Origin of the sequence: Halomonas sp. (assembly GCF_033549285.1) — a bacterium.
GTDB lineage: Bacteria > Pseudomonadota > Gammaproteobacteria > Pseudomonadales > Halomonadaceae > Halomonas.
The window spans coordinates 752-58,422 of record NZ_JAWSUJ010000008.1 but is presented as its reverse complement, the minus strand read 5'-3'; the positions used below and the strand labels follow the sequence as shown (position 1 = coordinate 58,422).

General features: G+C 59.9%; 49 protein-coding genes and 8 pseudogenes (1 of these 57 cut by a window edge). 39 read left to right on the top strand and 18 right to left on the bottom strand.

The features are described from left to right. Window positions 1-50: 50 nt before the first annotated feature. The 3 pseudogenes from SCI24_RS03410 to SCI24_RS21535 form a co-directional block, all read left to right on the top strand. Window positions 51-1,428: pseudogene (locus SCI24_RS03410) on the top strand (IS1380 family transposase). 263 nt (window positions 1,429-1,691) lie between these two features. Beyond that, window positions 1,692-2,013, top strand: a pseudogene (locus tag SCI24_RS21540) (IS481 family transposase); the annotation flags it as partial. Window positions 2,014-2,136: 123 nt separating this feature from the next. Beyond that, a pseudogene (locus SCI24_RS21535) lies at window positions 2,137-2,493 on the top strand (integrase core domain-containing protein); the annotation flags it as partial. A gap of 417 nt (window positions 2,494-2,910) precedes the next feature. Here SCI24_RS21535 and SCI24_RS03395 read toward each other — a convergent pair. Beyond that, window positions 2,911-3,387: a pilin gene (locus SCI24_RS03395; protein WP_412928946.1), complete on the bottom strand. Its 477-nt coding sequence runs from the start codon at window positions 3,385-3,387 to the stop codon at window positions 2,911-2,913. 375 nt (window positions 3,388-3,762) lie between these two features. Here SCI24_RS03395 and pilB point away from each other — a divergent pair, with 375 nt between their 5' ends. Next, window positions 3,763-5,559: a type IV-A pilus assembly ATPase PilB gene (gene pilB, locus SCI24_RS03390; protein WP_412928937.1), complete on the top strand. Its 1,797-nt coding sequence runs from the start codon at window positions 3,763-3,765 to the stop codon at window positions 5,557-5,559. Window positions 5,560-5,699: 140 nt separating this feature from the next. After that, entirely contained in the window at window positions 5,700-6,935 is a 1,236-nt protein-coding gene (locus tag SCI24_RS03385) for a type II secretion system F family protein (RefSeq protein WP_318724004.1), read from the top strand. 200 nt (window positions 6,936-7,135) lie between these two features. On the opposite strand, the gene SCI24_RS03380 is transcribed toward SCI24_RS03385, so the two are convergent. Continuing rightward, on the bottom strand, window positions 7,136-8,134 hold the full coding sequence (locus SCI24_RS03380; RefSeq protein ID WP_318724003.1) for an IS5 family transposase: 999 nt from the start codon (window positions 8,132-8,134) through the stop codon (window positions 7,136-7,138). A gap of 156 nt (window positions 8,135-8,290) precedes the next feature. Beyond that, window positions 8,291-8,689 (bottom strand): annotated as a pseudogene (locus SCI24_RS03375) (heavy metal translocating P-type ATPase); the annotation flags it as partial. Window positions 8,690-8,976: 287 nt separating this feature from the next. Between SCI24_RS03375 and SCI24_RS03370 the strand changes: the two are divergent. Further along, window positions 8,977-9,753, top strand: coding sequence for a hypothetical protein (locus tag SCI24_RS03370; protein WP_318724002.1), 777 nt, complete (start codon window positions 8,977-8,979; stop codon window positions 9,751-9,753). 142 nt (window positions 9,754-9,895) lie between these two features. Here SCI24_RS03370 and SCI24_RS03365 read toward each other — a convergent pair whose 3' ends face one another. Next, a complete protein-coding gene (locus tag SCI24_RS03365; RefSeq protein ID WP_318724001.1) occupies window positions 9,896-10,939 on the bottom strand; it encodes a GlxA family transcriptional regulator in 1,044 nt (347 codons plus the stop codon). A 102-nt stretch (window positions 10,940-11,041) separates the two neighbouring features. Here SCI24_RS03365 and SCI24_RS03360 point away from each other — a divergent pair, with 102 nt between their 5' ends. From SCI24_RS03360 to SCI24_RS03255, 22 genes are all read left to right on the top strand, one after another. Further along, entirely contained in the window at window positions 11,042-12,160 is a 1,119-nt protein-coding gene (locus tag SCI24_RS03360) for a TauD/TfdA family dioxygenase (RefSeq protein WP_318724000.1), read from the top strand. Next, complete coding sequence (locus tag SCI24_RS03355; RefSeq protein WP_318723999.1) at window positions 12,157-12,744, top strand: HD domain-containing protein; 588 nt, start codon at window positions 12,157-12,159, stop codon at window positions 12,742-12,744. Before SCI24_RS03360 ends, SCI24_RS03355 begins: the two co-directional genes overlap by 4 nt. Continuing rightward, on the top strand, window positions 12,741-14,339 hold the full coding sequence (locus SCI24_RS03350; RefSeq protein ID WP_318723998.1) for a 5-guanidino-2-oxopentanoate decarboxylase: 1,599 nt from the start codon (window positions 12,741-12,743) through the stop codon (window positions 14,337-14,339). The genes SCI24_RS03355 and SCI24_RS03350 overlap by 4 nt, the downstream gene beginning before the upstream one ends. 35 nt (window positions 14,340-14,374) lie before the next feature. Next, window positions 14,375-15,316, top strand: a complete 942-nt coding sequence (locus SCI24_RS03345; protein ID WP_318723997.1) for a glycine betaine ABC transporter substrate-binding protein — start codon at window positions 14,375-14,377, stop codon at window positions 15,314-15,316. A 55-nt stretch (window positions 15,317-15,371) separates the two neighbouring features. Further along, a complete protein-coding gene (locus tag SCI24_RS03340; protein WP_318723996.1) occupies window positions 15,372-16,583 on the top strand; it encodes a pyridoxal phosphate-dependent aminotransferase in 1,212 nt (403 codons plus the stop codon). After that, complete coding sequence (locus SCI24_RS03335) at window positions 16,580-17,377, top strand: amino acid ABC transporter ATP-binding protein (RefSeq protein ID WP_318723994.1); 798 nt, start codon at window positions 16,580-16,582, stop codon at window positions 17,375-17,377. Before SCI24_RS03340 ends, SCI24_RS03335 begins: the two co-directional genes overlap by 4 nt. Before the next feature lie 33 nt (window positions 17,378-17,410). After that, window positions 17,411-18,184 carry a transporter substrate-binding domain-containing protein gene (locus SCI24_RS03330; protein WP_318723993.1) on the top strand — a complete coding sequence of 258 codons (774 nt, stop codon included), beginning with the start codon at window positions 17,411-17,413 and terminating at the stop codon, window positions 18,182-18,184. Between the two features lie 81 nt (window positions 18,185-18,265). After that, window positions 18,266-18,973, top strand: coding sequence for an ABC transporter permease subunit (locus tag SCI24_RS03325; RefSeq protein ID WP_318723992.1), 708 nt, complete (start codon window positions 18,266-18,268; stop codon window positions 18,971-18,973). 1 nt (window position 18,974) lies between these two features. Continuing rightward, window positions 18,975-19,700 carry an ABC transporter permease subunit gene (locus SCI24_RS03320; RefSeq protein ID WP_318723990.1) on the top strand — a complete coding sequence of 242 codons (726 nt, stop codon included), beginning with the start codon at window positions 18,975-18,977 and terminating at the stop codon, window positions 19,698-19,700. A gap of 15 nt (window positions 19,701-19,715) precedes the next feature. Beyond that, window positions 19,716-21,152: an aldehyde dehydrogenase family protein gene (locus tag SCI24_RS03315; RefSeq protein ID WP_318723989.1), complete on the top strand. Its 1,437-nt coding sequence runs from the start codon at window positions 19,716-19,718 to the stop codon at window positions 21,150-21,152. A 369-nt stretch (window positions 21,153-21,521) separates the two neighbouring features. Then, entirely contained in the window at window positions 21,522-22,649 is a 1,128-nt protein-coding gene (cofG, locus tag SCI24_RS03310; RefSeq protein ID WP_318723988.1) for a 7,8-didemethyl-8-hydroxy-5-deazariboflavin synthase CofG, read from the top strand. A gap of 27 nt (window positions 22,650-22,676) precedes the next feature. After that, a complete protein-coding gene (cofH, locus tag SCI24_RS03305; protein ID WP_318723987.1) occupies window positions 22,677-23,897 on the top strand; it encodes a 5-amino-6-(D-ribitylamino)uracil--L-tyrosine 4-hydroxyphenyl transferase CofH in 1,221 nt (406 codons plus the stop codon). Further along, the gene (gene cofD, locus SCI24_RS03300; protein WP_318723985.1) at window positions 23,894-24,859 is read left to right on the top strand and encodes a 2-phospho-L-lactate transferase; all 966 of its coding nucleotides are present in this window, start codon (window positions 23,894-23,896) and stop codon (window positions 24,857-24,859) included. The genes cofH and cofD overlap by 4 nt, the downstream gene beginning before the upstream one ends. Continuing rightward, window positions 24,856-25,557, top strand: a complete 702-nt coding sequence (gene cofC / locus SCI24_RS03295) for a 2-phospho-L-lactate guanylyltransferase (protein ID WP_318723984.1) — start codon at window positions 24,856-24,858, stop codon at window positions 25,555-25,557. The genes cofD and cofC overlap by 4 nt, the downstream gene beginning before the upstream one ends. Then, entirely contained in the window at window positions 25,494-26,333 is an 840-nt protein-coding gene (cofE, locus tag SCI24_RS03290) for a coenzyme F420-0:L-glutamate ligase (RefSeq protein ID WP_318723983.1), read from the top strand. The genes cofC and cofE overlap by 64 nt, the downstream gene beginning before the upstream one ends. Further along, a complete protein-coding gene (gene npdG / locus SCI24_RS03285) occupies window positions 26,330-26,995 on the top strand; it encodes an NADPH-dependent F420 reductase (protein ID WP_318723982.1) in 666 nt (221 codons plus the stop codon). The genes cofE and npdG overlap by 4 nt, the downstream gene beginning before the upstream one ends. A gap of 53 nt (window positions 26,996-27,048) precedes the next feature. Continuing rightward, entirely contained in the window at window positions 27,049-28,053 is a 1,005-nt protein-coding gene (locus tag SCI24_RS03280) for a TIGR03842 family LLM class F420-dependent oxidoreductase (RefSeq protein ID WP_412928926.1), read from the top strand. 135 nt (window positions 28,054-28,188) lie between these two features. After that, on the top strand, window positions 28,189-29,421 hold the full coding sequence (locus tag SCI24_RS03275; RefSeq protein WP_318723981.1) for a Zn-dependent hydrolase: 1,233 nt from the start codon (window positions 28,189-28,191) through the stop codon (window positions 29,419-29,421). A gap of 32 nt (window positions 29,422-29,453) precedes the next feature. Continuing rightward, window positions 29,454-30,617 carry a Re/Si-specific NAD(P)(+) transhydrogenase subunit alpha gene (locus tag SCI24_RS03270; protein WP_318723980.1) on the top strand — a complete coding sequence of 388 codons (1,164 nt, stop codon included), beginning with the start codon at window positions 29,454-29,456 and terminating at the stop codon, window positions 30,615-30,617. Further along, window positions 30,617-30,904 (top strand): NAD(P) transhydrogenase subunit alpha, encoded by a 288-nt coding sequence (locus SCI24_RS03265; protein ID WP_318723978.1) that lies wholly within the window; start codon window positions 30,617-30,619, stop codon window positions 30,902-30,904. The genes SCI24_RS03270 and SCI24_RS03265 overlap by 1 nt, the downstream gene beginning before the upstream one ends. Window positions 30,905-30,907: 3 nt before the next feature. Then, window positions 30,908-32,302: an NAD(P)(+) transhydrogenase (Re/Si-specific) subunit beta gene (locus tag SCI24_RS03260; RefSeq protein WP_318723976.1), complete on the top strand. Its 1,395-nt coding sequence runs from the start codon at window positions 30,908-30,910 to the stop codon at window positions 32,300-32,302. A gap of 97 nt (window positions 32,303-32,399) precedes the next feature. After that, window positions 32,400-33,152 (top strand): outer membrane protein OmpK, encoded by a 753-nt coding sequence (locus SCI24_RS03255; protein WP_318723975.1) that lies wholly within the window; start codon window positions 32,400-32,402, stop codon window positions 33,150-33,152. A 114-nt stretch (window positions 33,153-33,266) separates the two neighbouring features. Here the strand turns inward: SCI24_RS03255 and SCI24_RS03250 are convergent, their stop codons facing one another. Then, window positions 33,267-33,917 carry a TetR/AcrR family transcriptional regulator gene (locus tag SCI24_RS03250; RefSeq protein WP_318723974.1) on the bottom strand — a complete coding sequence of 217 codons (651 nt, stop codon included), beginning with the start codon at window positions 33,915-33,917 and terminating at the stop codon, window positions 33,267-33,269. Between the two features lie 607 nt (window positions 33,918-34,524). Next, window positions 34,525-35,376: pseudogene (locus SCI24_RS03245) on the bottom strand (IS1380 family transposase); the annotation flags it as partial. Between the two features lie 109 nt (window positions 35,377-35,485). Here SCI24_RS03245 and SCI24_RS21530 point away from each other — a divergent pair. From SCI24_RS21530 to SCI24_RS03235, 4 genes and pseudogenes are all read left to right on the top strand, one after another. Then, a pseudogene (locus SCI24_RS21530) lies at window positions 35,486-35,599 on the top strand (helix-turn-helix domain-containing protein); the annotation flags it as partial. Between the two features lie 107 nt (window positions 35,600-35,706). After that, window positions 35,707-36,015, top strand: a complete 309-nt coding sequence (locus SCI24_RS21525) for an integrase core domain-containing protein (protein WP_412928943.1) — start codon at window positions 35,707-35,709, stop codon at window positions 36,013-36,015. A gap of 24 nt (window positions 36,016-36,039) precedes the next feature. Next, window positions 36,040-36,567: a hypothetical protein gene (locus tag SCI24_RS21520; RefSeq protein ID WP_412928922.1), complete on the top strand. Its 528-nt coding sequence runs from the start codon at window positions 36,040-36,042 to the stop codon at window positions 36,565-36,567. Next, entirely contained in the window at window positions 36,549-37,376 is an 828-nt protein-coding gene (locus SCI24_RS03235; RefSeq protein ID WP_318723973.1) for a transposase, read from the top strand. Before SCI24_RS21520 ends, SCI24_RS03235 begins: the two co-directional genes overlap by 19 nt. 99 nt (window positions 37,377-37,475) lie before the next feature. On the opposite strand, the gene SCI24_RS03230 is transcribed toward SCI24_RS03235, so the two are convergent. The 9 genes and pseudogenes from SCI24_RS03230 to SCI24_RS03190 all read right to left on the bottom strand — a co-directional run bounded on the left by SCI24_RS03230 (window position 37,476) and on the right by SCI24_RS03190 (window position 49,524). Further along, window positions 37,476-37,916 carry a DMT family transporter gene (locus SCI24_RS03230; protein ID WP_318723972.1) on the bottom strand — a complete coding sequence of 147 codons (441 nt, stop codon included), beginning with the start codon at window positions 37,914-37,916 and terminating at the stop codon, window positions 37,476-37,478. A gap of 57 nt (window positions 37,917-37,973) precedes the next feature. Then, window positions 37,974-39,230, bottom strand: coding sequence for a cytosine deaminase (codA, locus tag SCI24_RS03225; protein WP_318723970.1), 1,257 nt, complete (start codon window positions 39,228-39,230; stop codon window positions 37,974-37,976). Window positions 39,231-39,283: 53 nt separating this feature from the next. After that, window positions 39,284-40,543 (bottom strand): annotated as a pseudogene (codB, locus tag SCI24_RS03220) (cytosine permease). A gap of 133 nt (window positions 40,544-40,676) precedes the next feature. Then, the gene (hydA, locus tag SCI24_RS03215) at window positions 40,677-42,116 is read right to left on the bottom strand and encodes a dihydropyrimidinase (protein WP_318723969.1); all 1,440 of its coding nucleotides are present in this window, start codon (window positions 42,114-42,116) and stop codon (window positions 40,677-40,679) included. A 45-nt stretch (window positions 42,117-42,161) separates the two neighbouring features. Continuing rightward, window positions 42,162-43,655, bottom strand: a complete 1,494-nt coding sequence (locus SCI24_RS03210; RefSeq protein WP_318723968.1) for an NCS1 family nucleobase:cation symporter-1 — start codon at window positions 43,653-43,655, stop codon at window positions 42,162-42,164. Between the two features lie 68 nt (window positions 43,656-43,723). Continuing rightward, window positions 43,724-44,599 carry a nitrilase-related carbon-nitrogen hydrolase gene (locus SCI24_RS03205; protein WP_318723967.1) on the bottom strand — a complete coding sequence of 292 codons (876 nt, stop codon included), beginning with the start codon at window positions 44,597-44,599 and terminating at the stop codon, window positions 43,724-43,726. A gap of 858 nt (window positions 44,600-45,457) precedes the next feature. After that, window positions 45,458-46,573 (bottom strand): alanine dehydrogenase, encoded by a 1,116-nt coding sequence (gene ald, locus SCI24_RS03200; protein ID WP_318723966.1) that lies wholly within the window; start codon window positions 46,571-46,573, stop codon window positions 45,458-45,460. 74 nt (window positions 46,574-46,647) lie between these two features. Then, complete coding sequence (locus SCI24_RS03195) at window positions 46,648-48,138, bottom strand: CoA-acylating methylmalonate-semialdehyde dehydrogenase (RefSeq protein WP_318723965.1); 1,491 nt, start codon at window positions 48,136-48,138, stop codon at window positions 46,648-46,650. A 42-nt stretch (window positions 48,139-48,180) separates the two neighbouring features. After that, window positions 48,181-49,524, bottom strand: coding sequence for an aspartate aminotransferase family protein (locus SCI24_RS03190; protein WP_318723964.1), 1,344 nt, complete (start codon window positions 49,522-49,524; stop codon window positions 48,181-48,183). Window positions 49,525-49,722: 198 nt separating this feature from the next. Here SCI24_RS03190 and SCI24_RS03185 point away from each other — a divergent pair, with 198 nt between their 5' ends. The 5 genes and pseudogenes from SCI24_RS03185 (at window position 49,723) to SCI24_RS03170 (ending at window position 54,300) form a co-directional block, all read left to right on the top strand. Beyond that, window positions 49,723-50,643, top strand: coding sequence for a LysR family transcriptional regulator (locus SCI24_RS03185; RefSeq protein ID WP_318723963.1), 921 nt, complete (start codon window positions 49,723-49,725; stop codon window positions 50,641-50,643). Between the two features lie 195 nt (window positions 50,644-50,838). After that, window positions 50,839-51,027: pseudogene (locus SCI24_RS21515) on the top strand (aldehyde dehydrogenase family protein); the annotation flags it as partial. A 213-nt stretch (window positions 51,028-51,240) separates the two neighbouring features. Then, window positions 51,241-52,206: a GlxA family transcriptional regulator gene (locus SCI24_RS03180; RefSeq protein WP_318723962.1), complete on the top strand. Its 966-nt coding sequence runs from the start codon at window positions 51,241-51,243 to the stop codon at window positions 52,204-52,206. Window positions 52,207-52,309: 103 nt separating this feature from the next. Further along, window positions 52,310-53,530, top strand: a complete 1,221-nt coding sequence (locus tag SCI24_RS03175; protein WP_318723961.1) for a TauD/TfdA family dioxygenase — start codon at window positions 52,310-52,312, stop codon at window positions 53,528-53,530. A 512-nt stretch (window positions 53,531-54,042) separates the two neighbouring features. Then, window positions 54,043-54,300: a type II toxin-antitoxin system RelB/DinJ family antitoxin gene (locus tag SCI24_RS03170; protein WP_318723960.1), complete on the top strand. Its 258-nt coding sequence runs from the start codon at window positions 54,043-54,045 to the stop codon at window positions 54,298-54,300. Window positions 54,301-54,505: 205 nt separating this feature from the next. On the opposite strand, the gene SCI24_RS03165 is transcribed toward SCI24_RS03170, so the two are convergent. Continuing rightward, on the bottom strand, window positions 54,506-54,787 hold the full coding sequence (locus tag SCI24_RS03165; protein WP_318723959.1) for a helix-turn-helix domain-containing protein: 282 nt from the start codon (window positions 54,785-54,787) through the stop codon (window positions 54,506-54,508). After that, entirely contained in the window at window positions 54,784-55,122 is a 339-nt protein-coding gene (locus tag SCI24_RS03160) for a type II toxin-antitoxin system RelE/ParE family toxin (protein ID WP_318723958.1), read from the bottom strand. The genes SCI24_RS03165 and SCI24_RS03160 overlap by 4 nt, the downstream gene beginning before the upstream one ends. Window positions 55,123-55,686: 564 nt before the next feature. On the opposite strand from SCI24_RS03160, the gene SCI24_RS03155 reads away from it, so the two are divergent. Further along, on the top strand, window positions 55,687-55,956 hold the full coding sequence (locus tag SCI24_RS03155; RefSeq protein ID WP_318723957.1) for a ribbon-helix-helix domain-containing protein: 270 nt from the start codon (window positions 55,687-55,689) through the stop codon (window positions 55,954-55,956). After that, window positions 55,956-56,231: a type II toxin-antitoxin system RelE/ParE family toxin gene (locus SCI24_RS03150; RefSeq protein WP_318723956.1), complete on the top strand. Its 276-nt coding sequence runs from the start codon at window positions 55,956-55,958 to the stop codon at window positions 56,229-56,231. The genes SCI24_RS03155 and SCI24_RS03150 overlap by 1 nt, the downstream gene beginning before the upstream one ends. Before the next feature lie 208 nt (window positions 56,232-56,439). Here the strand turns inward: SCI24_RS03150 and SCI24_RS03145 are convergent, their stop codons facing one another. Then, a protein-coding gene (locus tag SCI24_RS03145) for an ISL3 family transposase (RefSeq protein ID WP_318723955.1) crosses the window boundary here: on the bottom strand, window positions 56,440-57,671 show its 3' portion. The gene runs 112 nt beyond the window's last position; the window shows 1,232 of its 1,344 coding nt (coding positions 113-1,344); the start codon falls outside the window, past its right edge; its stop codon occupies window positions 56,440-56,442.

The window sequence follows — 57,671 nt, the reverse complement described above, 5'->3', positions numbered from 1 at the left end:
GATAAATCAGAGAGTTCCTGGCAGAACCTGATTCAGGAGGACCAACCGCCATGGGTGAAACCCTAACGACCTGGTCGCCGTCCTGCAACGGCTCCGTCAACGTCCACCTCAGCGGCGAGCGCACTACCAGTGACAGCGGTGCTTTGCTGCTGCGTGAAGCCCTCGACTGTAGCGGCGTGATCGCTGCGCTGGAGGACAACCTGGTCGATCGGCGCGACCCGCAGCGCATCCGTCATTCGCTGGCCAGCCAGATCCGCACCGTGGTACTGCAGCGTGCCATGGGCTGGATCGATCTCAGCGATACCAACACGCTTCAGCGTGACCCACTCTGGCGGTTGGCCTGCAGCGATGCGCGCGGGATGACGCCCCTGGCCCAAGAGCGGCCGTCTCAAGCCACGCTGTCGCGGCTGCTGACCTGCCTCGGGCGCAACGACAACATCGATGCCGTGCACGAAGGCCTGCTGCGTCTGGTGGTCTGGCGTTTGACCTCGTTGAAGAATGGCGAACGGCCCACGCACCTGACGCTGGACATCGACGGCCTGCCTATCGAGGTTCACGGCCACCAGGGTGGCTCGGCGTTTCATGGGCTTTACGGCGCACGGATCTATTCGCCACTGGTCGCCTCGCTGGCCGAGACCGGCGACATGGTCGGCGGCCTGCTGCGCGAGGGCAACGCCGGTCCGGCCGAGAACGCCGATACCTGGATCCCGCACCTGGTGCGGCGACTCAACGAGAGTACCGGGGCCCAGGTTCGAGCGCATCGACGCCGGTTTCACCGACAACGACACGCTGCAGGCCCTCGAAGAGCGCGACATCGAGTACCTGGGCCGGCTGCGCAGCCACTCGGGCCTGCAGAAGTTGGCGGCGCCGCACCTGAAGCGGCCACGAGGCCGGCCGCCCGAGCAGCCTCGGGAATGGTGCCACGACCTGGCGTACCAAGCCGGTTCCTGGCCGACGCCGCGGCACGTGGTGCTGGTGGTGCAGGAACGCCCCGATGACCTGTTGCTACATGCCTTCTTCCTGGTCACCAACCTCGGCAAGTTCGACTGGCCGCCGGAGCAGGTCCTGGCGCTCTACCGCAAACGCGGCAGCGCCGAGGCCCACATGGGCGAGGTGAAGTCGGCGCTCGATGTACACCTCTCATCGACGGATCGGGGTGCCTCCACCGTCCAGGACGTGATGGCCCGCAACGAGGTAAATCTGCTGCTGAACCTCTATGCCTACCAGGTCCTGCATGGGCTGCGGCGCTTGCTGGAGAGCCGCACGCACCAGGGATGGAGCCTGAGCCGGATGCGCGAGCAGGTGCTCAAGGTCGCCGCCACGCTATCGCTGCATGCCCGGCGCATTACCGTTCACCTCGGCGATGCCGCCGACAAATGGTGGCCCACCTTGCTGAAGGGGCTGCCTCGGCTGACGGCGCTGGTCTGACACTCGACCTCACCGTGATCCAATCAGCCACAGAGCGGCCACCACGGATGTTAATGGCCAAGTAAATTGACCCAGTATCGGCCGACGATCACGGCTGGGCCGGCGTCAGATCTATATTCTCAATAGTTATGGAGTGACCGCCCATAAGCCGAATGGGGAATAAGTCAACCGACTACTCAGTCGCCTGATGACATCGAAGCGGGCCGATACTGGCAGCCTCTCGGTTCAGCACCCTCTTTCGGCACCCTGATGAATGAGGCGGGCTCACGCCCGAGCAGGAGGATGTGCTGGTCGCGGCTCGCGAATTCCTTCGCCTCGGCCTGGATGATCTCCTCCTCATGGCGCGTGAGTTCCTGAACCCTCGCCTGCCACGCTCCGGGCTGCATCGCATGCTCCAGCGGCGCGAGGTGCCGACGCTGGCGGAACTGGCTCGGCAGGACGCTGGCGATGATGGGAAGCCTCGGCACAAGCCCTTCAAGGACTACGAGCCAGGCTTCGTGCATATCGACATCAAGCACTTGCCTAAGATGCCCGACGAGCAGCAGAAACGCTACCTGTACGTCGCCATCGATCGCGACACACACGGTGTCTGGCATAAGCTGAGTGGAGGCAGCCATCGTCGGTCTCCTTGTGATGATGTGGGTCACACAAGGATCTCTTAGGCCACGATGGCTGCCGCTAACCAGAATGTTCCGTAGGTACTACGGCAAATCCTTCACCGATCGCTTCACACGTGCAGGTGAGCGCAAGCCCAGCGGCCGGCATCCGTTTGACCAGGCGTGCCAGGCCCATGCTATCGAACACCGCCTGATCAAGCCGGGAAAGCCGCAGACGAACGGCATGGTGGAACGCTTCAACGGCCGTATCAGCGACGTGCTTGCGACTCGGCGCTATACCTCAGGCGAGGACCTGGAGCAGACGCTCAAACGCTACACGTGGCTGTACAATCACCACATCCCGCAGAAGGCACTGCACCATCAATCACCAATTGCGGTAATGAAGGAATGGCAGGCCAAACGTCCAGAGCTATTTACCAAGCGGATGGTCAATCACACGGGACCCGACAGGTACTACGGAAAATCGTTCACCGATCGCTTCACGCGGGCAGGGGAGCGCACACCCAGTGGCCGCCATCCCTTCGATCAGGCGTGTCAGGCCCATGGTATCGAACACCGTCTGATCAAGCCTGGACGGCCGCATCAGCGACGTGCTAGCGACTCGGCGCTTATACCTAAGGCGAGTACCTGGAGCAGACGCTGAAACGCTACATGGTGGCTGTACAATTACCACATCCCGCAGAAGGCGCTGCACCATCAATCACCCATTGCAGTGATGAAGGAATGGGAGACCAAACGTCCTGAGTTATTTACCAAGCGGGTGTTTAATCACACGGGACCCGCCAAGTAAGGAGAAAACAGCCCACACCCTCAACGAACTAAAAGCCGGCACGTTGTGCCGGCTATAAAAACTAACAAAAGAAAATCATGGGCATTGAGTAGCGTAAGCAGCCGAAGCAGTAGTTGCGCAGCCCCAAATCCCACTATTACCAGTGAAAGTATAGGTTACAGTCTGGCCATCTATCAAATTACTAGCATCTTTAGCACCTGCAGTACCAGCAACATCAGCACCAAATTCATAAGCCAAGGTCACGCTCCCACCACTTGCGGTAGAATAAATACTTGAGTTGATATCATCTGGAATAGAACCATAAGCACCTTCTCGCTGAAGACCCAAACTTCCTATTGCACTAGACGCATCAAGCTTTCCAGACGCAAACAGTTCTTGAATTGTTACCTTCGAACCACCTAGCAATGAGTGTGCTTCAGCGAACTGGGATCTAGCTACATACTGTTGATATCTTGGTATGGCAATTGCAGCCAAAATACCAATAATAGCTACCACAATCATCAATTCGATCAGGGTAAAACCGCCCTGCCCGGTCTTCACGTATTTCTGCATGCCCTGTTTCTTCATGGCCCTGCCCCTTGCTCCTGTCCGCCGTGGCGCGTCTGGCGTATGCCTTCTTCTCGCCGCCCGTGCGGGTTCACGTTAGGTGGTCAGGATGAGCCGTCTCAGCCTTGCCCGGCCACCGGGTTCATCGGGCGTCATGCTGCCCGGTATGGGTTACATTAAGTTACGGTCTGCAACCCTGCAAGGGGTATTGTAGCTGAAAGGTGAGTGAGTAGCAGGAATTTCATACCAGCGTATGAGCCAAAGTGCGAGGAAAAGGTTGAATCCGCCTGGCGTGGCGCTGGGCGGGGGTAGGCCACAGGGGCTAGAATCAGCGCAGACGACGAACTCCTGCTGCACCTTGCCGCAACATCATGAGGCGCCATGAACGATTACCGTCCCCCATCCCCGGAAATGCCCCCGGCCACCCCTGAGCCAATGACCTCGCCGCTGCATGGCGCCACCCACCGCAGCGGGTTGCGTGGGCTTGCCCGGCGACTGGTTACTGACGGCCTGTTGGGCGAGGCGGCGGCGGTGCGAGCCGAAAGCGAGGCCCGTGAGTCTGAGCTGTCGCTGCTCGAACACCTGATCGAGGCGGGCATGGTTCCAGCACGCAAGGCCACGCTGACTGCCGCCTGGGAATATGGCCTTCCGATCATCGATCTGGATGCCATCCGCCTGGAGAGTCTTCCTCCGGCGGCGGACTACCCGGACAAGATCCTGCGCCGGCTGGGAGTACTGCCGCTGGTACGACACGGCCATCGGCTCACCGTGGCAGTCCCCTACCCCTCCACCCTGGCATTGCTGGACGAGCTACAGTTCGCCACCGGCCTTACGCCAGAAGGGGTACTGGCCCCAGTGGACCAGCTCGGCCCGGTGCTTGAAGGGTACCTGGCTCGAAACGAGCGCAGCATGCTCGATGAGCTAGCCGACGTCGACGACGCCGTGGGCCAGTTGGCCTATGACGAGGGGGTAGTTGACGCGACCGATGAACAGGCAGCAGTGGCCGCGGCTGGAGACGACGCGCCCATCGTCAAGTTCGTTAACAAGATCCTGTTGGACGCCATCCACCGCGGTGCCTCGGACATCCACTTCGAGCCCTACGAGACCAGCTACCGGGTGCGCTTTCGCATCGACGGCATCCTCCACGACGTGGCCCACCCGCCCTTCGCCATGCGCTCGCGTATCTCAGCGCGCCTCAAGGTGATGTCGCGGCTGGATATCTCGGAGCGCCGCCTACCCCAGGACGGTGCCATCAAGCTCAAGCTCTCCACCACCCGCTCAATCGACTTTCGTGTCAACTCGCTGCCCACAGTCTACGGCGAGAAGGTGGTGCTGCGAATCCTCGACCCCAGCTCGGCGCAGCTGGGCATCGAGCAGTTGGGCTTCACACCAGAACAGAAGGCGATGTATGAGGGTGTGCTCGACGATCCCCAGGGCATGATTCTTGTCACCGGCCCCACCGGTAGCGGTAAGACGGTGACCCTCTACACCGGCATTAACATCCTCAACCAAGTCGAGCGCAACATCTGCACCGCCGAGGATCCAGTAGAGATCAAGGTGCCAGGGGTCAACCAGGTTAACGTGTTGCCTAAGATCGGCCTGACCTTCGCCAGTGCCTTGCGCGCCTTCCTACGCCAGGACCCGGACGTAGTAATGGTCGGCGAGATCCGCGACCTGGAGACCGCCGAGATCGCCGTCAAGGCATCCCAGACTGGCCACCTGGTGCTTTCCACAGTGCACACCAACTCGGCGGCGGAGACCCTGACCCGCCTGGCCAATATGGGCGTGGCACCATTCAATATCGCCAGCTCGGTAAGCCTTATCATCGCTCAGCGCCTGGCACGTCGACTGTGCAAGCGTTGCAAACAGCCGGCGGACATACCCCGCGAGGTGTTGTTGCAACAAGGCTTCACGGAAGACGAAGTGGCCGACGCCACCATCTACGAGCCCGTGGGCTGTAAACATTGCACCCAAGGCTTCAAGGGCCGGGTAGGCATCTACGAGGTGGTGCCGATCAGCGACGACATGAGCCACCTGATCATGACCCAGGGGAACTCCCGAGACTTCGATACCCAGGCGCGCAAAGAAGGCCACCCGGACCTTCGTAGAAGCGGGCTCTTGAAGGTAATGCAGGGGCTGACCAGTCTAGCCGAGGTCAACCGGGTAACGAAGGACTAGCGCAAAGCGGCAAAGCGGCAAAGCGGCAAAGCGGCAAAGCGGCAAAGCGGCAAAGCGGCCAGGGTACGATAGTGCCTGAGACTGAACAATAACGACTCTCAGTGCGAATAACACCACAACGCAGGGACGGGACTATGAACATGGCAACGAAGCCCATGCGCAAGGCACAGAAGACCAAGCTCTACCGTTGGCGCTGGAGCGGCAAGGGACCCAATGGCCGCAAAGTGGGCGGGGAAATAATTGCCCCAAAGAAGGCCGAGGTAGAAAAGGTCCTGTCCGGCCAGAACATCATGGTCAAGCAGATCCGCCGCAAGAGCGGTTTCGGCGGCGGCATGGGCAAGATCAAGCCTCGCGACATCATGCTCTTTGCCCGACAGATGGCGACCATGATCCGCGCCGGTGTGCCGGTGCTGCAGGCCTTCCAGGTGGTGGCGGAGAGCCTAAAGAAGCCGGCCATGAGCGCCATGGTGCAGGAGCTGATGAACGATGTGGCGGCCGGTTCCAGCTTCTCGGAGGCCCTCAAGCGCCATCCCCAGCACTTTGACCGGCTTTTCGCCAATCTAGTGGAGGCCGGGGAACAGTCCGGCTCTCTGGACACCATGCTCGAGCGTGTAGCGACCTACAAGGAGAAGATCGAGTCGCTCAAGAGCCGTGTCAAGAAGGCACTCTGGTACCCAGCGGCGGTCATCGCGGTGGGCTTCGCCGTTACCGCCCTACTTCTGATCAAGGTGGTTCCGCAGTTCGAGAGCCTCTTTCACGGCTTCGGCGCCGAGCTACCTGCACCAACCCGTGTCACTATCGCCCTCTCAGAGTTCGCACAGCAATACTGGTGGTGGGGCTTATTGGGTACAGCAGGTTTCATCTTCTTCATCCGCAGCGGCATGAAGAAATCCGAGGCCTTCCGCTACAAGATGCATGCTTTGTCGCTGCGGATCCCGGTGATCGGCGACATTCTCGACAAGTCCTCGGTGGCTCGCTATTCGCGGACGCTGGCTACCACATTCGGCGCCGGCGTACCGCTGGTGGAGGCGCTGGAGACTGCCGAAGGCGCGGCGGGCAACATGGTCTACGAACGTGCCATCGCCCAGATCCGCGAGGACGTGGCCACCGGCCAGCAGCTCAACTTCGCCATGCGTCTCACCGAGCAATTCCCGGCACTGGCAGTGCAGATGGTAGGGATCGGCGAGGAGGCTGGCTCACTGGACGCCATGCTCAACCGCGTAGCGGATTACTACGAGGAAGAGGTCGACAACAAGGTCGATACCCTCACTTCGCTGCTCGAACCATTCATCATCGTGGTGCTCGGCGTGTTGGTCGGCGGCCTGGTGATTTCCATGTACCTGCCAATCTTCGAGCTGGGTAGCGTGATCGGGTAAAGCCACCAGGAGGACAGACAACCGTCGTCCTGGGGACTTATCAATCGTCCACGTCTGGATCTAAGGAACCACTGATCAATTCGTCTCTGAGTAGCTGAAGGGCTCAGAGTGGTCCAATCAACACGTCAGCGATCCTTTTCTGACCACCTCAGGTGGTCTGTTTTCCCTGGCAGCCGGGGTAACCGGCTGCCAGGCCAGATTCAAGGCGCACTGGCCCCGTTAACTCGGCCCTTGCATCGTGTCGACAGCACCAGATTGGCCAGCCCGAACAGGCTGAAGAGTTGCGCCTGGTTCTTGGCCAGCCCCTTGTAACGCACCTTCCGGTAGCCGAAAAGGTTCTTGATGACATGAAACGGGTGCTCGACCTTGGCACGGATGCTGGCCTTGGCCTTCTCGATCGCCAGCAGCAGCGTTTTCATCAGGCTGTCATCCATCTTCTTGATGGCGCCACGCTTGGCGGCAACACAGCACCGGGAATCCGGGGCATCCTTCTCTTCGTCGAGATGCTTCCACATACCGGTGTAGCCCGCGTCGCCGTATACCTGCTTGTCATCGTCCCGGACCAACTGGCCCGCCATGGTGACATCGGCGACGTTGGCCGAGGTAGCGGCGACGCTGTGGGTCAGTCCGGTGACCGCATCGACGCCGATGTGGGCCTTCAGGCCGAAATACCACTGGTTGCCCTTCCTGGTCTGCTTCATCTCCGGATCGCGTTGCTTGGCCTTGTTCTTGGTAGAGGGCGCGGCCGCCACGATGGTCGCGTCGACGATGGTGCCCTCGCGCATGAACAGACCTTTCTCGGCCAGATGGGCGTTGATCTCCTCGAAGATCCGCTGGGTCAGGGCATGCTTCTCCAGCAGATGACGGAAGCGCAGCAGTGTGGTCGCGTCCGGCACGCTCTCGATGGCCAGATCGATACCCACGAAGTCGCGCATCGCCTGACTGTCGTAGATGGCATCCTCCAGCGCCTCATCGGCCAGCGCATACCACTGCTGGAGGAAGTAGATCCGCAGCATGCGCTCCAGGCCGATGGGAGGCCGGCCGCGCTTGCCCACCGCGTTCGGGAAGTAGGACGGCGACAGCGCATCGATCAGCCGTTGCCACGGCACCAGGGCCTCCATCTGGGACAGGAATCGCTCTCGACGGGTAACCTTCTTCTTGTTCTGGTGCTCTGCCTGGGCGAACGAGATCTGCTTCATCGGATGGCTCTGTCAGACGGTGGTGGGATGGTCAGATTCTACCCCGGCGGAGCCAATCAGGCAGCTGCGCCGGGATTTGTGCAGCGTTTCCCTAATGCCGCAGTTACGGGCAGGAATCCGCAACGGCAGCCCCAAAGGACTCAGTCGGCACGCTGATCATTGAGCCAATACAACAGCGGTACCAAGTAAAGAGCGATAGTTCAGCAGGTACAGGGCGTTCAGGGTCACCAGCATGGCGCCGTCGGTGTCCGCCTTCACGGCGATCCACATGTCGGTGATGCCCAGCGCCGTGCTGACCAGGAAGATGGCGTGGAGGCTCAGCGGCAGAGCAACGTTGGTCTTGACGTTGCGCAGCGTTGCCCGGGACAGGTCAATCAACTCGGCGACGCTTATGATGCGGTTCTTGAGCAGGGCCGTATCCGCGGTCTCCAGCGCCACGTCGGTGCCACCGCCTATGACGATGACGACGTCGGCCGCCGCCAGGGCCGGGGCGTCGTTGATCCCGTCACCCACCTTGCCGACCGGTCCGCGTCCGATGGCCTGCCATTCCTGCACGTATCACGCGGGACCCGACATAGGGAAAGGCCATGGATGCTAGCCCAAGATGCCTGAGTCCATAGCACATTTGCTCCATCTTTTGGGATCAGATGATGAATCGTATCCCCCCATACCATATTTCACCCAGCTTTTGTGAAAGTGCGGCCGACGGCAGACTCACGCGCAGATGCGTCCCATAACATATTTCATCCACTTTTTGGGAATTGGAGGGTTCAGCCAGCTTCCCTATTCACCAAGGTGTTTGTTGTACCGTGGATGTGCCACATCGAAACTAGGAGAAAACGATGAGCACATTCACCTACCACCACTACTCCCCTTTCAACAAGAAGTATCTCCGTGTTGCAAAGAAGCAGCTCGGCTTCCCCAAAAAAGCTCCGGTGGAACGGGAAGTGATGAGCCTTATACTTGATGACCCGCAGATTCTCTATTCGATCAATTCAGAAATATTTATGCTCGAGTGGTTCCATGAGAAGACTGGCCACGTGATCATCCCCTCTCCCTCCGTTTCCGTACGGGTAAGTAATTTTGAAGCTGCACCATCCCTCAAGGGCGCATGGCGTTGGCCAGTTGAATTCACCACGGTTTCACTCCCGCATGGCCTTACATTCGGCGGCCATCAAGTCGAAGGGATATTGGTAGGTTGGCTGAAATCTTCAGATATTGCAGACTACAAGAACGAACTGCTCCGCCACCACAATGTTGAGAAATGGTCTGAGCCATTGGAAGACCGAGATTGGCGCCTCATTGTGGCAATCCCTAATCCCGTGGAAGAAAATCCAGTCCACCATCCAACAATGCTGCTAACGTCGTTAACATCCTCGGAAATCAATTATTTCATGGAAAGCGACGTATTGGCTCCCTTGGAAGGCTGGGCAGACCCACTGGAAGATGAGGAGTATGTTATCCTTCGCGCGGCCGCAAAGTATGTTATTTCGATGGGCACCTACATGACATCGCATCCAGATGCAATAAAAATGGAAAAGCCGAAATGGCTGAAGAACAGGGATAAAAATAATAAAAACAAAAAGTGGCTGACGGTAGAGGACCATTTAGCGCGATAACAGAAGTAGGGCCGCTTCTCGTAAGGGGACCGGCCCGTTCCCGATGTAAAACAGCCAGCATCAAAAAACTCGACCATCCAGGACCCCGCACCTACACATACTGATTCGCTTGGAACTGCAGGCCGCCATCCGCGCAGCCAAATCAAAAGCACATTGAGCTTTCATCTTGAGGCTCCATGACACTGCTACCTCGCACGGCAGTAACACTTGGCGCTTCATCGAAGCGACGCCGGTAGGCTCGGGTGAAGTGCGCCGGCTGGGTAAAGCCGGTGGCCAGGGCCGCCTCGGTCACGAGACAGCGGCTATCCGCCAGCAGTTGGCGTGCACGGTCGAGACGCATCCCCAGATAGCACTGCTGCGGGGTCTCCCCGAAATGGCGCTGGAACAGTCGCGTCAACTGACGCTGAGACTGCCCCACCAGCAGGCACACCTCGGGGATCGGCAGCGCCTGGGCCAGGTTGGCCTCCATCACGGCCAGCGTCCGCACCACGCTGCGTGGTAGTTCCCGATACCGGTGTTGCTGACTGCCGCCACCATCGCCTCGCGCCCTTTCATGGACCAGCTGCCGCCCCACGGCATCGGCCAAGGCCGGCCCGTATGCTCGCTCTATCCACTCCAGCATCATGTCGATGCTCGCCGCCCCACCCGAGCCCGTCAGCCGCGTGGTATCGAATTCAAAGCGCGCTGGACTGATGTCCAACTCGGGGAACTCGAGACGAAAAGCCGGCACGCTCTCCCAGTGCAGTGCCACCCGGTGCCCCTCCAGCACTCCCGCCCTCGCCAGGATGAAGGGGGCAGTGTCCAGCCCACCCAGCCAGCCGCCATGGGCAGCGATGCGCCGCAGCACCGCGCGGTCCTGAAAGCGAACCGTTGCCTCCGCCTCGTAGGAGGAGACGACCATCAGGCGCGTTATGTCCTCAAGCGACTCCAGCGCGCCGTCCACGTCGATGCGCACGCCATTGCTGGCCACCACCGCTTCACCGTCCGCCGAGAGTAGCCGCCAGGCGAAGAGATCACGGCCGAAGCGATTGGCCACACGCAGCGGCTCGAGCAGGCAGAACAGGGTCAGCATGGAGAAACGCGGCACCAGCCATACGTTGAGGGTATGTTCGGCCTGCTCCGGCGTCAGCAGCGGTGGGGAATCGGGGCGTGGATAGGGCCACGCCGTTTCTGGAAAGTCTGCCATGGCGAACAGACTCAAGCCTGTGGCCAATTTAATCAAGTGATACCCGGCAGCGCCGGTTATGGTGGAACGCGACCCCGTAGCACAGTCCGTGGAGACGCCGCCATGACACACGTCACGCCCCTGGCCAATCGCCGACGCCTGGCCATCGAACACCACGGCCAGCGTGGTGAATTCGCTGCCCTGTGGCTGCGCGAACGAAGCCCGGATGCCAAGACCCTGGACCCGCGCACCGGCCAGCGCCTGATCGAGGCCGCCGAGCTGCCGCTGGACCTGAGCATCGAGTCCGCCGAGGTGGCGGAAGACCAGCTTCGCCTGTGCTTCAGCGACGGTCATTGCACCGCTTTCGACCTCGCGGCGCTGTTCGACGATCAGGCCAGCGATCCGCCCCGGAAACTCTGGGATGCAGCCGGCGCACCGCGCCCCGAGGCCGACTTCAGCGCTGCCCTCGAGGACGACCAGGCGCTGTCGGAAATGCTCGAGGCACTGCATCGCGATGGCTTCGTGATCGTCTCCGGGGTTCCCATCGAGACGGACGGCATGCAGCCATTGATCGACCGTATCGGTCCGCTACGGCGCACCAACTGGGGGGGCATCGCCGACGTCAAGTCGGTGGCCGATGCCTACGACCTGACCATGACCCAACGGGGCCTGGAGCCGCACACGGACAACCCCTACCGCGACCCCATTCCCGGCTACATCTGGCTGCACTGCCTCACCAATGCCGCCGAGGGCGGTGACAGCACCCTGGCCGATGGCTTCATGGCGGCCCGGCTGCTGCGCGAGCGAGATCCCGCTGCCTACGCTTGCCTGACCCGGGTCACCCCCGGCTTCCGCTATCGCGACGCTGACACCCACCTGGAGAGCGAGGGGCCACTGATCGAGCTGGACAGCCACGGCGAGCCGGTTCGCGTGCGCTACTCCAACCGCACCGAGAGAGTTCCGGCCCTGCCCGCCGAAGAGCTTGAAACGTTCTACGCCGCTCGCCGGGCCTTCTATCAGCTGATCACAGGCCAAGAACTGACCCTGCAACTCAAGCTCGACCCGGGCCAGATGTTGATCATGGATAACTATCGGCTGCTGCACGGTCGCCGCGCTTTCCAGCTCGCCGATGGCGTTCGCCATCTGCGTCAGGGCTACGTCGACCGCGACAGCACGGCCAGCCGCCGCCGCGTGCTGCGAAAGCAACTCGCCACTTCCCAAGCCCAAGGAGTCCCTGCATGAATCAGGCCCGCTTCCGCCACTTTGGCGAGGCCCAGCGCGACGACTGGGCACTGATCGATGACCGTTTCCGCGACTATGTCGCCGATGCGCCGCGCCGGGTGCTCGACCACCTTCACCGCCTGGCCGGCGACCACCACGGCTATCCGGTAGATCGCTACGAGCACAGCCTGCAGACGGCGACCCGGGCGCTGCGCGACGGCGCCGACGAGGAGATGATCGTCTGCGCGCTGTTGCATGATATCGGCGACGACCTGGCGCCGGCCAACCATGCCGAGATTGCTGCGGCCATCCTCGAGCCCTTCGTCGATCCGCTCAACGCCTGGATGATTCGCCATCACGAGCTCTTCCAGGGCTATCACTACCGCCACTTCTTCGGCCAGGATCCCCACGCCCGCGAGCAGTACCGCGACCATCCGGCCTACGAACGCACCGTGCGCTTCTGCGACCACTGGGACCAGGCCAGCTTCGACCCCGACTACGACACCCTCCCCCTCGAGCACTTCGTGCCCATGGTGGAGAAGGTGCTGGGACGCACACCCCGCGGCGGGCTGCCCAAGCCGCTCCCCGAGGAGGCACTGCGATGAGCCGGACCTGCGCCCAACAGCTGCTGCGCCTGCTGGAAGCCTATGGCGTGGATACCGCTTTCGGCATCCCCGGGGTACACACCATCGAGCTCTACCGCGCGCTGGGCGACAGCGCGCTCCGCCATGTCACCCCACGCCACGAGCAGGGTGCCGGTTTCATGGCCGACGGCTACGCCCGGGCCAGCGGCCGGCCGGCGGCCTGCTTCATCATCACCGGCCCCGGCATGACCAATATCGCCACCGCCATGGGCCAGGCACTGGCCGATTCGGTGCCGATGCTGGTGATCTCCAGCGTCAACCGCCGCGACACCCTGGGGCGCGGTCAGGGGCGCCTGCACGAACTGCCCAGCCAACAACAGACTCTGGCAGGCGTCAGCGTCTTCAGCCACACCCTGCATGACCCGGCGGCGCTGCCGGAGATCCTGGCCCGCGCCTTCGCGATCTTCCGTGGCGCACGCCCCGGGCCGGTGCATATCGAGATTCCGATCGACCTGTTCGATGCCCCGGTCCCCGAGTCTGCGCCGCGCCCGATCGAGGTATTTCCCCCGGCACCCGCCCCGGCCGCCATTGCGCGTGCCGCCGAATGGCTCACCAGCGCCGAGCGCCCCCTGCTGCTGCTGGGCGGGGGCTGCGTGGCCGCCCCCGACGCCGCCCGCGAACTGGTGGAGCGCCTGCAGGCCCCGACGCTAACTACCATCAATGCCAAGGGCGTGCTGGGCCGGGATCACCCCCAGGATCTGGGGGCCACCGCCAGCCTGCCCGCCTCACGCCGACTGGCGGCCGAAGCTGACGTCATCCTGGCCCTGGGTACCGAGCTTGGCGAGACCGACTATGACCTGGTGTTCGACGAGGGCTTCCGCCTTACCGGGCGGCTGATCCGGGTGGACATCGACCCCCAGCAACTGGGCCGCAACCACGCCGCCGATCTGGCCCTGGTGGCCGACGCCGGCGAGACCCTGACCGCTCTGATACGGGCGCTGCCCGACGCTCGCGCCGACGATGGTCGTGCCGCGGCGGTTCGCCGTGAGCTGGCCCTGGCCGAGGACCCCGAGCTGGCCCCCTATGTGCCGCTCTACGCCACCCTGCAAGCAACCCTGCCCGACGCGATCCTGGTCGGTGACTCCACCGGGCCGGTTTACGCCGGCAACTTTCTCGCCTCTTTGCCCGCGCCACGTCGCTGGTTCAATGCCGCCACGGGCTACGGCACCTTGGGCTATGGCCTGCCCGCCTCCCTGGGCGCCGCCCTCGCCTGTCCGGAGCGTCCCATCGTGGCACTGGTCGGCGACGGTGGCCTGCAGTTCGTGATCGGCGAGCTGGCGACTGCCCGCGACCTCGACCAGCCCGTGGCGGTGGTGATCTGGAACAACCAGGGCTACGACGAGATTCGCCGCTACATGGCCATGCACGAGGTGCCCCAGCTTGGCGTCGACCTGACGGCGCCTGATTTCGCCGACCTGGCCGCCGCCTATGCCTGCCGCTACCGGCAGGTGGACGACCCGGCAACCCTCGGCGACGCCCTGGGGCAGCTGGGCGCGGCGCGCTCACCGCTGCTCATCGAGGTGGATGCCGAGGCCTGGATGGCAGCCACTCGATAACCGCGACCGACAACCCACCAACAAGGATCCCCGACATGCGTAGACCCGCCCTCCTGACCACCCTGGCTCTTTCCAGTCTGCTGCCGCTCGGCGCCCAGGCGTCGCAGGATGCCAACGACGAGCTGCGCCTGGTGGTACCTCCCTGGCCGGGAGTAACCGTCAAGTCGGAAATTTTCGCCCAGCTGGCCGAACCGCTGGGCTACCAAGTCGAGGCCCTGGAGATCAGCTCAACGGTGGGGTACCAGACCCTGCAGAGCGGCGAGAGCGACGCCTTCCTGGCCGGCTGGCTGCCTTCCCAGCAGAAAAGCTACGACGCCGCCATGGAGCAGGGCAACATCGTCGATCTGGGCAACAACGTCACCGGGGCCCGCATGGGCTTCGCGGTACCGGGCTATGTCCATGATGCCGGCGTCACCCACGCCGAACAGCTGGCCGACCCGGACATTCGCGAGCGCTTCGGTGCCGAGATCTACTCCATCGAGAGTGGCTCCACGGTCAGCGACCACCTCCACGGTGCCGTCGAGGCCGACACCTACGGGCTCGGCGACTGGACCCTGCGGGAGTCCTCGACGCCGGGGATGCTGGCCGAGGTGGATGCCGCCAAGCGCGATGAGCGCTGGATCCTCTTCTACGGCTGGACGCCCCACTGGATGGCGCCGGTGCATGACATGGAGATCCTCGACGATCCGGCGGGGGTATTCGGCGAAGACAATGGCCGCAGTGACGTGCGCACCATCGTGGCCCGTGACTACCACGAGGCCCACCCCAACATGGCCCGCCTGCTGGATCAGTTTGAACTGACCGCCGACGAACAGAGCGCGTTCATCCAGGCATACAGCCTTGAGGAAGGCGAACTGGAGAGCGTCGCCCGCGAGTGGCTGCAGGCCCATCCCGAGCGGGTGGCGAGCTTCATCGACGGCGTCAACACCCGTGATGGCGAGCCTGGCCTGGCGGCGGTTCGCGCCAGCCTGAAGTGATGCCTACCGGGCCGGCGGAACGCCGGCCTCAGCGCTTCCGACAGTGAGGAATGCCATGCGCTATTCACGACTGACCGACCGCATCGCCGGCGAAGGGGCTGCGGCCTGGGATATCCACTACCGCGCCCTGGACCGTCAAGCCGCCGGCGAGGAGATCACGGTGCTCTCGGTGGGCGACCCCGACTTCAACACCCCGGCGCCCATCGTGGAGAGCGCCGTCGCCAGCCTGCGCGGCGGCGCCACCCACTACCCCGACGTGCAGGGCAAACTGGCGCTCCGCCAGGCCATTTCCGCCGACTATCGCCGTCAGGGCCTCGAGGTGGGAGCTGACAATGTCATTGTCATGGCCGGCGCCCAGTGCGGTCTCTATGCCGCCGCCCAGTGCCTGCTCGACCCCGGCGACGAAGTACTGGTACCCGAGCCCGGCTATGTCACCTACGAGGCGGTACTGCGCGCCACCGGTGCCGAACTGGTGCAGGTGCCGCTGCGCGGCGAGGCGGACTTCCGCCTGGAGCCGATGGCCCTGGAGGCGGCTATCACCCCGCGCACCCGGGCCATCCTGCTCAATAGCCCCCACAACCCGACAGGGCAGCTGATCGACGCGGCGACATGGGAGGCCATCGCCGAGCTGTGCCGGCGTCACGACCTGTGGCTGATCTCCGACGAGGTCTATGCAGAGCTGATCTTCGAGGGCGAGCACCTCTGCCCCGCCACGCTGGCTGGCATGGCCGAGCGCAGCGTGGTGATCAGCAGCCTCTCGAAGTCCCATGCCATGACCGGCTGGCGTCTGGGCTGGATAGTGGGCCCCGAACCGCTGATCCACCATCTGACCCACCTGGCGCTCTGCATGCTCTATGGCTGCCCGGACTTCATCCAGGACGCCGCCTGCGCCGCTCTCGAGGCACCTCCCGCCGAGCTCGGTGCGATGCGCGAGGTTTACCGGGCACGCCGCGACACGGTCTGTGAGGCGCTCGCTGAGAGCCCAGCGGTCATGGCGATCCGCCCGCCGGCGGGAATGTTCCTGATGGTGGATATTCGTGCGACCGGCCTCTCTTCGCAGGCCTTCGCCGATCGCCTGCTCGATGAGGAAGGTATCTCGGTGCTCTCCGGCGAGGCCTTCGGGCCCTCGGCGGCGGGCTTCGTGCGCCTCAGCCTTACCGTGGAGGCCGAGCGCCTGGCCGCGGCCAGCCACCGCCTGGCGGCCTGCGCCGAACGTGCTCGTGCCGAACTGTCACCCACCCAGGCCTCGGAGGCCTCTTGCCTATGACATCATCGCTAGAGCGCTCCCCCTGTCCGCAGGCCGCCACCGCCCCAGCGGTGGTAGCCGACCACCTGATCAAGCAGTTTGGCGATCTGGAGGTGCTCAAGGGCGTCTCCCTCGAGGTTCCCGAAGGCACCGTCACGTCCATCATCGGCGCCAGCGGCTCCGGCAAGAGCACCCTGCTGCGCTGCATGAACCTGCTGGAAAGGCCCGACCAGGGCGAGCTGGCGATTGCGGATGAGGCGATTCGTTTCGCCCGCAATCCCCAGGGCGACATCATCGGTCTGGACCGGCGCCAGCTGCAGCGGCTGCGCGCCAAGGTCACCATGGTTTTCCAGCAGTTCAATCTTTGGCCCCACCTGACCGTGCTGGGCAACGTCATCGAGGCCCCCATGCGCGTTAAGGGGCTCTCCCGCAAGCGCGCCACCGCGCTGGGTGAGCATTACCTGGAGCGGGTGGGCATGGCCGACCGACGCGACGCCTACCCGGCCTTCCTCTCCGGCGGCCAACAGCAGCGCGTGGCCATCGCCCGGGCGCTGGCCATGGAGCCGCGGCTGCTGCTCTTCGACGAACCCACCTCGGCGCTGGACCCGGAACGGGTCAACGAAGTGCTCGGAGTGATCCGCGGCCTCGCCGACGAGGGCCGCACCATGCTGCTGGTCACCCACGAGATGCACTTTGCCCGAGAGGTCTCCGACCAGCTGGTCTATCTCGACCAGGGGCGCATCGCCGCCTCGGGCACCCCGGATGACGTCTTCGATGATCCCCGCTGCCGCCAGTTCATGGCACCGGCAGCCTGAACGCTCCACCAACCACAACGACAGGAGAAGTCGATGAAATTCCCGATGATGATTGCCACCGCGGTAACCGCCCTGGGCCTTGGCCAGACTGCCCAGGCCAGTGATCCCCTCCAGGTGGGCATCTCCGGCGAACCCTATCCGCCCTTCACCTACAAGGCCGCCAGCGGTGACTGGACCGGCTTCGAGGTGGAACTGGCTCACGCGATCTGCGCGGCCATGGAGCGCGAGTGCGAGATCGCGCCCACTGGCTGGAGCGGCATTATCCCCTCGCTCAAGGCCGGCCGCATCGACATGATCATGAATTCCATGTCGATCACCGAGAAGCGCCAGCGGGTCATCGACTTCACCCGCCCCTACTACTTCACCCCGGGCTCCTACGTGGCGGCCAGCGAGCGCGACCTCGACATCCCCGACGGCCTGGACGGCCTGGTGATGGGCGTACAGAGCGCGACCACCAACGCCACCTATGCCCGGCGTGAACTGCGCGACAGCGGCGTGGACATCCGCCTTTACGACCAGGCAGAGCAGGTCAACAACGACCTGCTGGCCGGGCGCCTGGACGTGATCCTGGCCGACGAGATCGCCATGGTGCAGTTCCTCGAGCGCGACGAGGCCGAAGGTTTCGAGATCAAGGCCACCGCCCCGCAACACGCGGCCTATGGCGAGGGTATCGGGATCGGTCTGCGCCAGGAAGACGACGCCCTGGAAGCCGACCTCAACGAGGCGGTCGCCGCGGTGATCGAGGACGGCACCTGTGCCAGCCTTTCCAAGGAGTACCTGGGCACCGACGTCTGCGTCTACGACTGAGCCCCAGCCGCCAGTCATCGCACCCCCCGACGCTTCCGGCGTCGGGGGCGCTTCGTCCTGTGACCAAGGAAAGACTCGACCATGACTGCCATGACACCGGAGGGGCTCGGCGACTGGGCCGGGCCCATCCTGAGCGGCGCCCTGACCACGTTGCAGATCGCCGTGCTGGCCTACGCCATCGGCCTGGTGCTGGGGTTGCTGGGGGCCGGCGCCAAGCTCAGCCCCTGGGCGCCCTTACGTGGCGTGGCCACCGCCTACTCGACGCTGATCCGGGCGGTACCCGAGCTGCTGCTGATCATTCTGCTCTACTATGCCGGTCCCCAGGCGCTGGATGCCTTGCTGGCACGCCTGGGAATCGCCGGCGCCGTGCAGATCACCGGCTTCGCCACTGCCGTGGGCGTGCTGGCCTTCGTCCAGGGGGCCTACATGACCGAGGTGTTCCGCGGCGCCATCCTGGCCATCCCGCTGGGCCAGCTGGAGGCCGCGGACGCCTTCGGCTTCTCTCGCTGGACCCGTTTTCATCGCTTCATATTGCCGGCCATGTTGCCCAACGCCCTGCCGGGCATGTCCAACCTGTGGCTGATCCTGATCAAGGACACCGCCCTGATCAGCGTGATCGGCTTCAATGAACTGTTCTTTACCATCCAGCAAGCCGCCGCCAGCAGCCGCGCCTACTTCCTCTTCTATGCCGCCGCCGGCGTCATCTACCTGCTGATGACCCTGACCTCCACGGCGCTATTCGCCCGCCTCGAGCGCTATGTGCGCCGTGGCCAACCCACGGAGGCCTGAGATGGACTTTTCCTGGCTGAGCGATCCCTTCTATCAGGGCTACCTGTGGGAAGGCTTCGTCAATACCCTGTGGCTGCTGCTGGTCTCTTCAGTGGGCGGTCTGATCCTCGCCGTGGGGGTGGCCCTGGCCCGACTTCGCGGTCCGCGTCCTCTCGTCTGGCTGGCCTGGGCCTTCACGACCGTGATCCGTGGCACCCCGCTGCTCGTGCAACTGTTCTTCTTCTACTACGGGGTGGGACGTCTGCTGGAGGGGGTGCCGGGCATGCGTGACAGCGTCTTCTGGCCGCTGCTGCGTGACCCCTTCTTCTTCGGCGCCCTGACCTTCATCCTCAGTGTCGGCGCCTACTCCGGCGAGGTGATCCGTGGCGCCATGCAGAGCGTGCCTCGCGGCGAGCTGGAGGCCGGACGCGCCTTCGGTCTCTCCGGTTTCCAGGTGCTCTATCGGTTGTGGCTGCCACGGGCCATCCAGCTTTGCCTGCCGACGCTGACCGGCGAGATGATCCTGCTGCTCAAGTCGGTCCCCCTGGTCTCCACCATCGCCCTGATGGACCTGCTGCAGGCGGCCAATATCATTCGCGACGAGACCTTTCTGGTCTACGAGCCCCTGCTGCTGATCGCCGGCATCTACCTGGCCACCACCATCGTGCTGACCCTGCTGCTGCGCCTGGTGGAACTGAACTTCCCCGGCATGCGCCCGACCCGGCGCCGCTGGTTGCCCATTCGCTGAGCACGACGAGGCCTTATGCACGTATTGACCAAGCAGTTTATCGACAATGCCTGGGTAGCCAGCCGCGCCGAGGCTCGTCTCCCGGTGCTGGACCCATTTCGCGAGGCGGTGATCGGTGAGGTGACCCGCGGCGACCCGTTGGATGTCGATGCGGCGGTGGCGGCCGCACGCCGCGCCTTGCCCGACTGGCGCGATACCCCAGAAGCCCGACGCGGCGAGCACCTGGACGCCATCGCCGCGGGGCTCGAGGCACGCCGCGAGGGCCTGGCCGAACTGTCGAGTCGCAACAACGGCAAGCCCCTGGCCGAGGCCCACCAGGACCTGGACGACGCCATCGCCTGCTATCGCTACTACGCCACCCAGGCCCGGGCTCTGGGCGAGCGCCAGGGCCAGACCGATGCGAGCGGCATCGAGGGACTTTCGGCACGCCGTTACTGGGATCCCGTCGGCGTGGTGGGGCTGATCACCCCCTGGAACTTTCCCCTGGTCAGCAGCGCCTGGAAGCTGGCTCCAGCGCTCGCCGCCGGCTGCACGGTGGTGTTCAAGCCCTCTGAGGTCACGCCCCTGCCAGAGCGGGTGCTGGCGGAGGTCGTGATGGAGGCAAGGCTGCCCCCGGGGGTGGTCAACCTGCTGCACGGCGACGGCGAAGGAATCGGCGCCCCCTTGAGCCGCCACCCTGGCATCGACAAGCTCTCCTTCACCGGCAGCAATCCGGTGGGCGAGAAGGTGATGCACGCCGCCGCCAGCGGGGTGCTGCCCGTCTCCCTGGAGTTGGGCGGCAAGTCGCCGATCCTGGTCACTGAAGATGCCGACCTGGAACTCGCCCGCGACCTGGTGATGGCCGGCATCTGCTACAACGCCGGCCAGATGTGCTCCGCCACCAGCCGGCTACTGGTGCACGAGCGGCTGGCGGATGACCTGTATGCGGCCATCGACGCCGCCATGGGTGCACTGCGTCCGGGCAACCCCCTGGCCGAGGGGGCGGATATGGGGCCGCTGGTCAGCGCCACGCAGCGCGATCGGGTACGGGGCTATCTGGACATCGCCGACCGGGAGGGTCTGCATAGCAAGACGTCCACCCCCGCCCTGCCCGAGCATGGGTTCTTCGTGGCGCCGCGTCTCTACCGTGACGTGCCGCCCAGCAGCCGGTTATGGCGAGAGGAGATCTTTGGGCCAGTCCTGTGTGCACGGCGGGTCGCCGACGACGAGGAAGCCATCGCCCTGGCCAATGATAGCGATTTCGGTCTGGCGGCCACCGTGGTGGCCGGTGACCCTGACCGCGCCGAGGCCATCGCACGGCGTCTGGAGGTGGGCAACGTCTGGTGCAACTGCGACCAGGTAGCCCCGCCCCACTCTAGCTGGGGCGGCATGAAGCGCAGCGGCATCGGACGCGAACTTGGACAGGCAGGACTCGACGCCTATCTCGAGCCCAAGCGTATCACCCGCCCCTGACTACCTGAAGCGCCGCACTCGATCATAAATACGGCAACCCTGACTGCCTCTCCGCTCCTCACGCCCCTAGCGTACAGGCTCGCCCGAGTCTAAGTGGTGGGGTGGGTACCATCCGGTTGCCTCTCACTGTACTGCGAGGCATTCGGCCTAGGTACCTGCCGAGCTCATACCCCAGCGCCCCCCCTTCCCCGCCCCCCGGCACATCTCACCGCATCGAGCATGGCGGCAGCTGCTGGCACTCCCGGGATTTCTCTCAAGAAAAAATTTGACCAAATGGAAAAATATGGTCTAGTGTCTTATTTACCGTTTGGTAAAAAATGCCACACACCAAACAATTGAAGCGCACAACAAAAACAGGAGCGCACACCCATGCTGACTCGCTCAGAAGCCTTGGCGCTTGAGACGGCGTCACCTCACGAGCTCAAGAAACATTCCGAACGTGCTGCTCAGTTGCGTGATGCGCACTGGGGAAAGACCTTAACTTACTCGCGCAAGGTTTTTGTTCCGCTCACTAACATGTGCCGCGATGACTGCGGTTACTGCACCTTCGTCAAGAAGCCGGGATCACCCGATGCCAGGATCATGACTCCCGACGAGGTCATGGCCGTGGTCAAGGAAGGCGAACGGCTGGGTTGCAAGGAAGTACTTTTCAGTCTCGGAGAGAAGCCGGAATTGCGCTACCCGGAGGCCCGCGAGGCCCTGGGACGCCTGGGCCACGAGAGCATGATCGATTACCTGATCGAGATGTGCCGACGCGTGCTCGAAGAGACCTCGATGCTTCCCCATGTCAATGCCGGCACCCTCTCCGACGAGGAGATCGCTCGCCTGAAGCCAGTCAGCGTCAGCATGGGCATGATGCTGGAAAACATCAGCCGTCGACTGCTGCAGCGGGGGCAGGCCCACTACGCATGTCCTGACAAGGTGCCGGTTCAACGACTGCGCACCCTAGAGCGCGCCGGACACCATGGTATTCCCTTCACTACCGGCATCCTCATCGGCATTGGCGAGACTTGGGAGGAGCGTGTCGACAGCCTGATGGCCATCAACGCTCAGCATCGCCATTACAGCCATATTCAAGAAGTCATCGTTCAGAATTTCCGTGCAAAACCGGGCACCGCCATGGCCAACCACCCGGAGCCTGACTTGAATGACATGGTCCGAACCCTGGTTCTGGCGCGCCTGCTGCTGGATCCCTCGATTAGTCTGCAGGCCCCACCCAACCTGGAGTCGCGCTTCGCGGCCTATATCGGCGCTGGTATCAATGACTGGGGGGGTATCTCCCCGGTGACCATCGACCATATCAATCCGGAGCGGGCCTGGCCCCAGATTGATGCACTGCGGCAAGCCACTGCTCGCTGCGGATACGACCTCGAGGAGCGACTGGCGATCTATCCGCGCTACCTGGCGTTTCCGGAACACTTCCTCACCGCCCCACTAGCTGCTCGGCTTGATGACATCAAGCGCGATGATGGTCTGGCACTGCAACAGTGCATCTAAGACCCCGCCTTCAACAGGAGCTACCCCATGCAGACAACAACAACTCAACTCCATATGTTCGGTCGCCAGCCTGCTGAGTTGGCCAGCCACAAAGTAAGTAGAAGGACCCGGCAGCTGCTGGAGAGCGTCCTGTCAGGCCATGAGCTCAGTGAGACCGATGCCATTCACCTCTTCCAAGTCGAGGGAGCCGACCTGGATGCCCTGACGGCCACCGCCAACGAGGTTCGCCGTCGTCGGGTAGGCGACGATGCCACTTTCGTCATCACCCGCAACATCAACTACACCAATGTCTGTTATATGGGCTGTCGCTTCTGCAACTTCGCCAAGCGCAAGGATGATCCCGAGGCAGAGTTCTTCGATCTCGACGAGATCGTGCGCCGGGCTCAGGAAGCTTGGGACAAGGGTGCCACTGAGGTGTGTATTCAGGGGGGGCTACATCCGAACATCCCTGGCCACTTCTATCGGGATATGCTCAAGGCCATCAAGGCGGTCCTCCCGGATATGCATATCCACGCTTTCTCACCCTTCGAGATCTGGTTCGGTGCCAACAAGAGCCGCCTCTCTTACCGCGACTTTATCCGCGACCTGGTAGACAACGGTCTAGGCTCCATGCCCGGCACCGCGGCCGAGATCCTCGATACCGAGGTGCGCAAGCAGCTGACCCGCGACAAGCTGACCACAGACCAGTGGGTGGAGATCATCACCACGGCTCACGAGGAAGGACTGCCGACCACTTCGACTATTATGTACGGCCATATCGATGGCCCCGAGCACTGGGCCGCACATATCGCCCTGCTCCGCGATATTCAGAAGCGCACTGGTGGGTTCACCGAGTTCGTGCCGCTGGGATTTGTGCACTACAAGACACCACTCTTCCTCGAGCACGAGGGCGTTCGTCCGGGCCCTACACGACTCGAGCATATCCGCATGCATGCCGTGGCACGCCTGATGCTGGACGGCTGGATCGACAACATTCAGGCCTCCTGGGTGAAGTTGGGGCCGGACCTTGCCCGCCAGATGTTGGCGGCCGGCGTCAACGACATGGGTGGCACCCTGATGAACGAGAGTATCTCGCGGGCCGCAGGCGGTGAGCATGGTCAAGAGATGCTCCCCGACGAGTTGGCGACCATGATTCGCGACATGGGCCGTCGCCCAGTGCGTCGCAACACCATCTACCAGACCGTGGAGACCTTCGACGATCCAGTCGCTAGCACGCCTCAGCGTCACGCCGTGGGAGGTCTGGCATGACGCCCCGCATCACACTGCTGGCCGGCGGCGTGGGGGGTGCCAAGCTGGCCGAGGGGCTGGCCGCCATCTACCCTCCCGAGCGACTATCGATAATCGGTAACGTGGCCGATGACCAAGAGTTCCACGGCCTCTGGGTCTCCCCGGATATCGATACCCTGACCTACAGCCTAGCGAACCTGATCGACCGAAAGCAGGGCTGGGGACTGACCGGCGAGAGCCACCGTGTGCTGGCGGGGCTCGAGCGCCTGGGCTGTGAAACCTGGATGTCACTGGGTGACCAGGACATGGCGACCCACATCTTTCGCACGCAGCTGCGCCACCAGGGTATTCGCCCCAGCGCCATCGCCCAGAAGATCGCCGAGTCCCTGGGCGTGACGATCAACCTGCTGCTGCCCACGGATGATCCGCTGCAGACCCGGGTGAGAACCGAGCAGGGCTGGCTGGCCTTCCAGGAGTACTTCGTACGGGAGCGCTGCCTCCCCGAGGTTCAGGAGGTCCGCTTCGAGGGTGCCACCGAGGCACGCGCGACACCCGAGGCCCTGGCAGCCATCAAGACGGCCGATATCGTACTGATCGCCCCCAGCAACCCCGTGGTCAGCATCGCGCCTATTCTCGCTGTGCCAGGCATCCGCCGCGCCCTAGAGACGACGCGTGCCGTTAGGGTCGCCGTTTCACCGCTGATCGGCGGGCGCACCGTCAAGGGACCCGCCGATCGCATGCTGAGCGCCATGGGCTATCCCTGCAGCAACCTAGGCGTCGCCGCCAGCTATACGGGCCTGCTCGATGGCCTGGTTATCGATCAAGACGACGGTGCCGACCGCGCTGAACTGGAAGCCAAAGATCTGCGCGTCATGACCATGGCAACCCTAATGACCCGGGCCGAGGAGAAAGCACGCGTAGCCGAGGAGACCATCGCCTTCGCCGACACCTTCCGACGGGAGCGGGAGGAGGTCGAGGCATGACTGAGAAGCCGCTGATCGTCATCCCGGTCAAGGCTTTCAGCCTGGCTAAGAGTCGACTGGGCCAGAAGCTCTCGCCAGGCCACCGCTCGGCACTGGCTCGCCGTCTGTGTGAACACACCCTGCACTTCCTTGCCAAGTGGTTCCCAGACCATGACCGCCTGGTGGTTACTGCATCTCCAGCGATCGCCCGACTAGCACGGCGCCATGGTGCCAGAGTTCTCGAAGAGCCCGTGGCAGAAGGCCTCTCGATGGCGGCACAGCGTGCCGCTGAATGGGCCTGTCAGCAGGGCTATCAGGCCCAACTGCTGATCCCCGCGGATATCGTCCAACTCGACGAGACGGAGATCCGCAGGCTGCTGGGAGCCCAGGAACAGGGCGAATGTGCGGTGATCTGCCCGGCCAGTGATGGCGGTACCAACGCCCTGCTGACCTCACCCCCCGACGCGCTGCCGTTTCGATTTGGCCCTCGCTCAGCCGAGGCCCATCGCGAAGCGGCCCTGCGGCGAGGACTCCCCTGCCAGGTGCTGGAGCTGACGCATCTGCGCTTCGACCTGGACACCCCCACGGACCTTAAAACCCTGGATGCGTTGATCCAACACCATGGCGGCGAGACGCCGCAGGAGCTGAAGAAGCTATGGAATCTGTGCATGACACCTTGCGAGATGACGCCCTGGGCAGCCTGGCTGACGACGCCCTGATGACATCGGGACACGTCAACCTCCTGGCACTACCGGGCATTCCTGACATCCATCCGGGAGATGACCTGGCCGCGATCTTGATCGAGAGCCTGCGCCGTCGTGACATGACCCTGAGAGAGGGGGACATTTTGGTGATCGCGCACAAGGTGATCTCCAAGGCGGAGGGCCGGGTGGTGGCACTAGCCGATATCACTCCAAGTGCCGAGGCCGAGACGCTGGCCAAGCAAGTCAACAAGGATCCCCGCAAGGTGGAGGCGATCCTAGGCGAATCGACCCGTGTCGTACGTGCCGTGAAGCGCCCCGAACAGGACGAGGGCACTCTGATCGCAGAGCACCGGCTGGGGTTCATCTGCGCCAACGCCGCTGTGGATGAGTCCAACGTCGGCGCCGAGGAAACCATCATCCTGCTGCCGCAGGATCCCGATGCCAGCGCCGGGCGCCTATGCGAGCGCCTCGAGGCGGCCTTCGGGGTACCCCTGGGCATTGTGGTCACAGACACCTTCGGCCGCCCCTGGCGCATGGGCCTGGTCAACGTGGCCATCGGTCTCGCCCGAGTGCCCGCGCGCATCGACATGGTAGGCGAACGAGACGCTTTCGGTCGCGTGCTCTCCGTCACCATGCCGGCACTAGCCGACGAGCTGGCAGCCGCTTCGGGCCTGGTGATGGGCAAAAGCGACAAGACGCCGGTCGTGCTGTTCCGCGGCATCGATTGGCAACCCTGCGACAGTTCAGCGAACGAGCTGATAAGACCCCAACAAGAGGACCTGTTCCGATGAGCATTGCAATTCTTGGCGGTACCGGCCCGCAGGGCCGAGGCTTGGCTCTGCGTTTCGCGCGCGCCGGCACCCCGGTAGTGATCGGCTCCCGCGACGGTGCACGCGCCCAAGGCATCGCCGACGAGCTAAACGCCCAGCTCGATGGGGCTGCCAACATAAGCGGTAAAACGCTTCGTGAAGCCGTGGTGGCCGCCGACGAAATGGTGATCCTTGCCGTTCCCTACAGCGCTCACGACGTCACCCTCGAGTCAATTCGCGACCTTCTGCCCGGCAAAATTCTGATCGACATCGTAGTGCCGCTGGCAGATGGCGACCCCAAGAAGGTCGATATGCCCACCGCCGGCTCGGCCACCGAGGCGGCCCAGGCCCTGCTGGGTGAGGCAATTCCCGTAGTAGGTGCGCTCCACAACGTCTCAGCGGCGACCCTTAACCAGCTGGATCATCACATCAACTGTGACGTCCTGGTTTGCGGTAACGACCTGGCAGCAAAAGAAAAGGTAATCGAACTTATCCGTCAGCTTGACGTTGCGGCCTACAACGCAGGCCCCGCGATCAATGCGCGCTGCATTGAGGCAATTACGCCAATTCTGATCCGTCTTAACATCTCCAAAAAGGTTCCCTTTACCCATGCGGGTATTCGTATCTGGGCACCCGACGCCTAAGATAAATCTTCAATACGTCAACATCAAACAAGCACAACGAAAGGAGTAACACCATGGAATTCGGCATCTGTTTCAAGGGATTCGTCAGCCCCGACCGCGCTCGTGATCTGGTCAAGCAGGCCGAGGCAGCCGGCTTTGACTATTGCTGGTTCTACGACTCCCACATCCTTTGGCGGGAATGTTACCCGGCCATTGCCATGTGCATGGAGCACACAACGAAAATGCGCTTTGCCCCTTGCGTCACAAACCCCAATGCTCGGGACTGGTCATTGGCAGCCAGCCTGTTCGGCAGCCTGGCAAAACAAAGTGGGGGACGCTTCGATATCGGCCTGGGACGTGGCGACAGCTCAGTGCGCGTCATGGGCAAGAAACCGGCAACGCTGGCTCGCCTCACCGAGTTCACCCAGAAGGTCAAGGCCATGGTACGCGGCGAGGAAGTAATCTACGGGGAGTGCCCAGAACCGGTCAAGTTCCCGTGGGCCGACGGCTACGAGTTGCCCGTACATATCGGTGCCTATGGCCCCAAGGCCCTGCAGACGGCCGGCGAGGTAGGCGATGGCGTCATCCTGCAGATCGGTGACACCTACCTGGTCGAATGGCTAGGCAAACAAGCAACCAAGGCGGGTAAGGATGCCGGCCGTGATATGTCAGATTACAAAGTGATCGTTGCGGCACCCGCCTACTTCGGTGACAAGGAGAGCTGCATCGAAGCCACCAAGTGGTTCCCTGCAATGGTCGGCAACCACGTTGCGGATATTGTCGAGAAGTATGGGACCGACAGTGGTCTGGTACCTAAGAGCCTCACCGACTACATCGAGAAACGTAAAGGCTACGACTACTCCAAGCACGGTCAGAGCGACAACCCCTACCTCGATTTCATCACTCCCGAGATCGTGGATAGCTTCTGTGTTCTGGGTCAGCCCGAGGATCATATTGCCAAGCTGCAGAAGCTGCAGGAGGCCGGCATGACCCACTTCAACATCTACCTGGACAACGGTGACGAGGAAAACATCATCGCGCAGTACGGTGAGCATGTGATTCCCCGCTTCCGCGGCTGATCCGAAAGCGCCGGTGAGACCATCACCGGCCCCCCATCAAGTAGGCGTGTTCGGGCAACCATAAGTGTGCCCCTTAATGCCCATGAGCTCCGAACACGCCATTCCCATATTTCAATAATGCATTTCGAGGAATATATGAAAGACATTCGCATCAACAAGAAGCGCCTGTGGGACAGCCTGATGGAAATGGGCGAGATTGGCGGCACCGAAAAGGGTGGCTGCTGCCGGCTAGCGCTGACAGATCTGGATAAGCAAGGCCGCGACCTCTTCGTCAAATGGTGCGAAGAAGCAGGCTGCAGTATCACTGTAGACAAGATGGGTAACATCTTCGCCCGCCGCCCTGGCAAGAACAACGCGCTACCTCCGGTCGCCATGGGAAGCCACCTGGATACCCAGCCTACTGGCGGCAAGTTCGACGGCGTCTATGGTGTGCTGGCTGGCTTGGAGATCTTCCGCACTCTAAACGAGCAGGGCATCGAGACCGAGGCGCCACTGGAGGCGGTGGCGTGGACGAACGAAGAAGGCTCTCGTTTCCCGCCGGCGATGGTCTCTTCGGGCGTATTCGCCGGCGCCTTCGACCTGGAGTACGGCCTGAGCCGTGCCGACCTCGACGGAAAAACAATGGGCGAGGAGCTGCAGCGCATCGGCTATGCCGGCAGTGCCGAGGTAGGCGGTCGCCCCTTCAAGGCCTTCTTCGAGGCCCATATCGAACAGGGGCCGATCCTCGAGGATGAGCAGCAGCAGATCGGAGTGGTGACCGATGCTCAGGGCCAGCGCTGGTACGAGATCACTCTGACCGGTCAGGAGTCACACGCCGGTCCGACACCGATGCCCCGCCGCCGAGACGCCCTGGTGGGCGCTGCCCGCATCGTCGACATGGTCAACCGTATCGGAATGGAGAATCAGCCCAACGCCTGCGCCACCGTAGGCTTGATGCAGGTCTTTCCTAACTCAAGAAACGTCATCCCCGGACAAGTGTTTTTCACCGTGGACTTCCGACACCCCGATGCGAGTGTGCTGGAACGAATGGATCAGGCTCTGAGAGAGGGGGCGGAAGGCATCGTCGGGGACCTCAAACTGGAGATGGACTTCGAGCAGATATGGTACTCACCGCCGGTTCCGTTCGATCAGCAGTGCGTCGCTTCTGTGCGCAAGGCTGCTGAGGAACTCGAGCTCAGCCATCGCGAGATGGTCAGCGGTGCCGGCCATGACGCCTGTTACATCGCTCGCGTAGCTCCTACATCCATGGTCTTCGTCCCCTGTGAGAATGGCATAAGCCACAACGAGCTGGAGCGTGCAGACGCTGATGACCTGGCTGCCGGCTGTAATGTCCTCCTCAAGGCGGTGGTGGAGCATGCCAACGCCTGAGAAGGCTATCAATTACATCCAGGAGAATAACAATGCGACTATCTGTAATGCGCGAACGCTACCCTGGTGAGACCAGGGTAGCCCTGACCCCCGCCAATGTATCGGCTCTGACTGGACTCGACTGCAAGGTCTTCGTTGAGACAGGTGCCGGCGATGCAGCCGGTTTTTCCAATGACAGCTACCGCGATGCGGGTGCCGAGATTCTCGAGACTCGTGCTCAGCTGCTCGACAAGGGCGAGATCATCCTCTGTGTCGACGGTTCGCACGAGGAAGCGCTGGCCGATTTGCGCGAAGGCCACATCTGCATCGGCATGCTCGATCCCCTGACTCGATCCGATCGCTTCCACGGACTGGCCGAACGGGGCATCACCAGCTTGGCGATGGAGCTGGTGCCGCGCATCAGCCGCGCCCAAAGCATGGACGCACTCTCCTCCATCGCCACCCTGGCCGGCTACAAGGCCGTGCTGATGGCGGCCTCCCAGGCGCCAAGGATTTTCCCGATGATGATGACGGCAGCAGGCACGCTGAACCCGTCACGCGTTTTCATTATGGGTGCTGGGGTAGCCGGACTGCAGGCGGCCGCCACCGCCAAGCGCTTGGGCGCAGTGGTGGAAGCCTATGACGTACGTCCTGCAGCGCGCGATCAGATCCTCTCCGTGGGCGCAAAACCCATTGAACTCGATTTGGACACCTCGTCTAGCGAGGGCCAAGGCGGATATGCCAGCGAGCAGGATGACGACTTCATTAGACGCCAGCGTGAGCAGATGAGCGACGTCCTTGCCCAGCAGGATGTAGTGGTGACTACGGCGGCAATTCCCGGCGCGAAGGCCCCAGTACTGATCACAGAAGAGATGGTAAAGGGCATGAAAAATGGAGCCATCATTGTCGACCTCGCTGCGGAACGAGGTGGCAACTGCGAGCTCAGCCAGCCCGGTGAGACGATCACGGCCTACGGAGTGACCATCATCGGACCAAGTAATATCGCGGCCACTCTGCCCCACCACGCCAGCCAGATGTATGGCCGCAACATGGAGAACCTGCTACGTCACCTACTGGATGAAGAAGGCAAGCTTACGCTGGATTTCGAGGACGAGATTATTGACGAGACCGTCGTGACTCATCAAGGAAAAGTGCACGCGTTGCGTATCCGCGAGCGCCTCCCCATCGTTCAGGTCCGTGAAGAGGAGACAGCCTGATGGATATGCTGATCATGCAGATATCGCTCTTCGTGTTGGCCGTCATTTTGGGGGTCGAGTTGATTACCAAGGTCCCGGCTACGCTACATACTCCACTAATGTCAGGCAGCAACGCCATTTCGGGCATAACTGTGGTTGGAGCACTGCTTGCCGCTGGCTCAGGAGAAGTCAGCGGAATTTGGGTCTCCATTCTCGGCATGGTCGCGGTCACCCTGGCCACGATCAATGTGGTCGGGGGATTCCTGGTCACCAACCGCATGTTGAAAATGTTCCGCAAGAGAGGCTGATCCATGAATGTATCGTTCGTCAATCTATTCTATCTGGCTTCGGCGGTGCTATTCATCACCGGGATTAAAGGCCTGACTCGCCCCCGCACTGCCGTACGCGGGAACTTGCTGGCATCCATCGGCATGCTGTTGGCGGTTGTCGTGACACTGCTGAATCAATCGATCCTTTCCTACGGATGGATCCTTGCCGGTGGCCTTATAGGCGCAACGGTGGGCATACTGTTAGCTACTCGTATTCAGATGACCGCCATGCCGCAGATGGTCGCTTTGCTGAACGGGTTCGGTGGCGGCGCTTCTCTGTCCGTCGCCGTCGCGAGCTTTCTGTCTACTGCCGGGCCGGTCGCTGCTACCGGAGCCATCAGCTTACTGGCAATCGGCCTAACTGTATTGATTGGTGCTGTCACACTGACTGGCAGTGCAGTGGCCTTCGGCAAGCTTCAGGAACTACTGCCCGGCAACCCCATGGGCTTCAAGGGCATCACGCTATTCAATGCAGCCCTACTTGCCTTGGCCGTAGTGATCGTAGCGACCCTGACCGCTGGAAATGGAGGCATTGGGCTGCTGCTACTATTAACGTCCATCGCACTAGTGTTGGGGATAACACTTGTCATCCCCATCGGTGGCGCCGATATGCCCGTCGTCATTGCCCTACTTAACTCTTACTCCGGCATCGCGGCTGCAGCTGCAGGCTTCATCATGGGTAATACCGTGCTGATTGTCTCCGGCGCTTTAGTCGGCGCCTCCGGATTGATCTTGACTCGTATCATGTGCGTGGCCATGAATCGATCTTTGGCAGGTGTGCTGTTTGGCTCGCTATCCGAAGACGGCGGTGAGGCTATAGATGCCGATGAAGTGTACGCCGGCAAGGTCAAATCCTCCTCCGCTGAGGAAGTCAGCATGCTTCTGGAAACGGCTCAGCGCGTAGTGATTGTGCCCGGCTTTGGTATGGCCATGGCACAGGCACAGCATGCGGTGAGAGATTTGTCTGACACCCTGGAAAGGCGCGGTGTGGAAGTGATCTATGGCCTGCACCCCGTCGCCGGCCGCATGCCGGGACATATGAACGTACTACTAGCAGAAGCCGAGGTGGATTACGACAAGATGCAGCCCATGGACCAAGTAAACCCGAGTTTTTCTCAGACCGATGTGGTCATCGTCATCGGTGCCAACGACGTCACCAATCCCATGGCGCGGGAAGACAAGGGAAGCCCGATCTATGGCATGCCTATTCTCGATGTTGACCAGGCACGCACAGTGGTAGTGGTAAAGCGTAGCCTTAGCCCTGGCTTTGCCGGACTTCCCAATCCGCTGTTCGCCAAGGACAACACACTGATGCTGTTCGGCGACGGCAAGCAAGCAATTCTCGACCTGACTGGCTCGCTGAACGAGGCGGCCTGAAGCGAGAAACTTTGGGGTGTCGCTTCGGCACCCCTTCCACACACGTGAGTCCATTCATCCAAGGCGGCTTCACGACAACAAACACAAGAGATACACCATGCGACACTATAATCACTACATTGCTATTTCCTGCCTATTTATAGCTGGCATTTCCACGGCCCAAGCCGAGAAGCTTTTTTCAGACTCTAGTATATCGCTGCTACACAGTGACCAGTATGAAGCTTTCGGACGTGAACAGCAGGAACATACTTTCTTCACTTTCGAGAACGTCACGGCCCATGATTGGGGGGGCACCTTCTTTTTCATCGACGCCAACCAAGGACATGGCAGTGCCAGTGGCCAGGACGATGTCTATGGCGAATTTTCACCCACGCTAAGCCTGAACTGGTTGACTGGTCAGGATTTCTCAGCTGGTCCACTCCAAGATATTTCCTTGGCGGCTACCTATGAGTTTGGGGGTGAAACGGATCTGAATAATTATCTGACGGGTTTCAGCCTGTCTTGGGATGTCCCCGGTTTTCAGTATGTCAATACAGCCTTCTATCACGCCAACAACAGTCAGATCGACAATGATCTTCAGTTGACACTCACTTGGGGTGCCCCATTTGAGCTGGGAGCGGCACGATTCCTTTTCGATGGGTTTCTGGACTACTCCACGGCGGAGTCTGATCACAAGTCCGAGCTTAACTTCACGCCACAGCTGAAGTTGGACATCGGCAATTTCAGCGGCAACCCGGGCGTACTCTATGCCGGTATCGAGTATGCATATTGGCGTAACAAATATGGTCTTTCAGATGATGTCATGGATACCGAGAGCTCAGTAAGCGCATTAATCAAATTCCATTTCTAATGTTAAGACGGAAAGCATAAGCTCAGGGGGCTGCAGTGCAGCCCCCTGATCTATATCGGGTCTATGTCGGGAGTTATAGCTTCCCACATCAACTAATTTCCAAGCGGGATGTTTTCAATACCCTTTTAGACCAAGCCCCTTGAGCAACACATGCACCAGGAAGTCCCCTGCCCTTCGGAAATCTTCTTCGTCAAGCTCACTCTTACCTAGCGCTAAACTGATCTGCGAGGAGAAATCTGCATAGGTCTGAGTGGAAGCCCAAATTGTAAAAAAGAGATGCTCGGGATCAACAGGATCCATTTCCCCGCTATCAATCCAGCCATGAACCAGTTCAAGATCAGCTTCAAGCTGGGGTAGGAGATCATTTTCTAGATAGAACTGCAGATGGGAAGCTCCGCTAATAACTTCGTTAGCAAATACTTTTGACCCATAAGGGCGAACTCGTGAAATCTCAAGTTTTCCACGAATATAGTTCTCCAGCATTACCGCAGGTGTGTCGCCAGCTTGCTCCATCAATGCCATTTTCTCGATCCATAGATCAAGAATATGTTTCAGCACATTTTCATACAGACTTTCCTTAGACGAGAAATAATACAGCATATTCTGCTTGGAAAGACCTGCCTTTTCGGCAATAGCTTCTAAAGCAGCGCCATCAAATCCATGCTCTGCAAAAATAATTTCGGCAGCATCAAGGATTCTCTGCTCAATAGCTCTACGACTGGCAGAACGACGTGATGACTTGTTATCGGCAGCGGGTTGACTCATGTTTCTCTCGATCGTTTTGTCACATTAAGCCTCTCCAATCGGCTAAGCACCATCACAAAAGAAGCATATCATTGGCACCTCTGCCAATAGTATCGGACGACAGCCCAGCAGGGAGATCCGACGACAGAGTACTGAAATGTCTTTCTGTACCCACCCGATAAAGCCTGCTTATTCATGAGGACGGCCAGAGAAACATATTTCTTTAATGAAATTTTCTTTAAAAACAGCATATTAAGTCAGAATGCGGGTTGCGAGAAACTATCAACATCAGGATAAACTATATCTTCCATGGCGCACTCATTCAATGGCTCTGTCCGCGTCGAGCTGAGCTGCCAGCGCACCACCAGCGCCACTGATCCCGCCTCATTCACGAGGGCTCTGATCGGGCGGTCTGAAGCTGCTGATCCGTAGCATCGCTCATCAGGATCCGTATCGCTGGCGTGTGAGCCTGATGAGAAATGCCCGGATCCTGCTTTTTTTCGGTCTTTTATAACTTCCTGGAATCAAATCTGACCGTCAAAGCAGCCGTTGGCGCCGGCCGCCGCTGCGGTCGTTCGCTTTCTGGTGCGGTGGTGGTCTCGCAGGGGCGTCAGCTCAGCGCGGCCAGCTACGGCAGTCCCTTCAGCAAGGTAGGCCACCATTTGTCGGCATCGTCGCCGAGGTGGACGGTGATGCGCCGGCCGTGCAGCGACTATGTAGCGGCAATCTTGAGCACCTGCTCGCGCATCCGGTTCAGACTCCAGCCTTGCCGGGTCTGTCCCTCCAACAGGCAGCGCAGGCCATGCAGGACCTGGTAGGCGTAGATGCTCAGCAGCAGGCTCATCTCGTTGCTCGCCATCACGTCCTGAACAGTGGAGGCGCCGCGATCGGTCGACGAGAGATGCACGTCGAGCGCAGACTTCACCTCGCCCATGTGCGCTTCGGCGCTGCCGCGCTTGCGGTAGAGCACCAGGACCTTCTCCAGCGGCCAGTCGAACTTACTGAGGTTGGTGACCAGGAAGAAGGCATGCAGCAACAGGTCATCGGGGCGCTCCTGCACCACCAGCACCACACGCCGAGGCGACGGCCAGGAACCGGTTTGGTACTCAAGGTCGTGGCACCATTCTCGGGGATGCTCGGGCGGCCGGCCTCGTGGCCGCTTCAAGCGCGGTGACGCCAGTTTCTGCAGACCCTTGTTGCTGCGTAGCCGCCCCAGGTACTGGATGTTGCGCTCTTCCAGGGCCTCCAGTGTCGCGTTGTCGGTGAAACCGGGGTCGATGCGTCCCAGTACCCGGGCCCCAGTGCTCTCGTTGAGCCGCCGTACCAGGTGCGGGATCCAGATATCGGCATTCTTGGCCGGGCCGGCGTTACCCTCGCGCAGCAGGCCACCCACCATGTCGCCGGTTTCAGCCAGCGAGGCGAACAGCGGCGAGTAGATCCGTGCCCCGTAAAGACCATGAAACGCCGAGCCGCCCTGATTGTTAATGGCCAAGTAAATTGCCCCACCCCCCGAGGTGGCAGCGTTGCCACCGTCCACCTACCGTGTCGGCTCAGCAAAGGGTCAGGACGGAGACGTGAAGGACTGGGGAATGATTCACAGGATCAAAGGGCTACACGATGACGGACAGGGCCTGTCCATCCGCGCCATCGGTCAGGAGCTGGGCATCTCGCGCAACACCGTCCGCAAGTACCTGCGCCAGGACGTGCCCACCATCGAGGCGGCGCAGTCGAACCGCGATCGCGAAAAGAATTCCGAGACCTTGAGGTCAACCAGCGTTTCCACGAGTACGCCACCACCGCCGGCTTCCGGATCCATGCCTGCCGTGGCTACGACCCGGAGAGCAAGGGCAAGGTCGAGGCCGGCGTGAAGTACGCCAAGCAGGACGCCTTTTACGCCGAGACCTTCCGCGACGAGGCTGACCTACGGGGCCATGTGCAGCAGTGGCTTGATGAGTTTGACAACGTGCGCACCCACGGCACCACCGGCCGGCAGCCGAGGGCGCACTTCGCGACCGAGGAGCAGGCCCACCTTCGCCCTTACCTAGCGCCGGCCCAAGTGGCGCGGGATGCCGACGGCCTGGCACCGCGCCAGGTCGACAAGACCGGCCTGATTGCCTGAAAGGCCAACAAGTACTCGGTGCCCATGGTCTACCAGCAGGGCCGCGTCGGCGTCCGGGAGCAGGACGGCAGGCTTGAGATCCACGAGCTGGAGAGCGGCGACGTGATCGCTGCCCACGCCCTGCACCTGGGCAAGGGGCACACCACACGCAACGAGAACCACTACCGCGATCACCGGCAGAAGGAAGCGGACCTGGAGCAGGCCATCGTGCGATGCCTTGGCGAGCCCCTGGGACGACTGCTCTGCGCGCGTCTGCGCGAAACCATGCCACGTCAGTACAAGGATCAACTGCGAGGCGCCAGGCAGCTGCTGGAGAGCGAGGCCGAGCTGGACCTGGCGTTGATCGGTGACTGGGTCACCCGAGAGCGCCTCACCGCCGGCGGCCTCAAGGAGCGCCTTGCGGCGGCTAGGCTGGCCAAGGCGCGCGGGCGGGACGGCGATAGCGACACGCCGGCTGGGTCCCGGCACGTCGCCCCCAGACCTTACTCAGTACGCCCGACTTGGCCGCTCCAGCGGCCAGCAGGAGGTGACCCATGGGGCAGATTGAGCTGACCGCTGGGCGCTACCGCAGCCTGCGGCTCGGCGCCATCGCCGGTAATCTCACCGACCTGCTGGACCGTGCCGAGGCCAACGAGGTCTCCTACCTGGCCTTCGCCGACATGCTGGTCGAGCACGAGCGCCAGACCCGCGAGGCCAAGCGGATCGACCTCTACCGCCGCCAAGCCGGCTTCCCCAGCGACAAGCGGCTGGAAGGGTTCGACTGCCGGCACCAGACCACCATCACCAAGCGCCAGGTCAACGCCCTGCTCGACTTCGCCTTCCTCGACAATCGCGATAACTCATCGGCCCGCCGGGGGTGGGCAAGATCAGTGCGCAAGAAGGAGCGCCGGAAGCAGGGACACCCCAAGTCGCTGAGCTGGGCACTACTGAAAAGCCTGGAAAACAAGAACCTGACGCCCAAGCAGATAGCGACGCTCCAGGAACTGGTGGCCGACCAGAGCGCCACGTCCGATGCCTGGGTGATCAAGGAGAAGCTGCGCTGGATCCAGAAGGCCCCGACGCCGCGAGCAGTTCGGTGGCGCATCACGAACTACCTCAAGATCATGAAGTCAGCGGTTATGGAGAAACCATTGCTGAGGCCGGTGGGGAAGGCCCTGGCGACGCTGGAGCGCCGCGCCGACGCGGTGGTCAGGCGGTGGATCTCAGGACTGACGAACGCGCGATTGGAAGGAATGAACGGCCTGTTCCAGGCGGCTCGAACACGCGCACGCGGCTACCGGAACGAGGCCAACTTCATCTCCATGATCTACCTGATTGGCAGTCCTGTGGGGCGCCTGTTCGATAAGGCCAAATCCACGTGAAGTGACTAAGAACCGGATTATATGCCGTTTCTCTATCTTGCTTTCGCTCGATGGCCTTTCGGTTTCACGCTGATCTCGAAGAACCTAAATTAAGCGGATTCAAAATTTACGAATAAGAATAACTCCAGAGAAGAGGAGTAGTACTCCTAGGACTCTTGGACCAGAAATGGCATGTTGGGGAAATCCCAGCAGACCAAAATGGTCGAGAAGAGTAGATGCAAGCATTTGACCAGCTACGACGAGCGCCAGCAAGGTGGCTGCTCCTAGCTTGGGCGCAAAGATGACCATTACGGTAACATAGAAGGCCCCAAGCAGCCCGCCAGACCAGCTCCAAGCAGGTATGTCTGCTATTTGCTGCCATGCCGGGAGTGCAAGACGTAGTAGTCCGGCAGCAGCCGTCAGTACCAAGGTCCCGACACCAAATGAAACGGCTGCAGCCCACAAAGGATGCCCCCAGTCACGAGCAAGGCCAGCATTGATGCCGGCCTGCATGGGCAACATGGAGCCTGCTACCAATACGGTAAGGAAGTGAAGCCACATATCACTCTCACATTTAGAGCACACCCGGGGGAACAAGGAATTATTAACCCCACAGAGTTACGCATTTACCGATAGGTGTTTGGGCGTAACGACCTGGGCAGGTTCACGCTGAAAAATTATCTGTCCTTGACGGATCGAAAGCAGCACATCACTTTGCCGACGTAGTACATCATAATCATCCTCACCATCCAGAAGAATGCAATTAGCTGGCTTGCCTGGCGCAATACCATAATCCTTCTCAATTCCCAGTGTACGAGCGCTGTGGTCGGTTATAAAATCTAATGCGCGAACAAAATCTTCGTGCCCCATCATGTGACAGATATGAAGTCCAAAATCCAAAACTCTTAGAAGCCTGCCATTACCCAAAGAATACCATGGATCACGTATCGAATCTTCGGCAAAGCATACATTGATGCCTGCTGCATCTAGCTCTTTGACACGTGTTACCCCACGCCTTTTTGGGTACGTATCAAAACGACCTTGCAGATGGATACTTTCTGTTGGACAAGAAATAAAATTAATACCAGAGTGCTTCAAAAGTCGAAACAATTTTGAGCAATACGCATTGTCGTACGAGTGCATAGCAGTAGTATGACTTGCCGTAACCCTGCTACCCATACCAGCAAAAAGTGCCTCAGCAGCTAATACCTCAAGGAAACGAGAATTTGGATCATCAATCTCGTCACAATGAACGTCTACAAGGCAGTCATGCGCACCTGCTAAGCGAATAATTTCTTTAAGTGACGACTCACCCATTTCCCGAGTATATTCAAAGTGTGGAATTGCACCGATAACATCAGCACCAGACTCTATCGCCTGTTCCATTAATTGAAGTCCACGAGGATAGGATAGCAAGCCTTCCTGAGGAAAGGCCGCAACCTGAATATGGATCTTATCACTCAACTCATCTCGTAGAGAGCATAGAGTCTTGAGCCCAACCAGGCTGGGATCGCTAATATCAGCGTGAGTGCGCACATACTGCACACCGTGGCTAACTAGCTGTTCAAGAGTTTCAAGTGCTCGATTGCGAATATCATCAGGCTCGAGCATTGACTTTCGATCTGACCAACACTCAATACCCTCAAAAAGCGTGCCACTCTTATTCCAACGTGGCTGACCAGCTGTCAAGGCTGCATCTAGATGGATATGTGGTTCAACGAAAGGAGCACATACCAAACGCGATCGAGCATCAATGGAGCCAGTATCAGATGTAAGCTGTCGATCCTGGGGAGTGATACTTGAAAAATACGCGCCGTCGAAATCGATTGAGTACAGCCCTGAGCTCCCCCGCAGCCTAGCATTTACAATCTTCATATAACCCCCTGAAATATCATGAAATTTATAACATGTTAAATACAACCATCTAGTTATAGACGCTTTATTGCCTCAACTTCTAAAGATTTATCAAAAGCGGCCATCATAACTGCATATGCAATCGCAGCTACCCCTACCCCCACAAGCGGTGGCAATACGGGCGATAGAAATGCAGCAACAGACCCTAACGCATAAGAGCTAAGGCCAATCCAGTTAAAGTTTGGTAAACTCACTTCAGCTATCGGCGGATAGTTACCACGGTGACGAAGCTAAAAATCCGCCATAATAACTCCGCCGAATGGAGGTATGAACGTACCCAAGAGCACAAGGAACGGTATCAACATATTGTACATACCGAATACGGCCAAAATAGTACCTATCAAAGCACCTATAAGAGTTACAATTCTACGATGCCGTGTCCGTATAAGATTACAACCAGCCACAGCAAAATTGTAAATAGTATTATCTTGAGTTGTCCATATATTAAGAAACAACATTAAAACCGCCAGGACAACAAACCCTTGCGCCAGCATAATATCTACAATATCTGCTTGCTGGTAAACAAGTGCACCAAATGCACCAGTAACAACCATTAAGCCATTACCGAAACAAAAAGCAAGCATAGTAGAAATAACTGCGATACGTGGAGACTTTGCAAAACGGCTCCAGTTTGTAGCTTGCGTGCCACCGCTAACAAAGGTTCCAATTATCACCGTGACGGCAGCTGCAAAAGTCATCTCACCACTAGGTGATTTATCTAACAAACCTGAAAAACCACCAACATCAGAAATACCTGTATAGAGGCTAATCAGAATAAAGACCAACATTGCGGGCACGGCAAATCGTGACAACCAGTCGAGCCCCTTATAGCCAATCATAGCCGTCAAACAAAAGGCTATACCAAAAAAAACCATCAGTGGTATTTCAGTCCAACCAGGCAAGCCAGTAGTTTTCACAAGCACAATGGCGATAGTAGCAGTACCCCAAGCGTACCAACCGATTTGAGTGAAACCCAATAGTAGATCAGACAGCTTACTACCAAGCTCACCAAAACAAAATCGCCCCATCAGGACTGAATTTAGACCACTCTTGCAAGCAATATAGGCCAGTCCTGATGCATAAGCTCCCAAAAGTAAATTGCCAACCACTATTGCCAATACTAACTCATTGATACTGAAAGCGGTACCTATGCTCCCACCAGCCCACATGGTGGCCGTAAAGAAGGTAAATCCCATCAACACAACAGAGGTCGAAATTAGTCCCTTACGCGACTCCCAAGGAACCTCACTCAGTGGATAATCAGAACTTTTCATATCAAGTCTCCGCCATTATTATTCATTTTTGCATGGACATCTCTGTGAATTTATTATTATTTTAATGAAGCAATTTAGCGTTATTTATAATAATAACTGGCGGGATAGTATCCCGCCAGCACATCCATATTGACTATCGCTTAACAGCTTGTGGTTCATTGAGTTCCGTTTGGCGAGCGACAGCCTTCATTACTGGAGCAAACGATGGGCGCTTGACATACCGACCGGAGCCCCGGACCGCATTTAGCTCTCCATTTCGCCAGACCAACTTACCGTGACTCAGTGTATGAGAGGGAATCCCTTTGACAGTCCGGCCTTCAAAGATATTGAAGTCAACATTCATGTGATGGGTATCTGCCGAAATGGTTCGCGAACTATGCGGGTCCCAAACCACGATATCCGCATCTGCACCGACAGAAATGCTGCCTTTCTGAGGATAGATATTGAATAGTTTAGCTGTATTGGTAGAAGTAACCGCCACGAACTCATTCGGAGTCAGCCTACCTTTGTTGACCCCCTCGTCCCAGAGGATAGCTAGACGATCTTCTACACCGGCGGTACCATTGGGAATCTTAGTAAAATCATCCCGACCAGCAGCCTTTTGATCCTTGCAAAAACAGCAGTGGTCCGTCGCCGTTGTATGCAAGTTACCCCCTTGAAGACCGTTCCACAGAGCATCCTGATGCTCCTTCGGACGGAAGGGTGGGCTCATCACATGGCCTGCCGCAAAGTCAAAATCCTCGCTCCGATACACACTATCGTCAATCGCCAGATGGCCGGCTAGCACCTCACCGTAGACCCGCTGTCCTGCAGAGCGAGCCCTAGTGATGGCATCCAAAGAATCCTTGCAAGAGACGTGTACGATATAGATGGGAGTGTGCATAGCGTGGGCAACTTGAATCGCACGGTTTGCAGCTTCTCCTTCGACAAAAGGCGGACGGGACAGAGGGTGTGCCTCTGGGCCAGTGATGCCTTTGTCCAGCATCTCCTGCTGAAGTTGATAAACCAGTTCACCGTTTTCTGCATGAACTGTGGGCATGGCCCCAAGCTCCACACAGCGGCGGAAGCTTTTCACCAAAGTTTCGTCATCAGCCATGATGGCGTTCTTGTATGCCATGAAGTGCTTGAAACTGTTCACCCCATGCTCATGCACCAAGGTTTCCATGTCTTCATGAACTGAATCGTCCCACCAGGTAATTGCCACATGGAATGTGTAATCTGCTGCAGCCTTTTCTGCCCACTCCCTCCATTGATTATAAGCCTCCAGGAGGCGCTGACCAGGCTTCGGAATAACGAAATCGATGATGCTTGTGGTACCACCTGCCAGGGCTGCAGCCGTCCCGGTATAAAAGTCGTCACTGGCAACCGTACCCATGAAGGGAAATTGCATGTGCGTATGAGGATCTATCCCCCCAGGCATTACGTACTGGCCACTAGCATCTACCACTTCAGCCGATAAGGGAACATCGAGGTTTTCTCCAATGGCTACAATCTTTCCATCTTCGCAGTATACATCAGAACGAAAAGTATGGTCGGCAGTTACAACAGTGCCACCTTTAATCAAGACGGACATGGATCTCTCCTTTCCTTCTTTTAGAAAAAATTACTGAGGTTATGATCACGGCGTTACATTCGCCGTAGCGGGTTGGTTCATGCGCATCAGTCCCAGATATACGATGGCACCAATTAGGACACCGACAAACCAGGCATAGTTATAGATGGTCGAGAAAAATACAGGAACGCTATCCACAAGTCCTGCCGCCGACAGGAAGCCAGGCAGGTTAGGCAGGACAGCGATGACAAAGGCAAGCCATGCCATCGGGTTCCAACCATTGTTATAGCTATAAATTCCATTGCTCTTAAACAGATCATCATGCGATAACTCTGTTTTACGGAGCAGCAAATAGTCGGCTAACATAATGCCCGCCAACGGACCAAGAAGTGCGGAATAGCCAATCAGCCAGGTAAAGATGTAGGCACCTGTAGTTTCCAGAAGCTTCCAAGGCATGATGGCAATACCCAGGCCGGCGGTGATGTAGCCCCCCATGCGGAAGGTGATTTTTCCCGGCATCAAGTTAGCAAAGCCATTGGCAGGTGCGACCACGTTTGCTGCTAGGTTGGTGGTCACTGTGGCAATGATCAGCGCAAGTAGGGCAATAACGACGGCGAATCCACCCATGCGTTCGGTAATGGCAACCGGATCCCACAAAGCTTCGCCATAAATCACCACGGTGGCAGAAGCTACAGCCACGGCGATGAAGGCCAGGATTGCCATAGGGATCGGCAGACCCAGCGCCTGACCTACGAGCTGATGCCGCTGACTCTTGGCGAACCTGGTAAAATCAGGAATGTTTAAAGCTAGGGTCGCCCAGAAACCAACCATTGCAGTCAAGCCCGGCCAGAAAGCTAGCCAAAACTCGCCTTCCCGGGACCCGCCCTCAACGAATTCCGATGGCGTAGACAGCATAGAGCCGAAACCACCTGCCTTCGTGACAGCCCAGATTAACAGCCCAAAGCACATAGCAATGAGGAAAGGGGCCGCATAGGTTTCCAGGAAACGAATCGACTCTGTGCCACGCGCAATGAAGTAGACGTGCATGCCCCAAGAGGCCAAGAAGCAGAAGAGCTGCGCCAAATCGATCCCTACCAACGGTATGGGATCACCCACCAACGCGCTGTCGGTAAGGATATTGAGAATAGCATAGATGGCAGAGCCGCCTATCCAGGTCTGGATACCGAACCATCCGCAGCCCACAACGCCACGCATCATGGCAGCCAACTTGGCACCAGATGTGCCGAAGGAAGCCCTAAGCAGAACCGGGAATGGAATTCCATGCTTGGTTCCTGCGTGTCCCAGCAGCAACATGGGAATAAGAATAATGGTGTTGGCAAGGAAAACGGTCAGTACCGCCTGCCACCACGACATTCCCTCGGGTATAAGGCTTGCCGCTAGCATGTAAGCCGGCACACAGACCACCATCGATACCCACAAACTGGCAATATTTAGCCAGGACCAGGTACGACCTTCTTTTCCAACAGGCTCCAAGTCCTCATTCCACAACTCAGGGCTATAACCAGCTTTAATCTCAGTTTTACTATTTGCCTCGCTCATGATTCAGCTCGCTGTGTTGTTTTTGTGATGCCCGGGCGGATTTTTACCCGGCTTAGACTTACATTACCTCAATCATTGACCAATTCATTATAAGACTCCGGCCGACGATCCCGGAAGAACTGCCATCCCTTGCGGACCTCTCGGATCATATCCAAATCAATCTCATGAACAAGTAGCTCATCGTTATCCTCGCTGGCCTGAGCTTCAATCTGCCCCATAGGATTGACGATATAACTGGACCCATAGAACTCGCCCATCTTGTCGTCCCAAGGAGACTCTTGACCTACTCGGTTAATTGCACCGATAAACACGGCATTGGCAGCCGCAGATGCCGGTTGCTCAAGCTCCCAAAGATAACGGCTCTTTCCCTTCACTGTGGCAGAAGGATTTACAATATACTCTGCACCGTTGAGCGCGAGGGCACGCCACCCTTCGGGGAAATGGCGGTCATAGCAGATATAGACACCCAGCTTGCAGTAAGCGGTATCAAAAACTGGATAGCCGCAATTGCCTGGTTTGAAGTAGAGCTTCTCCCAGAATCCCGGCGCGGTGTCGGGAATATGGTTCTTACGATATTTTCCGAGATAGCTGCCATCCGCATCGATAACCGCTGCAGTGTTGTAGAAGACACCCGGCAAGTCTTCCTCATAGATCGGTACCACGATGACCATGCGATGCTTCTTGGCATATTCCTGCATCAACTTAGTAGTCGGTCCATCAGGAATATTTTCTGCTGAGTCGTACCATTTTTTATCTTGACTTGGACAAAAATAAGGCTGTGTGAATACTTCCTGGAAGCAGAGAACTTGTACTCCCTGCTTTCCCGCCTCGTCAATCAGGGGCAGGTGCGCCTCGATCATCTTGTCTCGGATTTGGTCCGGGCTCATCGAGGTATCACCTTTCAGAGACATCTGGATCAGACCACACTTCACTTTATTAGGCATACTTTGACCTCATTATTGAATTTATTAGCTTGCTATTATTATGCCAGGCAACCCACTTTTCTATTCGGAAAAAATGCCCCATCTCTCGGGCTCTACTCTCTCCAGAGCCGTTATTAGAGAAGCCATGTATAGCTATGTCCTGAAATTAGGACATACGATATACCCTACATTGAGACACCACTAGTGCATCGAACTGACGTACATAGCTTTTATAAGTCATTGATATAAAAGGTATTCATAATTTCATATCGGCCCCATCTCATGTTGTGTTTATTTTTTACCTACTGGTAAAGGTAAAAGCCATATCCGGGTTGGTCAAGAATTTTTTTCCATATGGTAAAGAATTTTTTTCTGCCCCGCTCCAGGTCATGTCGCCACTCTCCGCCCCAAAGATACGTAGGGATTTTCGAGGCGCTTCCAAGCCATTTCCGTGCCCGATCCGGGGAGGTTGACGTTCCATGTTCACTACGCATCACCGTTCCATCTCCTGCACTTCTGGCGTCGGTGACAGCTTGTGCGAAGGGACTTCCTACGTGAAACGCTCTCCTTTACCTATTTTTCCTAGAGCCAGGATGGCGACCCACACATTGTCAACAATCATGCAAAACAGACACACCCGTGCCTTCATGCTCATATAAAGGGTGCGAAATTTTCTAGCCAGCACAAAGCGGACGACCCTGCTCGACGCCTATGACAAGCGAGATGCGATATTTCAAGAGAGGGATTTTTTTACAGGCTGGAGAATAGGCTTGTCATACACACCAATATCAGTGAGTACTGGTTCCTGAACATCCCTCCCCACCGGCAAGGATTGTTGCAGGTGGGGCGAAATGCCGGTAATTGACTACTGGGCTCCAGTTACTTCAACAGTGCCGCAGGACTAACGCTCTTCATACCAAAGGCTTCTGCTACCGCAGCGTAGGTTACTTGACCGTTGTGGACGTTGAGGCCAGCCGCGAAGTGCTCATTTTCGGCCAATGCTTGCTGCCAGCCCTTATCGGCCAGAGCGATGACGAACGGGAGGGTGGCGTTGGTCAACGCCTGAGTCGAGGTCCGAGCCACGGCGCCCGGCATGTTGGCTACACAGTAATGAACGATGCTGTCTACTACATAGGTTGGCTCAGCATGGGTTGTGGCCTTGCTGGTCTCGAAACATCCGCCCTGGTCGATGGCTACGTCCACCAGTACGCTGCCAGGCTTCATGTCAGCGAGCATGTCGCGTGTAATCAATTTAGGCGCGGCAGCCCCAGGGATCAGCACGGCCCCGATGATCAGGTCACACTCGCGTACCGCCTCATCGATGGCGTCAGCGGTGGAGAAAACCGTCTTCATGCGACCCTGGTAGCGGTCATCAAGGGTTTCGAGCCGCGGGATAGATTTGTCCAGCACCGAGACCTCGGCGCCGAGGCCGAGGGCCATGCGTGCGGCGTTCTCTCCCACCACTCCACCCCCGATTACGGCCACCTTGGCCGGCGCGACGCCCGGCACGCCGGGCAGCAGTACCCCAGCGCCGCTCTGGGCCTTTTCCAGGCTATGGGCGCCCGCCTGCACGGCCATGCGACCAGCAACGGTGCTCATCGGTGCCAGTAAAGGCAGACCGCCCTGGCGGTCGGTGATGGTCTCGTAGGCAATACAGGTCGCGCCACTATCTATCAGCCCGCGAGTAAGCGACTCCTCAGCGGCCAGATGGAGATATGTGAACAGGGTCTGACCATCCCTCAGTCGCGCGACCTCCTCAGGCTGCGGCTCCTTCACTTTTAGGATCAGCTCGGCCGTGTCCCATACCTTCGCGACGTCCGCCTCGATCCGCGCACCGGCGGCTTCGAAGGATGCGTCAGGAAAGCCCGCTCCCTCGCCCGCCCCAGTCTGAACCGTGACTACATGACCACGGCCAACCAGTTCGCGGGCTCCGGTGGGGGTCAGGGCTACACGATATTCGTGGTTTTTAATTTCCTTGGGAATGGCAATCTGCATGATTGTTCTCTCTTATTAGGGTGCAGAGCACATAACGCTATTGTTATGTGCTCGTGTTCATAGCCCTGAGGCGCTTATGAAGGGAAAGAGAATTGCGCGCCTTCGCGGACCCCGGCCGACGGCCAGCGCTGAGTGATGGTCTTGCGCTTGGTGTAGAAGCGCGCCGCATCGGGGCCATAGGCGGCCAAGTCGCCGAACAACGAACGTTTCCAGCCGCCGAAGCTGTGGTAGGAGACCGGCACCGGCAGCGGCACGTTGATGCCCACCATGCCCACTTGGATACGATCGCTGAAGTAACGTGCCGCTTCACCGTCGCGGGTATAGATGCACGTGCCGTTACCGTACTCGTGATCGTCGATCAGCTGCATAGCCTCATGCATCGAACCAACGCGCACCACCAGCAGCACCGGTCCGAAGATCTCTTCTTGATAGCAGGTCATCTCTGGAGTCACGTGGTCGATCAGGGTCCCCCCCACATAGAAGCCGTGCTCATGCCCCGGCACCTGCACGCCGCGACCATCGACAACAATCTTAGCCCCCTGCTGTTCGGCGCTATCGATATAGCCGCAGACCTTCTCTAGGTGTGCCTTGGTGATCACCGGGCCGAAGTCGTTGCTCTTGTCGGAGAAGGGGCCGACCTTGAGCGACTTCATCTGTTCTTGCATCTTGGCGATCAGTGCATCAGCGGCCTCATCGCCCACAGCCACCGCGACAGAGAGCGCCATGCAGCGTTCGCCCGAAGAACCGAAGGCCGCTCCATTCAGGGAGTTGACCACGTTGTCCATGTCGGCATCGGGCATGACGATGGCATGATTCTTGGCACCGCCAAGGGCCTGGCAGCGCTTCCCGTTGGAGCTTGCCCGGGAATAGATATATTCGGCAATCGGCGTGGAACCAACGAAGCTGACGGCCTGCACGCGAGAGTCGTCGAGCAGGGTGTCGACGGCTTCCTTGTCACCGTTGACAACGTTCAGCACGCCAGCAGGCAGACCCGCCTCCATTGCCAGCTCGGCGATGAAAAGAACCGATGTCGGATCCCGCTCAGAGGGCTTGAGCACGAAGGTGTTGCCGCAGGCGATGGCCATGGGATACATCCACAGAGGAACCATGGCGGGAAAGTTGAAGGGGGTGATGCCGGCAACGACACCCAGCGGCTGGAACTCGCTCCATGAGTCAATGCTGGGACCGGTGTTCTTGCTGTGTTCGCCTTTGAGCAGCTCGGGGGCACCGCAGGCATACTCCACGTTCTCAATTCCGCGCGCCAGCTCCCCCCGGGCATCATGCACGATCTTCCCGTGCTCCTGGCCGACCAGGCGGACGATCTCGTCGGCATGCTCCTCCAGCAGCTGCTTGAAGCGGAACATTACGCGGGCACGCTTGGCGGGGGGGGTGTCGCGCCAGGCCGGATAGGCAGCCTGCGCGGCGCCAATCGCCTCTTCAACGGTAGCCTTGCTGGCAAGGCTCACCTGGCCGGCAACCTCACCGTTGGAGGGATTGAAAATGTCCTGAGTGCGCCCGTCGCGCTCGATACGAACGCCGTTGATCATATGGCCGAGTGTTGTCATGAATTGCCTCTAGTTTGGTCTGTCAGAGTTATGGTTTTCAGCTCAGTTCAGTTCACCGATGGCTTCGCCAATCGCATTTATAACCTGATCGATCTCCTCACGCTCGACAATGAAGGGCAGGCCGAGCTGAATGGTGTCGCCGCCGTAGCGCACGTAGAAGCCTTTCTCCCAGCACTTCATGGCGATCTCGTAGGGTCGGCGAGTCGGCTCGCCGGGATAGGGCTCAATCTGCAGGGCACCGGCAAGTCCATAGTTTCGGATATCGCTGATATAGCGGGTACCCTTAAGACCGTGCAGCGCGTCCTCAAAGACTGGGCTCATCTCACGCACTCGGTCGATCAGGCGCTCCTGCTCAAGCACATCTAAGGTTGCCAGGGCCGCGGCACAAGCCACCGGGTGGCCCGAATAGGTATAGCCATGGGGAAGTTCAAGCATGTAGTCGGGGCCGCCCTGCTCCATGAAGGTGTGATAAATCTCGCTCTGCACGATCACACCGCCCATCGGAACCGCCCCGTTAGTCAACTGCTTGGCGAAGTTCATTATGTCGGGGGTGACGCCAAACTCCTCGGCCCCGGTCATGGCGCCCATGCGACCGAAGGCGGTGATAACCTCATCGAAGATCAGCAGAATGTCGTGCTGGTCACAAATCTCGCGCAGTCGCTGCAAATAGCCCTTGGGTGGCGGAATGACACCTGCGGAACCGGCCAGTGGCTCGACAATCACTGCAGCGATATTGGAAGCATCGTGGAGAGCGATCAGCTCCAGCAATTCATCGGCACGCTCTGCGCCAGTTTCCGGCATGCCTCTGGTGAAGACATTCTCCGGTATCAGGGTATGGGGCAGGTGATCGGCATCGACCCCCTGTCCATACAGCGCGCGATTAGCACCGATACCGCCCACGCTGAAACCGCCAAAATTGACTCCATGGTAGCCTTTGGCACGACCGATCAACTTGGTCTTGGTTGGCTTTCCCTTCTTGCGCCAGTAGGCACGGGCAATTTTCAGAGAGGTGTCAGCGCTCTCAGAACCAGAGCCCGTGAAGAAGGTGTAATCCAGGCCGGCAGGCGTCAGCTCGCGCAGACGATGGGCCAACTCGAAGGCCTTGGGATGGCCGAACTGAAAGGCAGGGGCGTAGTCCAGCTCGCGCAACTGGCGGCTTACGGCGTCGGCGATCTCTGAACGGGAGTGCCCGGCCCCACAGGTCCAGAGTCCAGAGAGGCCATCGAAGACCTGGCGGCCTTGGGCATCGGTCAGATAGCTGCCCTTGGCCCCCACGATGATGCGCGGATCCCGCTTGAACTGGCGGTTGCCGGTGTAGGGCATCCAGTAAGCATCTATCTGCTCGGCGCTGAGTCCGGCGGCATAGGGAAATTCTCGAGCTGACATGGCGTTACCCCTGTTGTTCTTGCCATTGACGAAGGTTTCGTGATTCAGGCTAGACCTCACCTTTGATCAGATAAATCAAAAGGTGTTGAATTTCATTCAACCATTTGCTTAACTTTATAGCCTCGTCTGGCTAACCTGCGAGAAACCGACTTTGCTCAGCGGAAACGCCGTGGGAGGAACAGATGATGGATGAGGCACATGTCACACCGTAAGACCACGCCCATGGGCCAACCTGGCGACGCCGACCTGCGTTTGCTGAGAATCTATCGAAAGGTGGTTGAGTGCGGTGGATTCTCAGCCGCCGAGATCGAGCTGGGCATCAGTCGAGCTGCCATCAGTATGGCGATGAGCGATCTGGAAACTCGCCTCGGCCTGCGCCTCTGTCAGCGAGGCCGCAGCGGTTTTGCCCTAACCGAGGAGGGAGCGGAAGTATACGAAGCATCGCTCCAGCTCCTAGCATCGGTGGAAGGCTTCCGAACACGCGTCAACGGTCTGCATTCGAGACTCAAGGGCGAGCTCAATATCGGCATCACTGACAACCTGGTAACCATGCCCGAGATGCACATCACCCACGCCCTTAGCGCGCTCAAGGAGCGAGGTCCCGATGTGCGCATTAATATCCGTATGATTCCGCCTAGCGATATCGAGCTAGCCGTGCTTGACGGCCGTTTGCATACTGGGGTGGTACCGGCCCTCAAGACTCTACCGGGGCTGGACTATCTTTCACTGTATGAGGAAGCCTCACAGCTCTACTGCTCGGCCGAGCATCCTCTATTCAAATCTGCGGACATCACCACTAAGACTTTGGCCAGCTACGACGCCGTTGTTCCCGCCTATGCACAGACCCCTGAGATCAAGGCTATCCATGAGCCCCTCAAGGCTGCCGCCTCGGCGACCGACCGGGAAGGCATCGCCTTTCTTATCCTCTCGGGCCGCTATATCGGCTATCTACCCACCCACTATGCCGAAAGGTGGGTCCGTGACGGACGCATACACGCCTTGAACCCTGAGCGCTGGCACTATCTCACCCACTACAGCGCCATAACCCGTAAAGGGGCCCAGCCCAACCTGGTGCTGGAGAGTTATCTCGAGGAACTTGAGCGCTTGGTTAGCAAGTGAACTGGGACACACATCACCGCCAACCGCGTACTCCGTGCCTCTTCGTCGTTGGGTTTGGAACTCTCCCCCTGGGCTTGGCCAGGATATGACCTCCACGACGACAGGAAGCTTGGCATGGACGGCACGCAAGTTCTGCCCCTCGGCCTGGGCCCTGAGGCACCCTAGATTCTCAAAGATCAGGACCTCGACACCTCCTTGTCGCACCCACCACTGCCTGGATCAGTCAAGGGCGTCGCTCTTGCTGGCCAGGGAACATTCAAAGGGTATCGTGCGATCACTCCCAGGAACTTGCCCCTGGTCAACAGGGCCTGGAAGCTGGCGCTGGCTCTCGCTGCCGACTGCCCGGTTGTGTTCAAGCCCTCGGAGGTCACGCCCCTGCCAGAGCGAAGGTTCTTCGTAGCGGCGCGTCTCTATCGTGTCGTGCCGACCAGCAGCCGCCTTGCCACTGAGCGGCGTCATCCCGGTGATGACCGCCGGGGTGGTGCCCGCGCTGTTCTGCGAGACCCGCCGAACCAGACGCGACTCTCAGCGAGCCGGACGGCACATCCCTGCGGGGTGCTGCCTCAGGCCGGTGCCTGGTCTATCCTCATTCAGATCATGAGACTCCAGCCTCCCGACACTGTCCCCGAGCGCATCGGCTTCCTGCTGCTGCCGCGCTTCGCCATGGTGGCCTTCTTCTCGGCCATCGAGCCGCTGCGCATCGCCAACCGCATCGGCGGCCGGACGCTGTTCGAATGGGAGCTTATCAGCCGCGATGGCGAGCCGGTGGTGGCTTCCAACGGCATGCCCCTGGCGACCACCTGCGCGTTGGCCAAGGCATCGATCACGCCGAGCCTGGCGGTATGTGCCAGCTTCGAGCCCGAGCACGGCATCGATGACGAGCTGACCGCCTGGCTGCGCGAGCGTGCCGCGGCCGGCTGCGTGCTGGGCGGCATGGATACCGGCTGCTATGCGCTGGCCGCTGCCGGGCTGCTCGATAACCAGACAGTGACCCTGCACTGGGAGTCACTGCCCGACTTCCGGGCCCGGTTTCCTCGGGTCGACGCCGTGGAGTCGCTTTACGAGGTTACCGCCGAGGGCTTCTCCTGCGCCGGCGGCAGCGCCGCCATCGACATGAGCCTCGACCTGATCCAGCGCCGCCATGGCGAGGTGCTGGCCGACCGGGTCCGGGAGCAACTGATCCACGACCAGGGGCGCCAACCGGCCAGCCGCCAGCGTGGCCGTCCAGGCCAGGACGTTGATCCCATCCTCAATCGCGCTATCGCCCTTATGGAAGCCCACCTGGAAGCACCGCTGAGCATCCAGTCGGTGGCCGAGGAGTTGGGGCTCGGCTGGCGAGGCCTGGAGCGCCTCTTCGAGCGCTCCCTGGCCTGCACGCCTCAGCGATACTACGTTGAACTCCGTCTGACCCATGCCCACCGGCTGCTGCTAGAGACGCGACACCCGGTCATCCAGATCGCGCTGGCCTGCGGCTTCGCCTCGGCCTCCAGCTTCACTCGCGCCTTCCACCGCCACCATGGCGTGACGCCCAGCCAGCTTCGGCGGCGTCACCGGCCGGGCTGAGTGTCGAATTGGGCACAGTTCCTGTCGAATCGGGTCGCATGAGGCCCCGCCTTGACGGGCACCCTGTGGGGTACCGCAACGCCACCGGGAGCCCCAACCTGCCATGACCTCGCTACCCCTGACCCCCGACTACGATGCCTGGCCCATCGAGGCCGACCTCGAGGCCGTCTCCTTCACGCCGCGCCTGGTGACGGTGCGCTGGAGCGACGGACGTGAAAGCCGCTACCACGGCGTCTGGCTGCGCGAGAACGCCGCCGACGACACCACCGTCAACCCGGCGACCCGCGAGCGCATCCTGGATCTCTCCACCCTGCCCGCCTGGCCGGAGATCGCCGGTGCCGAGATCGACGATGCCGGCGCGCTGTGCGTGGACTTCGCCCTCGAGGATCGTCGACTGCGCTTCCATCCCGGCTGGCTGCGTGCCCACGACTACGACAACGCCGAGGATCCCGAGGCGCCGCTGGTACCGGTGACGACCTGGGAGGGCGGCCCCGGGGAAGGCCCGGACAGCCTCGACGCCGCGGGGCTGCTCGATACCGAGCCGGGCAGCGAGGACGAGGAGGCGATCCTCGCCCCGGCGCTTACGAGCGTTCTGGGCAAGGGGCTGGTGCGGTTGCGTGGCCTGCCCACCGAGCCCGATTCGCTGGAGGCCATCGCCCGGCGCATCGGCCCGGTGCGGCCCACCAACTTCGGGCTGCTGTTCGACGTCAAGGCCAAACCGGACCCGGACTCCAACGCCTACACCGCCATCGCCCTGCCGCCCCATGTGGACCTGCCGACCCGGGAATACCAGCCAGGGCTGCAGATGCTGCACTGCCTGGAGAACAGCGTGGAAGGTGGCGAGGCGGTGATGCTCGACGGCTTCGCCGTGGCCGAGGCGCTGCGCGAGCGCGACCCCGAGGCCTTCACCACCCTGACCCGGGTGCGCTGGTGCTACGCCAACACCGCCAGGACCACCGACTACGTCTGGTTCACCCCGATGATCCGCCTCGACGAGCGCGGCGAGCTGCTCGAAGTGCGCATCGCCGACTTCCTGCGCGGTCCCCTGCAGGCACCGTTCGAGGAGGTCGAGCCGGCCTATGAGGCGCTGATGACACTGCAGCGCATGCTGCATGAGCCCGAGTTCGCCATCCGCTTCACCTATGCGCCGGGGGACCTGGTGATCTTCGACAATCGCCGCCTGCTGCATGCCCGCGATGCCTTCGAGGGCGCCAGCGGCCACCGCTGGCTGCAGGGCTGCTACATGGAGCGCGACGAGATCCGCTCGCGCTACCGCATGGTATTGCGCTCGCGGCGTCAGCGGCGGGTCGCCGCCGGGGCCTGAGGCCCCTCCCCTGGCGGCCTGCCTATAACAGTAAAGCGATAGCGGTCCGTATCATCGCGCTCGACGCGACCGGCGACCCCGGGGGATGTCTACCCAGGTGGCCAGATCCAGACATAGGCACGTCGACTAGACGTCATCCTCGATGGGCTCTTGGGGCAAGCGGCGAACCCGCTTGGGAAGCAACGTCAAGCGCTCCCGCTGTGTCGCCTGTTAGCGTTTCGGTGTGTCCGGGTCATCGGTGAACAGAGAAACGCCGACCAGCGCCGCGGCTTCGAACCAAGTTCCGATGGCTACTCGGGGAGAGCCCTTGGCGACCTGATGGATCGTGACCACGCCGACGACAACCCGCTCAGTGAACTCGTCGGGATCCCCCCCTTACGAAGCCTTCCCTATTTGATCATCCGGGACCCTACATATAAAGAAATAGTGTAAGTCTTTCTACGCAAAGGCAAGGTGGCGTACTCCGGCTATAATGTAGCTACAAAGTGGCTACGAAATAGAAGGAGAGAATCATGAGTGCTGATACCGTGGTCCGAGCCCGCATCGACAGCGAAACCAAAGAGCGCGCCACCGCTGCCCTGGAGGCCATGGGCCTGTCCGTGTCCGACGCCATACGCCTGCTGATGCTGCGGATCGCCGACGAAAAGCGCCTGCCGTTTGCCGTGCAGGTGCCAAACGCCACTACGGCCAAGACTCTGGAAGAGCTGGAAGCCGGCAAGGGCAAGCGCTTTGATAGCGCGGATGCGCTGTTCGAGGATCTGGGCATCTGATGCTAACCCCGTACGTTCCAGCCAGATCAAGCGAGATGTGAAGCGGGTCCACAAACGCGGCAAGGACATGGATAAGCTGCGGTGCTTGCTGGGCCTGCTGCTCGTGCAAGCTCCCTTGCCGGCATGACTGCTCCTTACCATAAATCAAAGGGTTATGCACCGTCATGGGATGATATTCTTTTGTTATCCCACAAGGTGGGTTTTCTTACGCGGCATCTAGTACGCGCATTTCGACATGCAGCCCCGCTGCGACCACCATGTTCACCAGCGTATCGAGGCTAAACAGGTGGATTTTGCCACGCATCAGATCGGACACCCTGGGCTGAGTGACGCCCAGCCGCTTAGCGGCTTCGCCCTGGGTCCAGCCCTGCCGGGTAATGTGCTGCTCAAGGGCCATCATAAGACCGGAGCGAAGCTTCATGTTTTCCGCTTCGGCAGCAGTGTCCTCGATGGCGTCCCACACGCTGTCGAATGTCTCATTACTCATTGTGTCACCTCGCTTAGCAAGGCGCGGTACCTGGCTTCGGCCAGGTCGAGATCCGCCTTACTCGTCTTCTGGGTTTTCTTCTGGAAGCAGTGGAGGACATAGACAGCCTCGGCGAGCTTGGCGACGTAGATCACCCGAAACGCCCCGTTAGCGTCTCTGATGCGAATTTCCCGCACGCCTTGGCCAACGATAGCCATTGGCTTCCAGTCTTTCGGCTCAAGCCCCCGTTGCACCTTGTCGAGCTGGTATCCCACTTCCTGTCGGGCTGTCGCTGGGAACGCTCGGAGGTCGGCTAGGGCGCTACCTCGGAAATTTAGGGGTTTGTGTTCTGACATGCCGTGATTATACAAGGTTTTATATGAATCGCAATGTAGAGAGGCTCCGCGACGCGACCAGAGACCACGGGGGATGTCTGCCCGGGAAGCCATAACCAGACGTAGGCACGTCGACGAGACGTCATCATCGATGGGCGCTTGGGGGCGCGGCGAACCCGCTTGGGAAGCAACGTCACTCGCTCCTGCGGTGCCGGCGCTGCGCGTTTCAGTGTGTTCGGGTCATCGGTGAACAGCGACACGCCTACCAGCGCCGCGGCTTCAACGTCAGTCCCCATGGCCGCTCGGGGGGGGAGCCCTTGGCGACCTGACGGATCGTGACCACGCCGACGACAACCCCACTCAGCGAACTTTGTGAGATGAAAACAAAGTGTCATCCTTAGGAATAAAGTTTCATTCGCGGGTGAACATAGAGTTTCATTCTAATACGCAAATACTGAGTCACCCATTCATACCGGACCGTCCTGATGCCAGTTAGGGCATAGCTCAACCTGACAATTCAGCTTGACGATACATAATTATTTACTATGATTAAGATTGAATCGTTCTGATGCAAAGGAGGTCACGATGGCCACCACCAAAACTCGATCCGTTACCGCCCACGTCCCTGTAGAGCTGGCCGAGCGAGTCGATGAAATTGCCAACCGTCTGGATCGCTCCAAAAACTGGATCGTCAAGCAAGCCCTGGCCGCCTGGCTTGACCAAGAAGAGGAGCGCGACCGCCTGACCCGCGAGGCTCTGACCGATGTGGATATCGGTCATGTCATCGACCATCAGGCCGTGCAGGCCTGGGCCGACAGTTTGAGCACTGATACCCCGCTGCCAGTGCCACGCTGATGGAATTGAAGTGGACGAGCAAGGCCCTATCCGATCTGGTACGCCTCTACGAGTTCTTGGCACCAGTGAATCAGCCCGCAGCGGCCCGCACGGCGCAGCAGCTCACAGCTGCACCAACCACCCTGCTGACCAACCCGCGTATCGGCGAGCTTCTGGAAGAATTCGAGCCGCGTGACGTGCGGCGGATTCTGGTCGGCCATTACGAGATGCGCTACGAGATCACGGATTCCACCATCTATCTGCTACGTCTGTGGCATACCCGTGAGGACCGCTAGCCTTGGATGCGAGTCATGCCTAGCCGCGCCACTCAAGCCGGCGCGGCTGATTGTGGACGAGAAGCTGCACTTGGCCCGTACCGGCAGCCTCGCTGATCATACCTGCGCGAGAAAGGATGATACTTTACCTTGCAGCCTGGCTGCCCATGACCATAAATCAAAGGGTTACCCCCACCATAGGATGATATTCTTTTGGTTCTTCGTCGCTTCACGTGGATTTGGCCTGATCGAACAGGCGGCCCACCGGGCTGCCAATCAGGTAGATCATGGCGATGAAGTTGGCCTCGTTCCGGTAACCGCGTGCGCGTGACCGAGCCGCCTGGAACAGGCCGTTCATGCCTTCCAGTCGGGCGTTGGTCAGTCCCGAGATCCACCGCCTGACCACCGCGTCGGCGTGCCGCTCCAGCGTCGCCAGGGCCTTCCCCATCGGCTTCAGGAAAGGCTTCTCCGAAACCGCCGCCTTCATGACCTTGAGGTAGTTCGTGATACGCCACCGAGCCGCCCGCGGTGTCGGGGCCTTCTGGATCCAGCGCAGCTTCTCCTTGATCACCCAGGCGTCGGACGTGGCGCTCTGGTCGGCCACCAGTTCCTGGAGCGCCGCCAGCTGCTTGGGCGTCAGGTTCTCGTTGTCCAGGCTCTTCAGCAGGGCCCAGCGCAGCGACTTGGGGTGCCCCTGCTCCCGGCGCTCCTTCTTGCGCACCTCGTCCAGCCGCTTGGTGAAAGTCTGCACGATATGGAACCCGTCGACCGTGACGTCGGCCTTGGGAAGATGCTCGGCCACGCCGCTGAGGAAGGCCTGTGACATGTCGCACACGACCTCGACCACGTTGTCCGGATCGCCGCCATGGGCCGCCAGGAAGGTGCTGAAGGCCTTGATGGTGCCCTTGCCGTGGCCGGGGACGGCGAAGATCACCGGCTCCTGCTTGCGCTGCATGTCGAGGAACACCGTCACGTAACGCTGGCCGCGCCGAGAGGCGGTTTCGTCGACGCCGACGGTGGCCACGTTGCCCAGATCCAGTTCCCCCAGCATCCGGCCGACGTAGTGGTGCACGATGCGCCACAGGCGCTTGTCGGAGATCTCCAGCTGCCGGGAGACGGCCAGTACCAGCATCTCCTTGACCAACGACATGGCGGCTTGCTCGAACAGCAGGGTGAAGTCGCTGCCCGGTCGCGCCCAGGGCACCTCGATGCGCTTGACGCCATGCTCAGGGCACTTGGTGCGAGGCACCCGGGCGTGCAGGTAACAGTGATGCTGGAAGAAGTTCAGGTGCCGCCATGTCTTGTCGGCAAAGTCGTGGGCCGGCCAGGCCTTACCGCACTCGGGGCAGAGGTAGAGGCTGCCTCGCTCGGCTTCGACATAGAGATCGAGGCGGTGAGGCGACACGGCGGTATCCAGGTGCTGGTCCTTGAGGATCCAGGGCGCTTCCAGGCCCAGGGTCA

Coding starts and splice junctions, on each gene's coding strand:
- SCI24_RS03155 (WP_318723957.1), top strand. CDS start 55,687: ATGGCCACCACCAAAACTCGATCCGTTACCGCCCACGTCCCTGTAGAG.
- SCI24_RS03360 (WP_318724000.1), top strand. CDS start 11,042: ATGACACACGTCACGCCCCTGGCCAATCGCCGACGCCTGGCCATCGAA.
- cofG (WP_318723988.1), top strand. CDS start 21,522: ATGCTGACTCGCTCAGAAGCCTTGGCGCTTGAGACGGCGTCACCTCAC.
- SCI24_RS03280 (WP_412928926.1), top strand. CDS start 27,049: ATGGAATTCGGCATCTGTTTCAAGGGATTCGTCAGCCCCGACCGCGCT.
- hydA (WP_318723969.1), bottom strand. CDS start 42,116: ATGTCCGTCTTGATTAAAGGTGGCACTGTTGTAACTGCCGACCATACT.
- SCI24_RS03335 (WP_318723994.1), top strand. CDS start 16,580: ATGACATCATCGCTAGAGCGCTCCCCCTGTCCGCAGGCCGCCACCGCC.
- SCI24_RS03320 (WP_318723990.1), top strand. CDS start 18,975: ATGGACTTTTCCTGGCTGAGCGATCCCTTCTATCAGGGCTACCTGTGG.
- SCI24_RS03395 (WP_412928946.1), bottom strand. CDS start 3,387: ATGCAGAAATACGTGAAGACCGGGCAGGGCGGTTTTACCCTGATCGAA.
- SCI24_RS03385 (WP_318724004.1), top strand. CDS start 5,700: ATGGCAACGAAGCCCATGCGCAAGGCACAGAAGACCAAGCTCTACCGT.
- SCI24_RS03165 (WP_318723959.1), bottom strand. CDS start 54,787: ATGAGTAATGAGACATTCGACAGCGTGTGGGACGCCATCGAGGACACT.
- SCI24_RS03170 (WP_318723960.1), top strand. CDS start 54,043: ATGAGTGCTGATACCGTGGTCCGAGCCCGCATCGACAGCGAAACCAAA.
- SCI24_RS03255 (WP_318723975.1), top strand. CDS start 32,400: ATGCGACACTATAATCACTACATTGCTATTTCCTGCCTATTTATAGCT.
- SCI24_RS21520 (WP_412928922.1), top strand. CDS start 36,040: ATGGTCTACCAGCAGGGCCGCGTCGGCGTCCGGGAGCAGGACGGCAGG.
- SCI24_RS03210 (WP_318723968.1), bottom strand. CDS start 43,655: ATGAGCGAGGCAAATAGTAAAACTGAGATTAAAGCTGGTTATAGCCCT.
- SCI24_RS03355 (WP_318723999.1), top strand. CDS start 12,157: ATGAATCAGGCCCGCTTCCGCCACTTTGGCGAGGCCCAGCGCGACGAC.
- SCI24_RS03350 (WP_318723998.1), top strand. CDS start 12,741: ATGAGCCGGACCTGCGCCCAACAGCTGCTGCGCCTGCTGGAAGCCTAT.
- SCI24_RS03370 (WP_318724002.1), top strand. CDS start 8,977: ATGAGCACATTCACCTACCACCACTACTCCCCTTTCAACAAGAAGTAT.
- SCI24_RS03250 (WP_318723974.1), bottom strand. CDS start 33,917: ATGAGTCAACCCGCTGCCGATAACAAGTCATCACGTCGTTCTGCCAGT.
- SCI24_RS03195 (WP_318723965.1), bottom strand. CDS start 48,138: ATGACAACACTCGGCCATATGATCAACGGCGTTCGTATCGAGCGCGAC.
- SCI24_RS03185 (WP_318723963.1), top strand. CDS start 49,723: ATGTCACACCGTAAGACCACGCCCATGGGCCAACCTGGCGACGCCGAC.
- SCI24_RS03150 (WP_318723956.1), top strand. CDS start 55,956: ATGGAATTGAAGTGGACGAGCAAGGCCCTATCCGATCTGGTACGCCTC.
- SCI24_RS03230 (WP_318723972.1), bottom strand. CDS start 37,916: ATGTGGCTTCACTTCCTTACCGTATTGGTAGCAGGCTCCATGTTGCCC.
- SCI24_RS03190 (WP_318723964.1), bottom strand. CDS start 49,524: ATGTCAGCTCGAGAATTTCCCTATGCCGCCGGACTCAGCGCCGAGCAG.
- SCI24_RS03260 (WP_318723976.1), top strand. CDS start 30,908: ATGAATGTATCGTTCGTCAATCTATTCTATCTGGCTTCGGCGGTGCTA.
- ald (WP_318723966.1), bottom strand. CDS start 46,573: ATGCAGATTGCCATTCCCAAGGAAATTAAAAACCACGAATATCGTGTA.
- npdG (WP_318723982.1), top strand. CDS start 26,330: ATGAGCATTGCAATTCTTGGCGGTACCGGCCCGCAGGGCCGAGGCTTG.
- pilB (WP_412928937.1), top strand. CDS start 3,763: ATGAACGATTACCGTCCCCCATCCCCGGAAATGCCCCCGGCCACCCCT.
- SCI24_RS03205 (WP_318723967.1), bottom strand. CDS start 44,599: ATGCCTAATAAAGTGAAGTGTGGTCTGATCCAGATGTCTCTGAAAGGT.
- cofC (WP_318723984.1), top strand. CDS start 24,856: ATGACTGAGAAGCCGCTGATCGTCATCCCGGTCAAGGCTTTCAGCCTG.
- SCI24_RS03270 (WP_318723980.1), top strand. CDS start 29,454: ATGCGACTATCTGTAATGCGCGAACGCTACCCTGGTGAGACCAGGGTA.
- SCI24_RS03315 (WP_318723989.1), top strand. CDS start 19,716: ATGCACGTATTGACCAAGCAGTTTATCGACAATGCCTGGGTAGCCAGC.
- SCI24_RS03325 (WP_318723992.1), top strand. CDS start 18,266: ATGACTGCCATGACACCGGAGGGGCTCGGCGACTGGGCCGGGCCCATC.
- SCI24_RS03175 (WP_318723961.1), top strand. CDS start 52,310: ATGACCTCGCTACCCCTGACCCCCGACTACGATGCCTGGCCCATCGAG.
- SCI24_RS03180 (WP_318723962.1), top strand. CDS start 51,241: ATGAGACTCCAGCCTCCCGACACTGTCCCCGAGCGCATCGGCTTCCTG.
- SCI24_RS03265 (WP_318723978.1), top strand. CDS start 30,617: ATGGATATGCTGATCATGCAGATATCGCTCTTCGTGTTGGCCGTCATT.
- cofE (WP_318723983.1), top strand. CDS start 25,494: ATGGAATCTGTGCATGACACCTTGCGAGATGACGCCCTGGGCAGCCTG.
- codA (WP_318723970.1), bottom strand. CDS start 39,230: ATGAAGATTGTAAATGCTAGGCTGCGGGGGAGCTCAGGGCTGTACTCA.
- SCI24_RS03235 (WP_318723973.1), top strand. CDS start 36,549: ATGGGGCAGATTGAGCTGACCGCTGGGCGCTACCGCAGCCTGCGGCTC.
- SCI24_RS03160 (WP_318723958.1), bottom strand. CDS start 55,122: ATGTCAGAACACAAACCCCTAAATTTCCGAGGTAGCGCCCTAGCCGAC.
- cofH (WP_318723987.1), top strand. CDS start 22,677: ATGCAGACAACAACAACTCAACTCCATATGTTCGGTCGCCAGCCTGCT.
- SCI24_RS03365 (WP_318724001.1), bottom strand. CDS start 10,939: ATGGCAGACTTTCCAGAAACGGCGTGGCCCTATCCACGCCCCGATTCC.
- SCI24_RS03330 (WP_318723993.1), top strand. CDS start 17,411: ATGAAATTCCCGATGATGATTGCCACCGCGGTAACCGCCCTGGGCCTT.
- SCI24_RS03340 (WP_318723996.1), top strand. CDS start 15,372: ATGCGCTATTCACGACTGACCGACCGCATCGCCGGCGAAGGGGCTGCG.
- SCI24_RS03275 (WP_318723981.1), top strand. CDS start 28,189: ATGAAAGACATTCGCATCAACAAGAAGCGCCTGTGGGACAGCCTGATG.
- cofD (WP_318723985.1), top strand. CDS start 23,894: ATGACGCCCCGCATCACACTGCTGGCCGGCGGCGTGGGGGGTGCCAAG.
- SCI24_RS03345 (WP_318723997.1), top strand. CDS start 14,375: ATGCGTAGACCCGCCCTCCTGACCACCCTGGCTCTTTCCAGTCTGCTG.
- SCI24_RS03380 (WP_318724003.1), bottom strand. CDS start 8,134: ATGAAGCAGATCTCGTTCGCCCAGGCAGAGCACCAGAACAAGAAGAAG.